General features: G+C 66.7%; 38 protein-coding genes and 1 pseudogene. 23 read left to right on the forward strand and 16 right to left on the reverse strand.

Annotated elements, in window-relative coordinates; translation table 11 throughout:
* The 15 genes from F3J15_RS26630 to F3J15_RS37875 form a co-directional block, all read left to right on the forward strand.
* Window positions 1-791: MotA/TolQ/ExbB proton channel family protein (locus F3J15_RS26630; RefSeq protein ID WP_166894975.1), on the forward strand; the 791-nt coding region annotated here is incomplete at its 5' end.
* Window positions 792-811: 20 nt separating this feature from the next.
* A complete protein-coding gene (locus F3J15_RS26635) occupies window positions 812-1,234 on the forward strand; it encodes a biopolymer transporter ExbD (RefSeq protein WP_011352158.1) in 423 nt (140 codons plus the stop codon).
* A 249-nt stretch (window positions 1,235-1,483) separates the two neighbouring features.
* Window positions 1,484-1,915, forward strand: coding sequence for a biopolymer transporter ExbD (locus F3J15_RS26640; RefSeq protein WP_069248029.1), 432 nt, complete (start codon window positions 1,484-1,486; stop codon window positions 1,913-1,915).
* A 40-nt stretch (window positions 1,916-1,955) separates the two neighbouring features.
* Window positions 1,956-3,122, forward strand: a complete 1,167-nt coding sequence (locus F3J15_RS26645) for a tetratricopeptide repeat protein (protein WP_240159393.1) — start codon at window positions 1,956-1,958, stop codon at window positions 3,120-3,122.
* 303 nt (window positions 3,123-3,425) lie between these two features.
* A complete protein-coding gene (locus F3J15_RS26650; RefSeq protein ID WP_027787334.1) occupies window positions 3,426-4,001 on the forward strand; it encodes a cupin domain-containing protein in 576 nt (191 codons plus the stop codon).
* 335 nt (window positions 4,002-4,336) lie between these two features.
* Window positions 4,337-7,138 carry a TonB-dependent receptor gene (locus F3J15_RS26655; protein ID WP_166894979.1) on the forward strand — a complete coding sequence of 934 codons (2,802 nt, stop codon included), beginning with the start codon at window positions 4,337-4,339 and terminating at the stop codon, window positions 7,136-7,138.
* Window positions 7,139-7,375: 237 nt separating this feature from the next.
* Window positions 7,376-9,298: an extracellular solute-binding protein gene (locus F3J15_RS26660; RefSeq protein WP_166894981.1), complete on the forward strand. Its 1,923-nt coding sequence runs from the start codon at window positions 7,376-7,378 to the stop codon at window positions 9,296-9,298.
* Window positions 9,299-9,311: 13 nt separating this feature from the next.
* On the forward strand, window positions 9,312-10,364 hold the full coding sequence (locus tag F3J15_RS26665) for an ABC transporter permease subunit (protein ID WP_089445696.1): 1,053 nt from the start codon (window positions 9,312-9,314) through the stop codon (window positions 10,362-10,364).
* Window positions 10,318-11,430: an ABC transporter permease gene (locus tag F3J15_RS26670; RefSeq protein ID WP_166894983.1), complete on the forward strand. Its 1,113-nt coding sequence runs from the start codon at window positions 10,318-10,320 to the stop codon at window positions 11,428-11,430. The genes F3J15_RS26665 and F3J15_RS26670 overlap by 47 nt, the downstream gene beginning before the upstream one ends.
* Window positions 11,430-13,055, forward strand: a complete 1,626-nt coding sequence (locus F3J15_RS26675) for a dipeptide ABC transporter ATP-binding protein (RefSeq protein ID WP_166894985.1) — start codon at window positions 11,430-11,432, stop codon at window positions 13,053-13,055. The genes F3J15_RS26670 and F3J15_RS26675 overlap by 1 nt, the downstream gene beginning before the upstream one ends.
* Before the next feature lie 10 nt (window positions 13,056-13,065).
* Window positions 13,066-14,517 carry a TldD/PmbA family protein gene (locus F3J15_RS26680; RefSeq protein ID WP_089445694.1) on the forward strand — a complete coding sequence of 484 codons (1,452 nt, stop codon included), beginning with the start codon at window positions 13,066-13,068 and terminating at the stop codon, window positions 14,515-14,517.
* Window positions 14,517-15,878 (forward strand): metallopeptidase TldD-related protein, encoded by a 1,362-nt coding sequence (locus tag F3J15_RS26685; protein WP_166894987.1) that lies wholly within the window; start codon window positions 14,517-14,519, stop codon window positions 15,876-15,878. The genes F3J15_RS26680 and F3J15_RS26685 overlap by 1 nt, the downstream gene beginning before the upstream one ends.
* A gap of 21 nt (window positions 15,879-15,899) precedes the next feature.
* A complete protein-coding gene (locus F3J15_RS26690) occupies window positions 15,900-19,061 on the forward strand; it encodes a multidrug efflux RND transporter permease subunit (RefSeq protein WP_166894989.1) in 3,162 nt (1,053 codons plus the stop codon).
* Between the two features lie 100 nt (window positions 19,062-19,161).
* Window positions 19,162-19,809: a glutathione S-transferase gene (locus tag F3J15_RS26695; protein WP_166894991.1), complete on the forward strand. Its 648-nt coding sequence runs from the start codon at window positions 19,162-19,164 to the stop codon at window positions 19,807-19,809.
* A 296-nt stretch (window positions 19,810-20,105) separates the two neighbouring features.
* Window positions 20,106-20,204, forward strand: coding sequence for a hypothetical protein (locus F3J15_RS37875; RefSeq protein WP_240159092.1), 99 nt, complete (start codon window positions 20,106-20,108; stop codon window positions 20,202-20,204).
* An 18-nt stretch (window positions 20,205-20,222) separates the two neighbouring features.
* Here F3J15_RS37875 and F3J15_RS26705 read toward each other — a convergent pair whose 3' ends face one another.
* The 10 genes from F3J15_RS26705 to F3J15_RS26750 form a co-directional block, all read right to left on the reverse strand.
* A complete protein-coding gene (locus tag F3J15_RS26705; protein WP_166894993.1) occupies window positions 20,223-21,554 on the reverse strand; it encodes an MFS transporter in 1,332 nt (443 codons plus the stop codon).
* Between the two features lie 4 nt (window positions 21,555-21,558).
* Window positions 21,559-22,455, reverse strand: a complete 897-nt coding sequence (locus F3J15_RS26710) for an amidohydrolase family protein (protein ID WP_166895023.1) — start codon at window positions 22,453-22,455, stop codon at window positions 21,559-21,561.
* A 231-nt stretch (window positions 22,456-22,686) separates the two neighbouring features.
* Window positions 22,687-23,367: a hypothetical protein gene (locus tag F3J15_RS26715; protein WP_166894995.1), complete on the reverse strand. Its 681-nt coding sequence runs from the start codon at window positions 23,365-23,367 to the stop codon at window positions 22,687-22,689.
* A gap of 185 nt (window positions 23,368-23,552) precedes the next feature.
* A complete protein-coding gene (locus tag F3J15_RS26720; RefSeq protein WP_166894997.1) occupies window positions 23,553-24,443 on the reverse strand; it encodes an alpha/beta hydrolase in 891 nt (296 codons plus the stop codon).
* Window positions 24,444-24,505: 62 nt separating this feature from the next.
* Window positions 24,506-25,396 (reverse strand): alpha/beta fold hydrolase, encoded by an 891-nt coding sequence (locus F3J15_RS26725; protein ID WP_166894999.1) that lies wholly within the window; start codon window positions 25,394-25,396, stop codon window positions 24,506-24,508.
* A gap of 32 nt (window positions 25,397-25,428) precedes the next feature.
* On the reverse strand, window positions 25,429-26,214 hold the full coding sequence (locus tag F3J15_RS26730; protein WP_166895001.1) for a substrate-binding domain-containing protein: 786 nt from the start codon (window positions 26,212-26,214) through the stop codon (window positions 25,429-25,431).
* Between the two features lie 79 nt (window positions 26,215-26,293).
* Window positions 26,294-27,130: an amidohydrolase family protein gene (locus F3J15_RS26735; protein WP_240159088.1), complete on the reverse strand. Its 837-nt coding sequence runs from the start codon at window positions 27,128-27,130 to the stop codon at window positions 26,294-26,296.
* Window positions 27,130-27,957 (reverse strand): SDR family NAD(P)-dependent oxidoreductase, encoded by an 828-nt coding sequence (locus F3J15_RS26740; RefSeq protein ID WP_166895003.1) that lies wholly within the window; start codon window positions 27,955-27,957, stop codon window positions 27,130-27,132. Before F3J15_RS26740 ends, F3J15_RS26735 begins: the two co-directional genes overlap by 1 nt.
* 13 nt (window positions 27,958-27,970) lie before the next feature.
* Window positions 27,971-28,531, reverse strand: coding sequence for a carboxymuconolactone decarboxylase family protein (locus tag F3J15_RS26745; protein WP_166895005.1), 561 nt, complete (start codon window positions 28,529-28,531; stop codon window positions 27,971-27,973).
* Window positions 28,532-28,554: 23 nt separating this feature from the next.
* Complete coding sequence (locus F3J15_RS26750) at window positions 28,555-29,880, reverse strand: cation:dicarboxylase symporter family transporter (RefSeq protein ID WP_166895007.1); 1,326 nt, start codon at window positions 29,878-29,880, stop codon at window positions 28,555-28,557.
* 254 nt (window positions 29,881-30,134) lie between these two features.
* Between F3J15_RS26750 and F3J15_RS26755 the strand changes: the two genes are divergently transcribed.
* Together F3J15_RS26755 and F3J15_RS26760 are read left to right on the forward strand one after the other, a co-directional pair.
* Entirely contained in the window at window positions 30,135-31,079 is a 945-nt protein-coding gene (locus tag F3J15_RS26755; protein ID WP_166895009.1) for a LysR family transcriptional regulator, read from the forward strand.
* A gap of 81 nt (window positions 31,080-31,160) precedes the next feature.
* A pseudogene (locus tag F3J15_RS26760) lies at window positions 31,161-31,331 on the forward strand (helix-turn-helix domain-containing protein); the annotation flags it as partial.
* 384 nt (window positions 31,332-31,715) lie between these two features.
* Here F3J15_RS26760 and F3J15_RS26765 read toward each other — a convergent pair.
* Complete coding sequence (locus F3J15_RS26765; RefSeq protein WP_166895011.1) at window positions 31,716-32,729, reverse strand: hypothetical protein; 1,014 nt, start codon at window positions 32,727-32,729, stop codon at window positions 31,716-31,718.
* A gap of 205 nt (window positions 32,730-32,934) precedes the next feature.
* On the opposite strand from F3J15_RS26765, the gene F3J15_RS26770 reads away from it, so the two are divergent.
* The 6 genes from F3J15_RS26770 to F3J15_RS26795 are packed head-to-tail and all read left to right on the forward strand — an operon-like array spanning window position 32,935 to window position 38,408.
* On the forward strand, window positions 32,935-34,074 hold the full coding sequence (locus F3J15_RS26770; protein ID WP_166895012.1) for an acyl-CoA dehydrogenase family protein: 1,140 nt from the start codon (window positions 32,935-32,937) through the stop codon (window positions 34,072-34,074).
* A gap of 49 nt (window positions 34,075-34,123) precedes the next feature.
* Complete coding sequence (locus F3J15_RS26775; RefSeq protein ID WP_069248017.1) at window positions 34,124-35,026, forward strand: CoA ester lyase; 903 nt, start codon at window positions 34,124-34,126, stop codon at window positions 35,024-35,026.
* An 8-nt stretch (window positions 35,027-35,034) separates the two neighbouring features.
* A complete protein-coding gene (locus F3J15_RS26780; RefSeq protein WP_166895014.1) occupies window positions 35,035-35,688 on the forward strand; it encodes a pyridoxal 5'-phosphate synthase in 654 nt (217 codons plus the stop codon).
* On the forward strand, window positions 35,679-36,932 hold the full coding sequence (gene metC / locus F3J15_RS26785) for a cystathionine beta-lyase (RefSeq protein WP_166895016.1): 1,254 nt from the start codon (window positions 35,679-35,681) through the stop codon (window positions 36,930-36,932). Before F3J15_RS26780 ends, metC begins: the two co-directional genes overlap by 10 nt.
* On the forward strand, window positions 36,926-37,570 hold the full coding sequence (locus tag F3J15_RS26790) for a glutathione S-transferase (RefSeq protein WP_089445687.1): 645 nt from the start codon (window positions 36,926-36,928) through the stop codon (window positions 37,568-37,570). The genes metC and F3J15_RS26790 overlap by 7 nt, the downstream gene beginning before the upstream one ends.
* Window positions 37,571-37,625: 55 nt before the next feature.
* Complete coding sequence (locus tag F3J15_RS26795) at window positions 37,626-38,408, forward strand: glutamine amidotransferase (RefSeq protein ID WP_166895019.1); 783 nt, start codon at window positions 37,626-37,628, stop codon at window positions 38,406-38,408.
* Here F3J15_RS26795 and F3J15_RS26800 read toward each other — a convergent pair.
* The 5 genes from F3J15_RS26800 to F3J15_RS26820 form a co-directional block, all read right to left on the reverse strand.
* Complete coding sequence (locus tag F3J15_RS26800) at window positions 38,331-39,065, reverse strand: autoinducer binding domain-containing protein (protein ID WP_083265881.1); 735 nt, start codon at window positions 39,063-39,065, stop codon at window positions 38,331-38,333. The two genes, F3J15_RS26795 and F3J15_RS26800, sit on opposite strands and share 78 nt — an antisense overlap.
* Window positions 39,066-39,151: 86 nt before the next feature.
* Window positions 39,152-39,583 carry a hypothetical protein gene (locus tag F3J15_RS26805; protein WP_240159087.1) on the reverse strand — a complete coding sequence of 144 codons (432 nt, stop codon included), beginning with the start codon at window positions 39,581-39,583 and terminating at the stop codon, window positions 39,152-39,154.
* A gap of 59 nt (window positions 39,584-39,642) precedes the next feature.
* Window positions 39,643-41,181, reverse strand: a complete 1,539-nt coding sequence (locus F3J15_RS26810) for a DHA2 family efflux MFS transporter permease subunit (protein WP_039364060.1) — start codon at window positions 41,179-41,181, stop codon at window positions 39,643-39,645.
* Entirely contained in the window at window positions 41,178-42,557 is a 1,380-nt protein-coding gene (locus F3J15_RS26815) for an HlyD family efflux transporter periplasmic adaptor subunit (RefSeq protein ID WP_240159085.1), read from the reverse strand. The genes F3J15_RS26810 and F3J15_RS26815 overlap by 4 nt, the downstream gene beginning before the upstream one ends.
* A 9-nt stretch (window positions 42,558-42,566) precedes the next feature.
* Window positions 42,567-43,185 (reverse strand): TolC family protein (locus tag F3J15_RS26820; protein ID WP_166895021.1); only part of this gene is annotated, 619 nt, incomplete at its 5' end.

Below are 43,185 nucleotides of genomic sequence, written 5' to 3' on the forward strand. Positions count from 1 at the left end.
CCGCGGCGCCGTCGGCCGCACCGGCCCCGGCGCCGGCCGCTGCCGAGCCGGCTCCGCCGCCCGCACCGGCCACGACGGAAGCCGTCGAAAATCCGTACGGGCTCGGTGCGCTATGGAAGAACGGCGACTTCGTCGCCCGTTTCGTGCTGATCCTGCTGGTGATCATGTCGATGGGCAGCTGGTACATCATGATCACGAAGTTCCTGGAGCAGTTGCGCGCCAATCGCCGCGCGAAGCTGGCGGATGCGCAGCTCTGGACCGCGCCGTCGCTGGCCGAGGGCGCCAAGCTGCTCGACGAGGCGTCGCCGTTCCGGTTCATCGCCGAAACGGCGATTGAGGCCGGCGAGCATCATGAAGACGCGCTGCTGGAAGCGGTGGACCGCAACACGTGGATCGACGTCTCGGTCGAGCGCTCGATCACGAACGTGTCGAACCGCATGCAGGACGGGCTCGCCTTCCTGGCCACGGTGGGCTCCACCGCGCCATTCGTCGGGCTGTTCGGCACGGTCTGGGGGATCTATCACGCGCTGACGGCCATCGGCATCGCCGGCCAGGCGTCGATCGACAAGGTCGCCGGCCCGGTGGGCGAGGCGCTCATCATGACCGCGATCGGCCTCGCCGTCGCGGTGCCGGCAGTGCTCGGCTACAACTTCCTGGTCCGGCGCAACAAGTCGGTGATGGAGCGGGTGCGCAACTTCGGCGCGCAACTGCACACGGTGCTGCTGGCCGGCAATCGGCGACCGGTACGCGCGTCGTCATCGTCGCCGGCCGCTGCGTCGCTCGCGAACTGATCGGCTGACGGAGACGCGCGATGGCCATGAACGTCGGGCAGGACGATAGCGACGAGGTGATCGCCAACATCAACACGACGCCGCTCGTCGACGTGATGCTGGTGTTGCTGATCATTTTCCTGATCACGATTCCGGTCGTGACGCACACGATCCAGCTTCAGTTGCCGAAGGAGACGGTGCAGCCGCTGCAGACGACGCCGAAGAGCATCGAGATCGCGGTGAACCGCGACGGCGATTTCTTCTGGGGCGAGCAGCTGGTGGATGCACAGACGCTGCTGGCGAAACTGAAGGGCGTGTCGCAGCAGCAGCCGCAGCCGAGCGTCCACGTGCGGGGCGATCAGAACACGCGCTACGAGTTCATCGGCCGGGTGGTCACGATGTGCGAGCGCGCGGGGATCGCGAAGCTGTCGTTCATTACGGAACCGCCGGCGCGCGGGGGATAGTCGCACGGCGGAATCGTGGTGGAGCAAGGGGCTGGCGACGAGCGTTGAAGCGCTGACGCCGGTCGACCGTGAGTGCTGACGCAGATCGACCGCGAAGCATGGGACCCACGTAAGCGCTGAAGCGCCAACGTGGATCGACCGCGAAGCATGGGGCCCGCGTAAGCGCTAAAGCGCTAACGCTGGATCGACCGCGAAGCATGGGATCCACGTAAGCGCTAAAGCGCCAACGTGGATCGACAGGAGTCGACGATGGGAATGAATGTGCCTTCGGGCGGGAGCAATGCCGAACCGGAAGTGATGGTCGATATCAACACCACGCCGCTGATCGACGTGATGCTGGTGTTGCTGATCATGCTGATCATCACGATCCCGATTCAGATGCATTCGGTGAAGATGGACCTGCCGGTGGGTAATCCGCCGCCGCCGGCCGCGCCGCCGGAAATCGTGCAGATCGACATCGATTTCGACGGCACGACGACATGGAATGGCGCACCGGTGCCGGACCGCGCGGCGCTCGAGTCGAAACTGACCCAGGTGGCGGCGGAACCCGTGCAAGCGGAGATCCATCTGCGCCCCAACAAGCTGGTGCCGTACAAGGACGTGGCCGCCGTGCTCGCCTCCGCGCAACGCGTGGGCGCGACCAAGATCGGCCTGATCGGTAACGAACAGTTCATGCAATGACGACACGGACGAGCCGATGAACCAGCGACGATGGAAGCGGATGATGGCGGTGACGGCGCTCGGCGCGGCGGGCCTGCTCGGCCGCCCGGCACTGCCGGCGGACGCGCTGCGGCCGGACGTGGCGAAACCGTTGGCGGCTGCACAGGAGCTGTACCGGGCGCACAAGTATCGCGACGCGCTGGGCAAGATCGCCCAGGCGGCCGCCGTGCCGAACCGGACGCCGTACGAAACCTATATGGTGGAAGAAATGCGCGGCGCGGCAGCGATGGCGGCCGGCGACTCGGGCACGGCCGCGCAGGCGTACGAGAGCGTGCTGAACTCGGGGCGGCTCTCGGGCGACAACGAGCAGCGGACCACGGCGGCGTTGGCCGGCATCTACTTCCAGCAGAAGAACTATCCGCTGGCGATCCGCGTCGCGCAGCGCTACCTGAAGGCGGGTGGCTCGGATCCGGAAATGCGCACGCTGCTCACGCAGTCTTACTACCTGTCGAACGATTGCGCACCGCTCGTGAGTCAGTTGAAAGCGAGCACCGACGCGCAGGCGAATGGCGGACACGCACCGGATGAAGGGCAGTTGCAGATGCTGGCGACCTGCGCGCAGAAAGTGAAGGACGGCAACGCATATCGCGGTGCGCTCGGGCTGCTGGTGGCCTACCACCCGAGCCCCGCGTACTGGGACGAAATGGTCACGGCCATTCGCGGCAACCCCGGGTACCTGCCGTCGCTCGACCTCGACATCTACCGGTTGCGCCGGGCAACGGGCTCGCTCTCGACCGCCAACGCGTACATGGAAATGACGCAGCTCGCGCTGGTGGCGGGGTCGCCCGCCGAGGGCAAGCAGGTGATCGATCAGGGGTTCGCATCCGGCGTACTCGGCAAGGACGCGCAGGCGGATCGCGAGAAGCGGCTGCAGACGCTCGCGGCGAAGCGCGCGCAATCGGGCGGAGACGCCACGACACCGGTAGCGCCGATCGACGCGGGCATGAACCTCGTCTTCGAGGGCCATGCGCAGCAGGGGCTGCCGATGATGGAGCAGGCGATCGCGAAGGGCGGTCTCGAGCATCCCGATGCGGCGCGGCTGCGGCTCGGCGAGGCGTATTACGTGGCCGGCCAGAAAGCGCGTGCGGTCCAGGTGCTGCGCACGGTCAAGGGCACCGACGGTTCCGGTGACCTCGCGCGGCTCTGGACGGTGGTGGCCTCCCGGTAACACAACGGAAGTTGCACGGCCGCGCGCAACGCGGGCCCGGTCGGCAAGCGGTGTGCCGCCGCGATCGCACCGATGCACGACGGGCAGGCCAGCCAAAGGAAAGGGGCAACCTTGTTAATTAGTAAACCGAATGAAATGGAAGGATGCAGTGCAACTGCACGACGCGAGTGCGCTGCCGCACCGCGCGTGGCATGCACGTCGCGACAGCGTGCAGCGGGGGATCGTGCCGGGCCGGTCGTGTCACGGCATCGGTCGAGGCTTGACGACATCAAACCGATTTCGACTGCGAGGGACCGTCTTTCCATGGTTTTGCCCCCTGATGAGTCGGTGCTCGTCGCCGTGTCGCTCGGCAACAAGATCCGGGCGCTGCGCCAGCGCCTGAAACTCACGCTCGACGAAACGTCGACGATCGCCGGCATTTCGAAGCCGTTCCTGTCGCAGGTCGAGCGCGGGCGGGCGACGCCGTCGATCACGTCGCTGGTGCGGATCGCGAAGGCGCTGGGCGTGACGATGCAGTACTTCATCGATACGCCGACGGAAGCACGCTCGGTATGTCGCGGCAACGCGCTGCAGTATTTCCAGTTCACGAACTCGGCCAGCCGGTTCGCCAGGCTGACGAACCTGGTGGACGGCCGCAAGCTCGACGCGATTCTCGTCCGGATGCCGGCGGGGCAGTTGTCGTCCGAGATGACGACGCATGCGGGCGAGGAGTTCGTCTACGTGTTGCGCGGGCAGGTGGCGCTGACGCTCGAGGATTGCACGTTCACGCTGAACGAGGGCGATACCGCGCATTACGAATCGACGATGCCGCATGCGTGGCGCAACACGGCCGACGAAGAGGCGGTGATCGTCTGGGTCGGCACGCCGAGGCTGTTCTAGCGAACGCGGCCGGCAGGAAGGAGAAGTACCCGATCGACGGCAGAGGGTGTGCAGTACGGCGCGCGCGCACGTTCGTGTCGTATAGAACCAACTGGACGTCGAATCGGGAAGAAGCAGGCAATGCGCTCAATGTAGGTGTTTAGCATGTCGAATCAAAATAGAAAAAGACGGTGACGCTGGATGGTGCGGTGACCCGAGGCCGATCCGTTCGAGTCGTGGCAGTCGAAAGCGTGGCAATCGCGGGTTCCGGTACACGGGCACCCAGGACGCGCAAGGAATTCACAAGGTTCCGGCGCACAGCAGGTGGGGTCTTACTACGAGCGAGAGGGAACAAGATGAAGCAGAGAGTGTTGGCGTTGGCCATCAAGAGGATAGTCTGGGCGGAACTCGCGTTGACGGCCGTACTGGCGCCGCCGGCGTTCGCCCAGAGCCAGCCGGTGCCGGGCGCCGTTGCGATCGCCGATGCGGTCGCGAACGGCGCGCCCGTGACGGTCGCGCAGGCGGGCGGCACGGCGGGGGCCGCCGCTACCACGGGCACTGAAGCGCCCGCGGCGCCCGATGCATCGGCCGGCGCGGCAGCCGACGCGACGCCGGCCGCACCCGCCGCGAACGGGCAGGGCAAGGTCGCGCAGATCAAGCGGTTCGAAGTGACGGGTTCGCTGATCCGGCAAGCCGACAAGACCGGCTTCCAGCAGGTGCAGACGATCACGCCGAAGGAAATCCAGGCCAGCGGCGCGGTGACCGTCGCCGACTTCCTGCGCGATGCGGCAGCCAACTCGGCGAACAGCTGGGGCGAAGGGCAATCGGGCAACTTCGCGGCCGGCGCGGCCGGCATTGCACTTCGCGGCCTCTCGGAGAAGTACACGCTCGTGTTGGTCGACGGCCAGCGCGTCGCGCCGTATGCATTCTTCTCGAACAGCGTCGATTCGTTCTTCGACCTCAACACGATCCCGCTCAACGACATCGAGCGGATCGAAATCGTGAAGACGGGCGCCGTGTCGCAGTACGGTTCGGACGCGATCGGCGGTGTCGTCAACATCATCACGAAACACAATTTCCGCGGCCTGCAGCTCGACGGCAGCCTCGGCAGCGCGATCAACGCCGGCAACGGCGACGGCACGATGAAATTCGGCGTGCTCGGCGGCTTCGGAGACCTGAACGCCGACCGCTTCAACGTGACGGCCGCGCTCAGCTACTACAAGTCGAACGGCTTCACGCTGGCCGACCGTGATTCCACGCGCAGCCAGGACTTCACGGGCAAGCCGGGCGGCTTCTCGCTGCTCGCGCCGTCGTACTGGAACATGCCCGACGGCAGTGCGCAGGCGCTGACCGGCGGTTGCCCGTTCGGCGGCTCGGTTCATCCGGCCGCGCCGAATTCGCTGTCGGCCGGGTTGCCGGGCACCATCTGCGGGTACAACACGGCGGAAAGCACGTCGATCCTGCCGATGACCGAGCGCCTGAACGCGAAGCTCCATGGTGACTTCAAGATCGACGACAAGACGACCGCGTTCGCGGATTTCCTCGAGAGCTACAACACGACCACGACCAACGACGGCCTGTGGAACAACGTGATCGGCAACTCGCAGAACCCGGCGCTCGTCTGGAATCCGCAGACGCAGCTGCTGTCGCCGTTCAACTACACGGTACCGGTCAGCAACCCGTACAACACGACGGGCGCGGCCACGCCGCTCACCTATGCGTTTCCGAACACGGTCGCGCAAAAGACCTGGGCCAACTACTGGCGGGCGGCCGCCGGCATCAAGGGGTCATTTACGCTGCCGTACGGCGACTGGGACTGGGCGACGTCGGTCAGCCATTCGCAGAGCACGGTGTCGAACGTGTTCACGAACCAGCTGAACGTGAATGCGCTGAACAACATCTACCAGAACGGCACGCTGAATTTCGCGAACCCGGCCGCGACGCCGAACGCGTTCAACGGTCTCTATCAGGAAGCGAACAACCTCGGCATCTCGAAGCTCGACACGATCGATGCGACGCTGTCGACGCCGAACCTGTTCCATCTGCCGGCCGGCGACGTCGGCATCGGCTTCGGCGCGCAGTTCACGCACCAGAGCGAAACGCTGACGCCGGGTTCCGAGTACCTGAGCGGGGCCGTCATCACGCCGGACCTCGAGACGGTGGATGGCCAGCGCAACGTCGCGGCCATCTATTACCAGATCAACATACCGATCATCGAGAACCTGACGTTCAGCCAGGCAGGCCGCTACGATCACTACACCGACGTGGGCGGCGCTTTCTCGCCGCGCTTCGCGTTGCGCTACCAGCCGATCAAGGAGCTCACGCTGTATACGTCGTACAACCGCGGCTTCCGCGCGCCGACCTTCGTCGAGGACAGCAAGTCGCAGACGCTCGGCATCCAGGTCGACCCGGCCACCGGCCAGAACTATACGTCGATCACCGTTGGCAACCCGAACCTCGCGCCGGAACGCACGCGCAACCTCAATATCGGCTTCCAGGTCTCGCCGAGCCGTTACACCGACCTCGGCTTCGACTGGTACAAGATCCGCATCGACAACGTGATCGGCCAGGGCAAGCCATCGCAGGTCGTGACCGACCCGACGACCGGCCAGCTGCTGTACAAGGTGATTCCGTACCAGAACCTCGGCTACCTCGACACGAACGGCTTCGAAGGCACGTTCCGCCAGGGCCTGCCGCTGAAGGGCTGGGGCACGATTACGCTGTCGGGCGACTGGGCTTACGTCAACAGCTACAAGATCGGCTTCCCGGGCGCCGCGCCGGTCAACGGCGCGGGCAACAACTTCACGATCACGCAGCCGTTCGGCGGCAGCTTCCCGCGCTGGCGCGGCAACACGACGCTGGACTGGAACTACCGGAAGTTCGATGCGGCGCTGACGTGGCAGTTCACGGGCCCGTACGCGCAGAACCTGATGCCCGAGCCGAACAAGGTCGGTTCGTACAGCCAGTTCAACCTGATGGTGACGTACACGGGCTTCAAGAACTGGACGATCTACGGTGGCATCGACAACCTCTTCAACCGCACGCCGCCGTTCGACCCGATCTTCGCGAACGGCACGCTGAGCCAGAGCGGGTACGACACGTCGGTGTACTCGTACATCGGCCGGTTCGCGCAGGTCGGCGCGACGTACAAGTTCTGATGGCGCTCGCGATGCACTGACAGGTTTGGGACAGGCCGCTCCACGTCCACTACCCCCTTTTCGGGGCGGCCTTTTTTCGCCTGGCGCCACGACGGCCCGCAACCGGGACGCGCGGCGGTGCAGTTCTCCGATCGTGACCAGCACGAACCATCCGCGGGGCGCGGCCGTATGCGGCGTCCGGCACGGGCATCGATTGCGTGCAGGCTTCACACCCGCGCGTTTCCGGACAGACTGACCATGAGACTGTTGAATGGGCGACGGGCACGCGTGCCGCGCCACTCGCACCTGACGCGCACGCACGGGCGGATGCGCACCGCCACGCGCGCCGCGCTGCTCGCGTGCGCCGTGTGGATCGTGTCGGGCGGCGTCATGCCGCAGGCCGCGCTCGCGGTGCCGGCGATCTCGCAATACGACCATCCGAAGTATCCGCCGGGCTTCACGCATTTCGATTACGCGAATGCGGATGCGCCGGACAGCGGCACGCTCCAGTTCGAAAACTACGACGAAGCGCAGAGCTACGATTCGTTGAACCCGTTCCTCGTGCGCGGCGCGCCTGCACCGGACATCAAGAACCTGATGTTCGACACGCTGATGCAGCGCAGCTGGGACGAGCTCGCATCCGAATACGCGCTGATCGCCGACGACGTCGACATCGCGCCCGACCGGCTGTCGGCGACGTTTCGCATCAACCCGGCCGCACGCTTCTCGAACGGTGACCCGATCACCGCGGCCGACGTCAAATATTCTTTCGACACGCTGACGAGCCCGCAGGCGTCGCCGCTGTACAACGCGCAGTTCGCGATCATCAAGCGTGCGGTGGTGGTCGACGGCCACACGGTGCGCTTCGAGTTCAAGCACGCGGAGCGCGACGCCGCGCTGATCGCGGGCGACCTGCCGGTGTTCTCGCCGAAATGGGGGCAGCACGCGGACGGCACGCGACCGCCGTTCGACCAGATCGCGAACGTGCCGCCGATCGCGAGCGGCCCGTACCTGATCGACCAGCGCAAGAACGACAAGCAGATCAGCTACGTGCGCGACCCGCACTACTGGGCAGCGAACCTGCCGTCGCGACGCGGCATGTTCCGCTTCGCGCACGTGTCGTTCAAGCTGTACCTGGACCAGTACACGGCGCTCGAAGCGTTCAAGGCCGGCGACATCGACGCGCGCATGGAATACAGCGCGACGCAGTGGGCGCGCAAGTACGTCGGCAAGAATTTTCGCAACGGCATGCTGAAGCGCGGCGAGTTTCCCGACGGTCCCGCGCAGATGCAGGGCTTCCTGATGAACATGCGCAAGCCGATGTTCCAGGACGTGCGAGTGCGGCATGCGCTCGCGCTGGCGTTCGATTTCGACTGGATGAGCCGGATGATGTTCTACGGGCAGTATCGCCGCACCAACAGCTTCTGGGAGGCGAGCCCGTTCGCGGCATCCGGCATGCCGAGCGCGAAGGAGCTCGCGCTGCTCGAACCGTTCCGTTCGATGCTGCCGCCCGAGGTGTTCGGCCCGATGGTCCGGCAGCCGTCGACGCTGCCGCCGAACTCGCTGCGCGCGAACCTGAAGCAAGCGCGCGACCTGCTCGCGCAGGCCGGCTGGCATTACCGCGACGGCGCGCTGCGCGACGCGAACGGCACGCCGATGACGATCGAGATCATCGACGACCAGCCCGGCATGGACCGCCTGATCCTGCCGTACACGCAGGCACTCGCGATGCTTGGCATTCAAGCCTACCTGCACGAGATCGACAGCGCGGTCTACCTGAAGCGCCTCGACAATTTCGAGTACGACATGACGACGTACATCTACCTGCCCGTGACGATTCCGGGCGCCGAGCTGACGCGCCGCTTCGGCAGTGCGGCCGCGTCGCAGCCGGGCTCCGAGAACTATCCGGGTGTGAAGTCGAAGGCGGTCGATGCGCTGATCCGCGCGGCGCTCGCGGCCGATACGCTCGACGATCTCGAGACGGCCACGCACGCGCTCGACCGCGTGCTGATCAACCTGTATGCGCTGATCCCGCAGTACTACCTGCCGAATGCGCGGATCGCGTACAAGGCGACGCTCGGCCACCCGGCGATCGTGCCGGACTCCTATCAATACGAGGACTGGATCATCGACTACTGGTACGTGAAGCAACCGGCGGCGAAACCCGCGCCGGCCGCCTGACGGAGGAACGACGATGCTGGCATACATACTCAGGCGATTGCTGCTGATGATCCCGACGCTGATCGGGGTGGTGACGATCACGTTCGCGGTCACGCAGTTCGTGCCGGGCGGCCCGGTCGAACAGGTGCTCGCGCAGTTGCGCCACGGCAGCGCGCGCGGCGGGGAGGCGGGCGGCGGAGGCGGCGGCTACCACGGCAGCCAGGGCGTCGACCCGCAGCAGATCGAGCAGATCCGCAAGCAGTTCGGCTTCGACAGGCCGCCGCTCGAACGCTACGTGCTGATGCTGAAAAGCTATGCGACGTTCGACCTCGGCCAGTCCTATTTCGCGCACCGCAGCGTGTGGGCGGTGATCCGCTCGAAGCTGCCGGTGTCGATCACGCTCGGGATGTGGACGGTGATCCTCACGTACCTGGTGTCGGTGCCGCTCGGCATCGCGAAGGCGGTGCGCAACGGGTCGCGGTTCGACACCGTGACGAGCGTGCTGGTGCTGGCCGGCTACGCGGTGCCGGGCTTCGTGCTCGGCGTGCTGCTGCTGATGCTGTTCGGCGGCGGCACGTTCTGGCAGGTGTTCCCGATGCGCGGACTCACGTCCGACAACTTCGACGACCTGACGCTGATCGGCAAGGCGCTTGACTATCTGTGGCACATCGTGATGCCGGTGACGGCGTCGGTCGTCGGCAACTTCGCGATCGTCACGATCCTGACGAAGAACACGTTCCTCGAGGAAATCGGCCGGCAGTACGTGCTGACCGCGCGCGCGAAGGGGGCGCCAGAGCGCGACGTGCTCTGGAAGCACGTGCTGCGCAATGCGGCGATCCCGTTGCTCACGGGGCTGCCGGCCGCGTTCGTCGGCGCCTTCCTGAACGGCAACCTGCTGATCGAGACGCTGTTCTCGCTCGACGGCATGGGGCAACTGTCGTACGACTCGGTGATCCGCCGCGACTATCCGGTCGTGCTCGGCTCGCTGTTCCTGTTCACGCTGATCGGCCTGCTGACCAAACTCATCGCGGATATCTGCTATGTCCTCGTCGACCCCCGTATCCAGTTCAACCGCCTGGACCACTGACCAGGCCTGCGCCGCGTGCGCGGCCTCGCCGTCGCCGTGGCGGCGCACGTGGCTGCGCTTTCGCGCGCAGCCGCTCGGTTACTGGAGCCTCGTGATCTTCGCGGCGCTATTCGCGCTCAGCCTGGGTGCGGACCTGCTGTCGAACGACCGGCCGCTGATCGTGCGCTACGACGGGCACTATTACTTCCCGATCGTGAAGGACTATCCGGAGACGGCGTTCGGCGGCGACTTTCCCGCGATGACGAACTATCTCGATCCGTATATCCGCACGAAGCTCGAGTCGCACGGCAACTTCGCGATCTATCCGCCGAACCGCTATCGCTACGACACGATCGACTATTTCGCGTCGCGGCCGTATCCGGCGCCGCCGTCGTCGAGCAACTGGCTCGGCACCGACCAGTTCGGGCGCGACGTGCTCGCGCGGCTGCTGTACGGGTTCCGGCTGTCGGTGCTGATGGCGTTCGCGCTGACCGTATCGGGCGTGCTGGTCGGCGTGCTGACGGGCGCGCTGCAAGGCTTCTACGGCGGCCGCACGGACCTGGTCGGACAGCGCCTGATCGAGATCTGGAGCGCGCTGCCTGACCTGTACCTGCTGATCATCTTCGCGTCGATCTTCACGCCGTCGCTGTGGCTGCTGTTCATCCTGCTGTCGATGTTCGGCTGGCTCGTGCTGTCCGACTACGTCCGCGCCGAATTCCTGCGCAATCGCGCGCTCGACTACGTGAAGGCCGCACGCACGATGGGGCTGACGAACGCGCAGATCATGTGGCGCCACGTGCTGCCGAACAGCCTCACGCCGGTGATCACGTTCCTGCCGTTCCGGATGAGCGCGGCGATCCTGTCGCTGACGAGCCTCGATTTCCTCGGCCTCGGCGTGCCGCCGCCGACGCCGAGCCTCGGCGAGCTGCTGCAGGAAGGCAAGAACAACCTGGATGCGTGGTGGATCTCGATCGCGGCGTTCGCGGCGCTGGTGGTGACGCTGCTGCTGCTCACCTTCATGGGCGATGCGCTGCGCAACGCGCTTGACACGCGCACGCGTGGTTCGGCATTCGGCGGAGGGCGGTGATGACGAGACCGTTGCTGCAGATCGCGGGTTTTTCCGCGCATTTCGGCGCGAACGCGGCCGTACAGGATCTGAACCTGTCGATCGGCCGCGGCGAGCGCGTGGCACTCGTCGGCGAATCGGGGTCGGGCAAGAGCGTGACCGCACTGTCGATCCTGCGGCTCGCGCAGCAGGCGACGCTGTCGGGGCGGATGCTGTTCGACGGCCACGATCTGCTCGCGAAGACCGAGCAGCAGATGCGCGGGATTCGCGGCGCCGACATCGCGATGGTGTTCCAGGAGCCGATGACGGCGCTCAATCCGCTGTATACGATCGGCAAGCAGATCGCCGAGAGCCTGCGGCTGCACGAGGGGCTGCGCCCGGGCGACGCGCGTGAGCGCGGGATCGCGCTGCTGCGGCGCACCGGGATTCCTGAGCCGGAGCGGCGCATCGACAGCTTTCCGCACCAGCTGTCGGGCGGGCAGCGGCAACGCGCGATGATCGCGATGGCGCTGGCGTGCCGGCCGCGCCTGCTGCTCGCGGACGAGCCGACCACCGCGCTCGACGTGACGGTGCGCCAGCAGATCGTCGACCTGCTGATCGAGCTGCAGGAGCAGGAGGCCGCCGCGCGCGGGATGGCCGTGCTGCTGATCACGCACGACCTGAACCTCGTGCGGCGCTTCGCGCAGCGCGTGGCCGTGATGGAGAAGGGCGTGCTGGTGGAGACCAACACGACGGCCGACCTGTTCGCGGCGCCGCAGCATCCGTATACGCGCCGGCTGCTCGACAGTGCGCCGCAACGGGCGGTCGAGCCGGTTGCCGCCGGCGCGCAGACGATCCTCGACGTGCAGCATCTCGCCGTCGACTACCGCATCGCGGCGAAGGGCTGGCGCTCGGTACTCGGCAAGACGACGTTCCGCGCCGTGCACGACGTGCAGCTGAGCCTGAAGCGCGGCGAAACGCTCGGGATCGTCGGCGAGTCGGGTTCGGGGAAATCGACGCTGGCGTCGGCCGTGCTCGGCCTGCAGCGGCCGGCGTCGGGCGGGATCGAGATCGACGGGATGCCGCTGACGTCGCTGCGCACGACGCAGGGCCGGCGCACGCTGTACGGGCGGATGCAGGTGGTGTTCCAGGATCCGTTCGGCTCGCTGTCGCCGCGCATGACGGTCGAGCAGATCGTCGGCGAGGGGCTGGGCGTGCACCGGCCGCAGGTGGCCGGCGACGCGCGGCGGGCGCGGATCGCCGCGCTGCTGCAGGAGGTGGGCCTGCCGCCCGAGGCGATGCTGCGCTATCCGCACGAGTTTTCCGGCGGGCAGCGACAGCGGATCGCGATCGCGCGGGCGCTGGCGGTGGAGCCGGAACTGCTGGTGCTCGACGAGCCGACGAGCGCGCTCGACGTGTCGATCCAGAAGCAGGTGCTGAATCTGCTGACGAATCTCCAAAAGAAGTACAAACTCAGCTACCTGTTCATCACGCACGATCTGGCGGTGATGCGCGCGATGGCCCACCGGGTCATCGTGATGAAGGCGGGGCGCGTGGTCGAGGCGGGCGAGACGCTCGACGTGCTGCACGCGCCATCCCATCCGTATACGCGGGCGCTGCTCGCGTCGTCCATGCTGGCGCCTGAGCGCGGCCCGCAGGAGAGGTAAGAGAGAACCGATGATTGACGAGAACCGGGCGCCGGGCGCCCGAGCCGTGCAGGCAGCACAGGCGTTGCGCAGCGACGCCGATTTCTGGTCGCTGCGCATCGTCGACGAGACGATCGACGAACATGCGGTGCGCAACGACGTCGCGCAGCCGTTTTCGCGCACGCGCGAGCGCGGCGCGATGCTGACGGCGTGGGCCGGCACCGGCGCGGGCTATGCGGCGACGCCCGACCTGTCCCCGGCCGGGCTGCAGGCGGCGCTCGACATCGCGACCGCGCGGGCCCGTGCCAGCGCGCCGTGGGCGCTGGTCGATCATCGCCAGGCCGCGCGCCCGCAGGCGAGCGGCACCTATGCGTCGCCCGATGTCGATGCGGCGCTGCCATCGCGCGCGGAATGGATCGAGCGTCTCGCGCACGAATGCGCGGCGGCGAACCTCGGCGCGCGCATCGTCGAGCGTTCGGCGAGCGTCATGATCGTGCACACCGAGCAAAGTTACGTGACGAGCGACGGCGTGCGGATCGACCAGCGCTTCCGCTTCCTGATGCCCGAGCTGCAAGCCGTCGCCCATGGCGACGGCGACACGCAGACGCGCTCGCTCGGTCAATCGGGCACGCTGGCGCAGGGCGGCATCGACGTGCTGGCACGCTACGGCTTCGACGGCGCCGGCGCGCGCGTCGCCGACGAGGCGCTGCAGTTGCTCGCCGCGCCGAACTGCCCGACCGGCCGGCGCGACCTGCTGCTGATGCCGGACCAGATGATGCTGCAGATCCACGAGTCGATCGGCCATCCGCTCGAACTCGACCGGATTCTCGGCGACGAGCGCAACTTCGCCGGTTCGAGCTTCGTCAGGCCGGAGATGGTCGGCCACTATCAATATGGCTCGCCGCTGCTGAACGTCACGTTCGATCCGGAGCCGACGGCCGAAGCCGCGTCCTACGCATTCGACGACGACGGCACGCCGGCGCGCAAGCAGTACCTGATTCGCAATGGCGTGCTCGAACGGCTGCTCGGCGGGGCGTTGTCGCAGCAGCGCGCGGGCCTGCCGGGCGTGGCCAACTCGCGCGCGTCGAGCTGGAATCGCGCGCCGATCGACCGGATGGCGAACCTGAACGTCGAACCCGGCGACCAGTCGCTCGATGCGCTGATCGCGGGCACCGAGCACGGGATCCTGATGCGCACCAACACGTCCTGGTCGATCGACGACCACCGCAACAAATTCCAGTTCGGCTGCGAATTCGGGCAACTGATCGAGAACGGCCGGCTCACGCAGGTCGTCAAGCGCCCGAACTATCGCGGCATCTCCGCCCAGTTCTGGCGCAGCCTGCGCGCGGTCGGCGATGCGAGCACGTTCGGCATCTACGGCACGCCATACTGCGGGAAGGGCGAGCCTGCGCAGATCATCCGTGTCGGCCACGCCGCGCCGGCCTGCGTGTTCGCCGGCGTCGACGTCTTCGGAGGCGCATGATGACGGGATTCGATCCGATGCCACGCCGCGCCGGAATCGACTGGCATGCGTATTTCGCCCGGCTCGCCGACGACGCGCAACGGCTGACGACACCGGCCGAAACCGTGCTGCTCGGCTTCTCCGGCGAAACGTCCGACTTCATCCGTTTCAATGGCGGCAGGATTCGCCAGACCGGGCGCGTCACGCAAGGGCGGCTGTCCGTGCGGCTCATCGACGGGGCGCGGCAGGCGCACTCGGCGCTGACCGTCTGCGGCGATCCGGCGGCCGACCTGCGCGAACTGGTGGACGCGCTGGCCATGCTGCGCGACGGCCTGCGCGATGCGCAGGACGATCCGCACCTGCTGTTCGATACCTCGTCGTGGGTGCAGGAAACGCGCCGCACCGGGCGCCTGCCGGATGCCGACGGGCTCGCGCGAATCGTGGCCGAATGCGCGCGCGGGCTCGACTTCGTCGGCTTTTACGCGGGCGGCACGCTGGCGCGCGGCTTCGCGTCGTCGACCGGCAGCCGCGGCTGGTACGAGGTCGAGAATTTCAACTTCAGCTGGTCGCTGTACGACCCGAGCGGCCGCGCGATCAAGACCGTCTATGCGGGCGACGATTGGCGCGATGCGGCGTTCGCGGCCAAGGTCGACGCGGCCGCCGCGCGGCTGCCCGTGCTCGGCCGCACGCCGAAGGCGCTTGCGCCCGGGCGCTATCGCGCGTATTTCGCGCCGGACGCCATTCACGAGATGACGAGCCTGCTCGGCTGGAGCGGCTTTTCGGCGCGCGCGGTGGCGAGCGCCCGCAGCCCGCTGCATCGCCTGTATGCCGGCGAAGTCGCGCTCGATCCGCGCGTGTCGATCACCGAGGATTTCTCGCTGGGCATCGCGCCGGCGTTCAACGCGGACGGCTACCGGCGCGACAGCGTGCCGCTCGTCGTCGAAGGGCGGGGCGCCGGGCAGCTCGTCTGCGCACGCACCGCGCGCGAGCAAGGGGGCATGCCGAACGGCGCGGACAACGCCGAAGCGCCGCAGTCGCTGACGATCGCGGGCGGCACGCTCGCCGACGCCGACGTGCTGGCCGCGCTCGACACGGGGCTCTACGTCGGCAACCTCTGGTACCTGAACTTCTCGGACCCGATCGCGTGCCGAATGACGGGGATGACGCGGTTCGCGACGTTCTGGGTCGAAGGCGGGCGCATCGTCGCGCCGGTCGACGCGATGCGGTTCGACGACAGCTTCTACCGTCTGTTCGGGTCGGAGCTCGAGCAGCTCGGCGCGGTGCCGGCGCTGCTCGCGAACGACGACACGTACGGCGAGCGCGCCACCGGAGGCGCGCAGCTGCCGGGGCTGCTCGCGCGTTCGTTCGAGCTCACGCTGTAGCGCGTTCGACGACCCTCGCCGATGCCGTCATTCTTCATCGACCGTCCCGTCTTTGCGTGGATCGTCGCACTCGCGATCGTCGTCGCGGGCGTGCTGGCCATTCCTCAACTGCCGATCGCGCAGTATCCGCGCCTGGCGCCGCCGCGGGTTGTGATCACCGCGTCCTATCCGGGCGCGTCGACCGAGACGGTCGATGCCGATGTCGGCAGCATCATCGAGGAAAGCCTCGACGGCGCCGACGGGCTGCTGTACTACGAGACGAGCAGCGACGGCCACGGCAACCTCGAGATCGACGTGACGTTTTCGCCGAGCACCGATCCGGACATCGCGCTCGTCGACGTCAACAACCGGTTGAAGCAGGTCGAGCCGCGGCTGCCGCAGCAGGTCGTCCAGCAGGGGATCGGCGTGTTCAAGGCGGCGAACACGTTCCTGATGCTCGTCACGCTGACGTCGACCGACGGCACGCGCGATTCCGCGCAGCTCGGCGATTACCTGAACCGCTACGTGCTGCGCGAGCTGAAGCGTGCGCCGGGGGTGGGCGCGGCCGAGCTGTGGGATGCCGACGAGGCGCTGCGGGTCTGGCTCGATCCGGTCAAGTTGCGCGAATACGACCTCGGCGCCGACGACGTGATCACGGCGATCAGCGCGCAGAACGCGACGGTCACGGCCGGCGCGATCGGCGATGCGCCGTTCGTGCGCGGCCAGCAGCTCACCGCGACGGTCGTCGTCAAGGGCCAGCTCACGTCGCCCGAGGAGTTCGGCCGGATCGTGCTGAAGTCGAAACAGGACGGCTCGGTGGTGCGCGTGGGCGATGTCGCGCGCGTCGAGATCGGCCGCGACGACTATTCGTTCTATTCGCGGCTGAACGGCCGGCCGGCCGCGACGGTCGGCATCCAGCTCGGCCCGCGCGGCAACGCGCTCGAAACGTCGAATGCGATCCGCGCACGGCTCGCCGAGCTGTCGCGGACGCTGCCGCCGGGCGTGGCGGTCGAGATTCCGTTCGACGGCGCGCACTTCGTCAAGATCGCGATCCACGAAGTCGTGCTGACGCTCGTCGAGGCTGTCGTGCTGGTGTTCTGCGTGATGTGGCTGTTCCTGCGCGACCTGCGCTACACGCTGGTGCCGACCGTCGTGATTCCGGTCACGTTGATGGGCGCGTTCGTCGCGATGTGGGCGTTCGGGCTGTCGATCAACGTGTTCACGATGTTCGGCCTCGTGCTGGCGATCGGCATCCTGGTCGACGATGCGATCGTCGTCGTCGAGAGCGTGCATCGCGTGATGGAGGAGGGCGTGTCGCCGCGCGACGCCACGCGCCGGGCCATGAAGCGGATCGGCGGGGCGATCGTCGGCGTGACGGCGGTGCTGACCGCCGTGTTCGTGCCGATGGCGTTTTTCCCGGGCAGCGTCGGCGGCATCTACCGGCAGTTCGCGGTCGCGATGATCGCGTCGATGCTGGTGTCGTCGTTCATGGCGCTGTCGCTCACGCCCGCGCTGTGCGCGAACCTGTTGAAGCCGGTCGCGCGACACGATGGCGGCGCCGGCCGTGCGCGCCGACGCGGCATCGGCGCGCGCCTGGCCGACCGCTTCGGTGCGGCTTTCGCGCGCGCCGAAACCGGTTATCGCCGCGTCGCCGTGTTTGCCGTGCGCCGCACCGGCATGGTCGTGGCCGTCTATGCGGTGCTCGTGATCGGATGCGGGCTGCTGTACTGGATGATGCCGGGCGGCTTCCTGCCGACCGAGGACCAGGGCCAACTGCAGGTGATGATCCAGTTGCCGGCCGGCGCCACGCAGGCGCGCACGCTCGCGGTCGTCGAGCGGGTGGAGGCCATCCTGCACGGGGAGCCGGCGATTGCGAACGTGACGAGCGTGATCGGCTGGAGTTTCGTCGGCAGCGGGCAGAACGTCGGGATGGCGTTCGTGGAACTGAAGGACTGGGCGAAGCGCGACGTCGATGCAATGGCGTTGCGCGACCGGCTCAACGGGCGGTTCAGTGCGATCCTCGACGGCGACGTCGAGGCGGCGCTGCCGCCTTCGGTGCGCGGCATCGGGCATTCCGACGGTTTCACGTTCCGGCTCGAGGATCGCGGCGGGGTCGGGCTCGACGCGTTGAAAGCGGCCCGCGAGCAGCTTGCCGAGCGCGCGAAAGCGAGTCCGTTGCTCTCGGCCGTGCATTTCGAAGACCTGCCGGACGCGCCGCGTATCGAGCTCGATGTCGATCGCGCGAAGGCGTATGCGCTCGGCGTGCCGTTCGAGCGGATCGCGGGCCTGCTGGGCGGCACGTTCGGCTCGAACTACATCAACGACTTTCCGGCGTCGGGCCGGATGCGGCGGGTGATCATCGAGGCCGATCCGGTCGCACGCGCGACCGATACGCAGCTGATGGCGCTGACCGTGCCGAACCGCACCGGCGACATGGTGCCGCTGTCGGCCATTGCCGCGCCGCACTGGACGATCGGGCCGGTGATGCTGAACCGGTACAACGGCTATCCGTCGCTCGACATCAGTGGCCGGGCGGCGACCGGCACGAGTTCGGGCGCGGCGATGGCCGAGATGGAGCGGCTTGCCGCTGCGCTGCCGGCCGGGATCGGCTTCGACTGGGTCGATGCGGCGCGCGAGGAGCAGGTCGCCGCGCGGCAGACGCCGCTGCTCGTCGGGTTGTCGGTGCTCGCGGTTTTCATGGCGCTGGCCGCGCTGTACGAAAGCTGGTCGATTCCGCTGTCCGTGCTGACGATCGTGCCGCTCGGCATGATGGGGGCGATCGCGGCGGCGCTTGCGCGCGGGATGCCGAACGACGTGTATTTCAAGGTCGGGATGATCACAGTGGTCGGGCTGGCCGCGAAGAACGCGATCCTGATCGTGCAGTACGCGCGCGATCTCGCCGGGCACGGCGTGCCGTTGCGGCAGGCGGTGGTCGATGCGGCCGCCGCGCGATTCCGGCCGATCGTGATGACGTCGATGGCGTTCTTGCTGGGCGTCGTGCCGCTGGTGCTGGCGACGGGCGCGGGGGCGGAAAGCCGAAGGTCGATCGGCACGGGCGCGTTCGGCGGTGTGCTGGCGGCGACGGTGTTCGGGCTCGTGTTCGCGCCGGTGGCGTTTCGGGTCGTGGCGTCGGTCGGGCGACGCGGCAGGCGGGTGGCGGTGGCGAAGCGGGATGATCGGCAGGCGGAGGTGGTGGGGGAATGAGGTCGCTTCGACAGGTGATTGTCGAGCGTTGTGTTGATTAAATGCGATTGCCGTGCAGACGGTTTACACACATTTCAATTCAAGGAGACGAATTCAGACCATGTCCTACGTTCTGTATTACTCGCCCGGCGCGGCAAGCATGGCCGTGCACTGGATGTTGATCGAACTCGGCGTGCCGTTCGAAACGCGCCTCGTCGATATCGACACGGGGGCGCAGCATACGCCCGAGTACCTGCGGTTGAATCCCGCGGGCCGAGTGCCGACGCTGGTCGTCGACGGCGTACCGCGGACCGAATCTGCCGCGTTGCTGATGCTGCTCGCCGAACGTCATCCGGAGCCGCGCCTGGCTCCGAATCCGGGCTCGCCTGAACGTGCCGAGTGGTTCGAGATGATGATCTATCTCGCCAATTCCGTCTTGCCGGCAATGCGAAACTGGTTTTATGCGGAGACGGATGGCGATCCGCAATGCGCTGAAATGGTGAAGGCGTTTTCGCAGGGGCAAGTCGAGGCGTCGATGGCGCGTCTCGACGATCTGCTGTCCGATGGCCGTTCGTATTTGATCAACGATCGGTTGAGCACGGTCGACTTCCTGGCGCTGATGCTCATGCGCTGGACGCGCAACATGCCGCGCCCGGCAACGACCTGGGTGAATCTGGGGCGCTATATCCACGCGCTTCGCGCGTTGCCGACGTTCATCGAGTTGAACGCGCGTGAAGGGCTGACCGAGTGGTTGAATCCGGTCGCCTGAGCGTTTCGAAGTCGCTCAAAAGTGCGGCAGCGGTCGGTTGGAGGCTGCTTGCCGCGAGGTTTGGGGCTCAAATATCGTATTTGACATAATCAACATTATCAGCGGAAAAATCGCGAGCTAAGTAGAAGTGTCGCATCTGGGCAAAGTTGAAATGTCGTAGCTCGAGGGTTTCGGCGCATGCTGGCGGCGGTTCGAACTGCCGGAGCGCATCGTGGGCCAACCTGGACTGATCACCATGAGCAATGCAGGAGCTGGATCGTCTGAAGGTCGTGGAAGCCGTGATCGAGCAGCGTCTGATGCCTTGGCGAGCCGCGGAGCGGCTCGGGATCAGTCGACGGCAGCTTGAACGGCTGGCTGCCCGGTTCCAGTCGGATGGAAAAAATTGCACGAAGTAACGCTCATCCGGACACCCATCAGTTGCCATTCGCCTCGCCGGGCAATTCATGTCGCGTATAGACGGCAAGACCCCATGTCAAAAGCGCGGCGAGCGCGAGCGACACCGACATCGCCAGCATTCCTGGTGCATACGAATGCGTCGTGTCCTTGAGCACGCCGACCATCCACGGGCCGACGTACCCGCCGAGGCTGCCCATCGAGTTGATGAACGCCATCCCACCCGCCGCCGCGATCCCGGTCAGATACCGCGACGGCAGGCTGTAGAACGCCGGCCGCGCTGCGCTCAACCCGATCACCGCGAACACCATGCCGACGAGCGCCGGTAGCAGCGACGAAAAAACGACGGCGAATATCAGCCCTGCCGCGGAGACGACGCACGCCAGCGCGAGATGCAGCAGGTGCCTGCCGTGACGCTCCATCAACCTAGCCCACACAATCATGACGACCGCCGCGACGAGATACGGCACACCTGACAGCAGCCCCACCGAGAACGTCGATAGTCCGTGTCCCTTGAGCATCAGCGGTAGCCAGATTGCAATGCCGTTGATGCCGATCCAGTAGCAGAAGAGAATGCCGACCATGATCCAGACCCTCGTGTCGCGGAGCACCGCGCCGAAATTCCTTTTCGGCAGTTCGGCCGATTCCCGGGCAAGGACCCCGGAGAGCGCCGCGGATTCCTCCCGCGTCAGCCAGTCGGCCTGCTCGGGACGGTCGCGCAGGAACCACAGGGTCAGCAGGCCGAGCAGACAGGCAGGTAGCCCTTCGACGACGAACAGCCATTGCCAGCCCTTGAGCCCTGCTGCGCCGTCCAATTGCATGATGAATGCCGCCAGCACACCGCCCACGACCGACGACAATGGAATCGCGACGAGAAACCACGCGAGCACGCGCACGCGCCACGCTTTCGGAAACCAGCAAGACAGGTAAAACAGCACGCCCGGAAAGAAACCCGCTTCGGCCGCGCCGGTCAGCACGCGAAGGACGTAGAAGCTGGTCGGCCCCTGGGTGAACGCACAGGCGGCAGACAGCAACCCCCAGCTGATCATGATGCGGGCCAGCCAGCGCCGCGCCCCGAACCGATAGAGCGCGAGATTGCTCGGCACCTCGAGCACGCAGTAGCCGACAAAAAACAGCCCCGCCGCCATACCGAACTGGCTACCGGTCAGGCCGAGATCGCGGTTCATCGTCAGCGCCGCGAAGCCGATGTTGGTGCGATCGATGTAATTGAAGAAGTAGCCGATCGCCAGCAGCGGGACGAGACGAACCAGGTTCTTGCGCAGCGCGCGCTGAAGCGCGGCGTCCTGCGTTGCATCCGGCTGGTCGCGCGAAACGGAGAGCGTCGATGCCATGGGTTCACCTGAATCCGAAGAAGTGAGCGGGATTGTCGACGAGCATCTGGATGCGACGCGTCTCGTCCGGCACGATCCGTGCGATCAGATCGACCAGATCGCCGTCGTTCGGCATCGGATGGCTCAGGTTGACATGCGGCCAGTCGCTGCCCCACAGAACGCGCTCGGGCGCATGTTCGGCAAAACGGCGTGCGACAGGCAGCGCGTCCTCGAACGGCGCCCCGGCTTTCGACATGCGGTCCGCGCCCGACAACTTGACCCACACCTTTCCGGTATCGAGCAACGCACACAGCGCACGCACCGACGGGCTGTCCGCCCCCTCGTCGATATCGAGCCGCGCCATGTGATCGATGACCACCGACATGTCGAGCGAACGGATGAACGGGGAATATTCGATGATGTCCTGCCCGGACACGTGAATCGCCAGATGCCAGCCGAGCGGCCGGATACGTGCGGCGACCGTCCTGACCGCATTGAGATCCGGACGGCCGCCGAGATGCGCAAGGAAGTTGAACCGTGCGCCGCACACCCCATTCGCGTCGTACCGCGCGAGGAGCGCATCGGAGTCGCTCGGCCTGACGAGCGCGACACCCTTGTAACGCCCTGCTCCGTCGCGTAATGCATCGATCATCGGCCGATGATCGAACCCGTGGCCCTGGCTCTGCACGATCACGGCGCGCGAGAAGCCTAGGCGCTCATGCAGTCGTCGCAACGTCGTTTCGGGTGCCGCGGACGGATCGAAACTGCGATCGTCGGGCAGTGGATAGCGGTCGAACGGCCCGAACACATGGCAATGCGCGTCGCAGCTGTTTGCCGGCAGGCGCACGACCGGGCGACGCGGTTCCGCCAGCGGCGGTGGAGAAAATCTGAGTGAATGCCCCGAGGCGTTCGGAGAAATCATGGTCATGTCGACAGATTCCTTGAGGGTAGGCGAAAGGTACGGGTATCGAACCGGAGAACGCATCGTCCGGCGCGCGCGTGTGGCGAACCCAGCATGTGTACGTACGTAGTCGAGCGCGAGATTGCGCGTGTCCAGTCGAGGCGATCGAGACGAACGATCTAGCCTTGATTTTCAGTTCGGAGTCCGATTTTTGGTGTCGAACTGACGCAGATCGACAAGCCCCATCTGCATTTACGGGTCGGCTGACAGGCCGGAATCACGCAGGTATGGCATGTAGACGTTGAATACCATCAAAGAGTGGCCGGCTGTGCTCTCGCGCGTCGCGTCGAGGAGAGCGTGCTCCACGGGCGCAGCGAGCGCCGAAATGAACCATGCGATACCTTCCGGAACTGCGCTTCGATACGGGCCGTCATGCGTCGGCTGAACGCGTGATTCGAAAAATCCGCGAAGCTGAAGCACCTCGTTCGACGAGGCCAGTTGGCGTTGCAGACCATCGGCAAGATTCAGCGCGTCGCTGTGCGTTTCGACCGGAATGCCCATCACGACGAGCCGCGACGTTTCCCATCCGGCATGCTGGATCGCCGTGGATTCGGCAAGCGTCGTGGCCACGACGCGGCGCCGGCCCACCGTGCGCGACAGGATTCGGCGTGTCCAGGGCGTCGATTGCCTGCCCGACATCGAACGATACGCGTCGCTTCGCAGCACGTCGACGCTCACCAGATCGTAAAGCGCCATCCAGCGTGGCCACCCGTGCACACAGACCCATCGCGAAGCCGCGATGCATCCGGGTAGCGATCGGCGCTGGGGGAAATGCTCCGTGTCGTACCAGTCGTTGAACTCGTCCTCGAGATCGGACGGCGGTTCCATCATGACCATCAACATGGCGCGCGGCTGCGTCGGGGCATCGTGCAAGCTCGTCTCCTGTTTGTGCCAGTCACTGTGAACACTTTTCCCGGGATTGACCAAAACCTTTTATCGATAGAAACCTATAACCGGAATGAATAGGTCCACACGTCCGGTGGAAGGCTTGCGGGGGAGCACTGTGCACTCCCCGCGATCCTGCACCGCGGCTCCATCAAGCCGCCCTCCCCGGATCCTCATTGCGCGGTCGTGATCTTCCGCGCAAACGCTGCGATGGCGTCGGCCATTGCGGCCGGCTGCTCGGGTGCCAGCGCGTGACCAGCATCCGGAATCCTCACGATCGTCACGCGATCGCCGAGCATCGACTTCAGCACGTTCGAGAACCGGCGCGGTGCGACGGCATCGTGTTCGGCCTGCAGGTCGAGGATCGGCACGGTGCCGGCCGCGAAGTACGCATCCACCGGCGTCGTCTCGCGCGCATGCGATTCGGCGTCGTGCGTGGCGGCATGCCAGCCGTCGAGCCAGACCCGCGGATCGTTGCCCGGTGCGAAGAATGCCTTCTTCAGGTATTCGATCCGCGTGGCTTCCGGCAGCGACAGATCCCCGGCGCCGTCGATCGCTTGCCTGATTTCAGCACTGATCGGCTTTTCCGTCGAACCGGGCGGCACCTTGCCCGCGGACGCCGCCGCGAGCACGACACCGCGAACGAGATCGGGCCGATCGACGGCCAGCATGCGCGCGGGGAAATTCCCCCATGCATGGCCAACGACGATGGCCGGACCGCGATGCTCGTTCTCGATCACCGTCGCGACGTCCGCCGCGAAATCATGGACCGACAGGTTTTCCATCGGCCCCTTGCTTTGCCCGATGCCGCGCGGCTCCGGGCGCAGCACGCGAAAGCCGTCGGCCACGAGCCGCGCGGCGACGGCGTCGTAGTCCCTGCCCGACCGTCCCAGCGACGGCAGGATCACGATCAGCGGGCCTTGACCCTGGCGCATCACGTCGATCTGCACATCGCCATGCCGGACGATTTCTCGATCGACCGCTGCCGCGCCGGACGATGCAAAGGCGGACGCCGCCCACCACAATACGCATGCGGCGACAATGCCGCGCTTCGATACCTTCATGCTTCGAATCTCCTGATTGATTGACGAATCCACTCGCTTCTCCCGGCGCGTATCGCTGCCGATCAGATCGCGCCGTAGACCTTGCGCGCGAAGGCTGCGATCGCATCGCTCATCGCACGCGGCTGCTCGGGCGCCATCGCGTGACCGGCGTTCGCGACAACCTGCACGCTCACACGATCGCCCAGCCACGGCTTGAACACGTTCGGCACGACGACAGCGTCGTACTGCGCCTGCAGATCGAGCATCGGCACCGTGCCACCGCCGAAATACGCATCGATCGGCGTCACGTTGCGCGCATGTGCCTGTGCCGTGTGTACCGCCGGATACCAGCCGGTCAGCCATGCGCTCGGATCGTGTCCCGGTGCGAAGAACGCCTGCCGGAGGTAAGTCAGCCGCTGTGCCTCCGGCACCCGTGGATCGCCCGCGCCGTCGATCGCCTCGCGCAGGCGGCCATACGGCTTTTCGGACGAGCCAGGCGGCAACTTACCCGCCGACGCAGCGGCCATCACGAGGCCGCGCACGAGATCGGGGCGGTCGACCGCAAGCATGCGCGCGGGCTGACTGCCCCACGCATGTCCGACGATCACGGCGGGCCCCGTGTGCTCATGATCGAGCACGAGTGCGACATCGGATGCGAACGCATGCAAGTCGAGGTCGCGCATCGGCCCCGTGCTGCGGCCGATACCTCTCGGCTGCGGCCGCAATACACGGAATCCGTCGTGCGCGAGCATGCGCGCGACCTCGTCGTAATCCTCCGCGCCGCGTGCGAGTGACGGCAGGATCACGATCACCGGGCCGCGACCCTGTGCGAGCAATTCGACCTGGACGTCGCCCTTCGAGACGAGCGTGCGTTGAACCTCGTTCGCGTCGACAGCGGGCGTGGAGCAAGCGGCAACCGAGGTTGCCAGTGCGGCGGCAAGCGCGAACCGCGTCAGAATCTGGTTTGCTTTCATTGTCTCCTCATGGGTCGATTTGCACCGTCGCCTCAAAGCGAATCGAGGCCGGTTTTCTGCAGAACGGCCACGGCGGGCGCCGTCTTCAGGAAAGCCGTGAACGCACGCGACGCGTCGACGGCTTTCGCATTCATGGCGATCGCCGACGAAATCACGCTGGTCTTCTGTACGTCGGCAGGCAGCGGCCCCGCGAAGGCGATGCCCGGCGTCACCTTCAGTTCGCTGATCTGCTGCAGCCCGAGTTCGGCGTCGCCGCGCGCGAGTGCGGTACCGACCAGTTCCTTGCCGCGAATGAGCACGCTTTTCGATTTCATCTGTTCGGCGATGCCGAGCCGCTCGAACAGCGTGCCGACAATGTAGGTGCCGCTCGCCCCTTCCGAGAAGGCTACCGATTTGGCGGAGAGCAACGCGCGACGAAGCGCGTCGTCCGTACTGACGTCGGGCACGGCGATACCCTTGCGTACCGCGACGCCGATTCCGCTGGCGGCAATGTCCGACAGTGTGGCCCGGTCGAATCGGCCGGCGTCGACTTCCTGCTGAAGCGCCGGTTTGATCATGAAGCAGATGTCGACCTTCTCGCCGTTGCGCAGTCGCATCGGCAACGCCTCGGCCGATGTGCCGTACGACGGCCCCCAGGCAATCTCGAGACGATGTCCCGACGATTTTTCGAACATCGGCACCAGTTGCGCGAACGCGCCATGCAACGCACCGGTCGCCAGTACGTGAATGTCGTCGGCATGCACGCCCGACGACGCCGCGCACAGCGCTACCCATGCCGCGGCGGTCACGCAAGGCCGCCAGTTCGATTTTTTCTTCATGTCTCCTCCTTGAGGTTCACTGCAAGTCGAATGTGTTTTCTGTTTTTCCGCCTGACGGCGATTCGCCGACAGCTTCGGCTTAGCCGTAGAGCCGCAGCGGGTTGCCGGTCAGCACTGACTCTGCAAGCGCGTCGTCGTCGCACAGGTCGCGAACGAACCTCAACAGTGCGAAGTCGTCCGGGGCCGCACCTTCGATGTTCGGATGCGGCCAGTCCGATCCCCAGATCGACCGGTCGGGCGCGGCATCGAGCAGCCGGCGAGCAAGCGGTCGCGCATCCGGCCACGCGCGCGCGTCGCCGCCCGCGAACCGATCCACGCCGGACAGCTTGATCCAGCGGTAAGGGTTGCCGAGGTGCGCGATCAACGCGTCGCGTTCATCGTCGGCCCAGGGCGCTTGCAACGACGGGCGCGCCATATGGTCGATCACCATCGGAATGTCGACCCCGGACCATGTGTCGAGCACCCGCAGCAATTCGGCGAGCCGGCCGTGCAACAGCACGTGCCAGCCGAGCGCCGCGACGCGCTCCGCGGTGCGCAGCAGCTTGTCCGTATCGCGCTCGCCGGGAAGATGCCCCATGAAGTTGAACCGGATGCCACGTACGCCGCCTTCGTGAAGCGCGCGCAGCGCCCCGTCATCCATCGTGTCGTCGACAAGCGCGACACCGCGATAGGCACCGCCGGTCGCAGCGATCGCGGCAAGCAATGCGGCGTGATCGTGCCGATAACATGCGGCCTGGACGATCACGCCGTGCGTGACGCCGAGCCGTTCGTGCAGCGCGAGCAAGCGCGACATCGGTGCCGCCTCTGGCAGGTAGGCGGCGTCGGCCGGCACCGGAAACTGGTCCCACGGCCCGTAGACGTGCGTGTGGCAATCCCATACGCGGCCTTCCGGGCGGACCTGCTGAACGTGCATCATCAGTCGCACCGTGCCGTCATGCCGCCATCGACGACGATTTCCGTACCCGTGATGAAGCGAGCTTCGTCGGAGGCCAGGAACAGCGCAGCGTTCGCCGTGTCGCGACCGTCGCCCATGAAGCCGAGCGGAATGCGCGCGAGCCGGCTTTCGAGCAGCTTGTCGACATCGCCGCCGGAGCGTTGCCCGGCCAGGCGCACCTCGACCATCGGCGTATGCAGCTGTCCCGGCACGACCGTATTGACGCGAATGCCCTTCTTCGCGTACTCGACGGCCACCACCTTCGACAGCTGGATCACGCCGGCCTTGCACGCGGCGTAGGCAACCTGTGCAGAGCCGGTCCAGCGGATACCGGATGTCGACGCGGTGTTGACGATCGCGCCGGCGCCCTGCTGCTCCATGACCGGCAGCACGTGCTTGCAGGTCAGGTAGACGCTCTTCAGGTTGAATGCGACCTGCTTGTCCCACGCTTCCTCGGACAGCGAGACCGGACCGCCCGCGGACGAACCGCCGACGTTGTTGACGAGGATATCCACTCGCCCGTAGGTTTCGCGGCATGCCTTGACCATGGCCGCGACGGCGGTACTGTTCGTGACATCGCACGTATGCGCGGTGATGTCTCCGCCAATCTCGGTGACGCGACGGACCGTTTCGGCCATCGCGTCCATGTTGATGTCAACGGCGAAGATCTTCGCGCCTGCGGCGGCGAACAGCGCGGCCACCGCACGACCGTTACCCCAGCCAGGTCCGACGCAGCCCGCGCCGGTGACGATCGCTACCTTGCCTTGCAGGCGGCCTGCGCCCGCTTCATTGGTGGATGTGTCGTTCATGATGTGTGTGTATTCAACCGTGTGTTGCGGGAAGTTCGGGTGCCACGCCCGCCGGCGGCGGCACATTGAAGACCTTGATCGTCATCGAGATCAGCGTGTAGTAGCCGGCGATGCCGACGAGATCGACGACCGCGCCTTCGCCGAGCATGTCGACGAGCGCCGCGTACAACGCGTCGTCGATCTCGTGCCGTTCATGCAGCTGCGTGACGAACGCGTGGACGAGTTTCTCGTCGTGCCGGGCGAACGGCGGCTCTACGCCGTCGCGAATCGCATCGATCACGTCGATCGAGAGCCCTGCTTCCAGTGCGAACGGCTTGTGCGCGGCCCATTCGTACTCGGCGAGCCAATGGCGCCCCATCGACAGGATGACCAGCTCGGAAAGCCGGGGCGGCACGCTGCTGTCATAGCGGCAGTACTGGCCGAGCGCCTGCGCGCACCCGGCGAGCTTCGGGCGATGCAGCCAGACGGCCAGCGGGCCTCGTACGCCTTTGCGGGGGCCGCTGGCGATTGCGTCGTACACCCGGTGCTGCTCGTCGGACATGTGCTCGGGGACGAGCGTGGAGATACGTTCCATGAATGAAGTCACCTCAACAGAATTCAGTTGGCTTCCGCGGGCGTGCCGGACTGTTCGGTCCGTGCCTCTGCAGGCGCGGTGCGCGAGCGCAGCATCGAACGTCGCGCCGTGCGGCCGGTTTCGCGGTTGAACGCCGCCGCATCGAACAGGCCTTCCCAGCGGGCGATCGCGAATACCGCCATCGTGTTGCCGACCACGTTCACGAGTGCGGTCGCGGTTGCCATGATCCGGTCGATGCCGAACAGCAGGCCGAGCCCGGCGAGCGGCAGCGAGCGCACCGACTGCAGCGTGGCCGCGAGCTTGACGAACGCACCGCCGGCGACGGTCGTGCCGCCCTTGGACGTCAGGCTCAGAATCGCGAGCAGGCCGAGCTGCTGCCAGAGCGAGAACGGCGTATCGGTCGCCTGGGCGATGAAGCCGATCGCGATCGCCATGTAGATGGCGGTACCGTCGAGATTGAAGCTATAGCCGGCCGGCAGCACGAACCCGACCACGACTTCGTCGCAGCCGGCGCGCTTCATCTTCTCGACGAGGCGCGGAAACACGACCTCGCTCGAAGCGGTACCGAGCGTCAGCAAAAGCTCGTCGCGAATCAGGCGCATGATCCCGGTGAACGGCAAGCCGATCGACCAACTGATCGCGCTGAGCACGCCGAACACGAAGATCGCGGACGTCGCGTAGTAGAGGACGATGACCTTGAACAGATACAGCAGCGTAACGCCGCCGTAGCTTCCGACCGCGGCCGCCATCGCGCCGAACGCGCCGAGCGGCGCGAGACGCATGATGAACGCGAGCATCCTGAACAGCACCTTCTGCGCCTCGTCGATACCGCGCAGCACAACCGAATCGGCGCCGACCGATACGTTCAACGCGAGCCCGGCCAGGATCGAAATGATCAGGACCTGCACGATGTCGCCTTTCGCGAACGCATCGACCAGCGTATGCGGAATGAGGCTGAGCAAATAGGAGACTGCGGAAATCTCGCCGGCGTTCGACGTCGTCTTCAGCGCTTCGGCGCTCTCGGCAATATTGGCGGCATGGAGGCCAGCGCCCGGCGGAAACACGTTGACCATCACGAAGCCGAGCACCATCGCGATCGTGCTGACCACTTCGAAATAGACGAGCGATTTCACGCCCATTCGGCCCAGCATCCTGAGATCCTTGACATGTGCCATGCCCTGGACCAGCGTGCAGAAGATGATCGGAGCAAGCATCATCTTCAACAGCGCGATGAACCCCTGCCCGAACGGCTTCATCGCGATCGCGGTCTTTGGCGCCAGCAAGCCCAGCACGATCGCGCACGCGAGCCCGATCAACACCTGGACGTGCAGTTTCTTCAAGCTTTTCATCAGCATTCCTTCCTATGTCGTTTTCGATGATTCTTCGGCGGATCGAGGAATCCGCTCAGCGACGGCTCGGCGAAGCGATGCGGCGCAGCCGCGAACGAGGAATGGAATGGGCGTGAGGATGACGATGCATGGTGTCTCCGGAATCGTTATGGGTCGATTTGCTATCTGTTCGCAGCATAGAATCGGCCGACTTCTTTGACAAAGACCTTATGAACATGTATTTCTATGCCACGAAGGCATAGCTCAAAACCGACATGGATATTCGAGAACTGCGCAGCTTCATCCACGTCGCCCGCGCCGGCAGTTTCAGCCGCGCGGCCGCGGAGCTGTATATCGCGCAACCGGCGCTGAGCCGGCAGATCGCCAAGCTCGAGGAAGAAATCGGCGTGACGCTGTTCACCCGCTACGGACGCGGCGTTCGCTTGACGGCCGCGGGTTCTCGGCTCCTCGAGCATGCCGAGATGATTACGCGGTTGGTCAGCGAAACGGCAGACCAGGTACGCGCCAGCGTCGATGCCGAGCGTGGCTATCTTGCCGTCGGGCTGCCGCCGACGATCGGCCGGCTGATCGGCACCGACCTCGTTCGCGACTTTCACGCGCACTGGCCCGGCGTATCGCTCCATGTTCGCGAGGGGCTCAGCAACTCGCTGCAGGAATGGGTGCTCGACCGTCGCGTCGATCTTGCGGTGGTCTACAACCAGCCGCCGCTCGATGCGTTCGACATCGTCCCGCTCTTCAGCGAGCCGCTGATCGTCGTCGCACCGCCCGATGCGGCGCCCGCGCGAAAGGCATTGCAGATCCGCGACCTCGCGAACATGCCGTTGATCCTGCCCGGCCTGCCGCACAGCAATCGGCGGCTGATCGATCAGGCCGCCGTCCAGCACGGCGTCCGGTTGCGCGTCGAATTCGAGATCGACAGTGTCGCGCTGACCAAGCAGCTCGTTCGTGCAGGCGTCGGCTATTCGCTGCTCACCTACGTCGCGATCCAGGAGGAACTGGCGCGGGGCGAGCTGAAGGCGATCGCGATTGAACGGCCGGCCATCCGCTCGACCGTATCGATCAGCACGTTGCGCGAAAATCGTCCGTCTCGTCTAGTCGATGCGTGGATCCGCCTGCTCAAGGACAAACTGTTCCGCTTTACACGCGACCAGACCTGGAGCGATCAGGTCGTGTGGCTCGCGACAGACTCCGACGAATAGCCGGCCGAATACGATGGCGCGGCCGTCCAGGCAAAGCACTCGACACCCTCCCATTTCCCATCATCCCGAGCGACTGCAACCATGCGTGAACCCCGCCCCTCGCGTTCGTCCGACGCAACCGAACGCGGCTCGACTTCGACCGTGTCGAACCGCTCCCTGGAACGCGGCCTGGAACTGCTGCGCGCATTCGGATCCGGCGCGACCCTGCTCGGCAACGGCGATCTGGTCGAATTGACCGGTCTGCCCAAGGCCTTTCCCCACCAATCGATCAGTTCGGTGCAGGACGATTCATATCGCTCGCGAGATCTGGGCAGAGCGAACTCGTGCTGTACTGGGTGGCCGCCAGATCAAAGACGAAATGGCAGTGCGAGCGTTAGTTCCCGTCGCAGAAACTTCCAGAATTTAGTACCCAAATCGGGAGGTAAATTCTGGAAGTTTTTGCGCGACAATCCGGCGCTTATTCGCGAAAGCCACGTCCTGCGTCGCTTTTCGCAATGTGGAATTAACTGAGTTTAGTTCGTCACTCTCTCTGCTGGTGTGCTGGACGGCTGGTTGAGCAAACGCGGAGCCGACCATGCAGCCAGCCGGATTGGTGACACTGACGATGCGCGAGCCGAACCGATTCAAGGTCATTCACTAGAAATTGTGCGCCACGCCGACCATGAACATGTCCTGGTCCTTGTCGTTGCGGGTTGCGACACGATTGAAGCGCAAGCTCGCCTCCCAATCGTTCGTGATCTGATAGGCCACTTGCGCGCTGAGCAACGCATTGAGTCGCGTCCTGCCCGAGACCTCGTTCCGATCCCGTGAGAGATACGGACCGACGCCTGCCGAAAGCGTCCATTTGCTCTTGATCGGCGCGACGTACCAGAATTGCGCGGCCACGCCTCGTCGGCCGGCAACGCCATTGTTGCCTTCATAGACGAAGCTCGCCGAATAGGCCCACGCATTGCCGAGCGGCCGCTTGACTTCGACCATGTATCCCTTTTCGATCGGCACTTGAGGACGGTTCGTCTGCGATGTTCCGGCCCAAACGCCGACCTGCGTCTTGCCGTCCGAAAACGCCGGGCCAGGATTGCCGCCGAAATCCGAGCCGATACCGAAGAGCACCGCGTCGGAATTGAATCCGCCGATCATCTGAACGTGGTTGTACTGCAGCTTGAGGAAGAAGCGATTGGGAACGACGTAATACCGCACCGCTGCCGACGCGCGCACGCCCCAGCGCTTGTCATTGCGTGGCTGGTCGTCGACATGTGTCGTGTCCATGCTGAAATACGGGCCCGCCGAAAATTCGAGCGCCAGACGACTGCCGACCGGCCAACGAAACGAACCCAGGGCGGCAAAGCCGTCACGGTGGTGATCCAGTGGATGCCCCTCGTTCATGTACGCGAGGTAGACCGACAGGTAATCGTTCAAGACGTCACCGAAGCCGACTTCGTACGCACGCCAATGCATGTCGCCACCCTCGGTCGCGCGTCCGTCGCCATACACCGCATACACGTTGAGCGTTCTCCCCGATGGTTTGAGTCCGCTCGGCGAACTCGAAGGATCCTCCTCGGCGCGCGCGTGTCCCGGGCACGCCAGTATTGTCAGACCAGCGATCGAGCTTGCGAGGACGAAGCGCGAACAGATGCGACGGCACTGTCCCATTTGGACACCCCCCACCTTGGTAACCGCGATTTCTTGGAGAAGCTGATAGCGATTATAGGCGGCGTCCGGTCAGGCGGCTGACGTCACTCATTCACCCTGCAACTACCACTATTGCCAGTACCTGCACTGTCCCTGCCCCCTTAACCTTGTCGGCATCGCTGGCGCGCCGTCCAAGGCCGCGCCGCTTCGACCGGAGACACGACAGATGCCCTTTGACTGGACGCAGGAACAGCATGCGACGCTCGCGCGCTTTCGCGACATCGGCACGGAGATCGCCGCCGCGGAGCGCGACGCTCGCACGCCGGCGGGATTTGACCAGGCCGGCTGGACCCGGCTTGGCCAGGAAGGACTGTGGGACATGATCGTGCCGGAAACGTACGGCGGCGACGGTCACGGCTGGTGGCACTTTTCCGCGGCGCTCGAGGGGCTCGCATCGTCGATTCGCCGCCCGGCGCTGCTGCTGTCGGTGATCGCGCAGGCCGGCATGGTGCGCGCACTCGAGCGATACGGCACGGCGACCCAGCAGGACCGCTATTTCGGCGCGATCCTGCGTGGCGAACTGAGCGCGACGGCGATCGCCGAACCGGGTACCGGCACCGACGTGCGCAGCATCGCGACGAAGCTGGTCGAGCACGGCGACGGCTACCGGCTGACCGGCAGCAAATTCAACATCGCGCACGCGCCGCTCGCGCGCTTCATCCTCGTCGTCACGCGCATCGAGACGCTCGGCCGACGCAACACCGCGCTCGTGATCGTCGATCGCGACCAGCCGGGCATGACGGTCGCCGAACCCGACCGCAAGCTCGGCCTCGACGACCTGCCCACCGGTGCACTGCACTTCGACGACTGTCCGATTACGCGCGGCCAGCTGCTGGGCGAACCGGGCGCGGGGCTCGGCAACCTGATCGACATCATCTCGCTCGGCCGCCTCTACTACGGGCTCGTCGCCGCGCAGGTGACGGCACCGTATCTGCGCGACGCGATCCACTATTGCCGCGACCGGCGCAGCTTCGACAGCACGATCGACGCACACCAGTACGTGCAGCGCCGTCTGGTCGACCTGCAGATCGGCATCGAGCGCGGCACGTGGCTCGCGCGCGGCGCGCTCGCGCAGTTGCTGACGGATCACCCGCAGGCGCTGATGACCTGCTCGATCGCGAAGCTGGTCGGCGCGCAGGACCTCGTCGACGGCGCGCTCGGCCTCGTGCGGCTGTACGGCAGCCTCGGCTACCAGGCCGGGCCGGTGGCCGCATTCGCGTCGGACGCGCTGGGTTTCATGAGCGTCGGCGGCACCGAGGAAATGCATCGCAAGAACATCTTCAACCAGATGATGCGTGCCGGCTGAACGCCCGCGCCGTCGATACGCGTACCACACGCCCTACAGGAATCCACGCATGACAACGACCCACCGACGCCCTTCCCGCCTGCGCCGCTCCTGGCTGTTCCTCGCCGGCGCCGATCACGATGCGCTCGTCGACGGCGCCGCGAGCGGCGCTGACGTATTGATCCAGGAACTCGAAACCTTTACGCCGCCGGACCGTCGTCCGGCCGCGCGCGAACTCAGCGAACGCGTGCTCGCGGGCTGGCGCGAGGCCGGCATCCTTGCGTCCGTGCGCGTGAACCCGCTCGATGCGGGCGGTATCGACGACCTGCGCGCCGCGATGCGCGGTCGGCCGGACATCGTGATGATGTCGTACGTCGCCACGCCCGAGCAGGTCGTCGCGCTCGACGAAGCGGTCACGCGGTTCGAGCGCGAATACGATATCGCGCCCGGCTCGACCGAACTGGTGCCGAACATCGAGACGACGCTGGGCCTCGTGAACACGATGGCGATCGCGCGTTCGAGCCCGCGCGTGTCGGCCGTGCTGGTCGCGACCGAGGACATGGTGGCCGACATGGCGGCCGAGCGCACCCGCGCGGGCCGCGAGCTCGACTACGTGCGCTCGCGCTTTCGGGTGGAGTGCGCGGCGGTCGGCGTCACCGCGATCGACTGTCCGTACAGCTATGCCGACAACGAAGGCGCGGAACTCGACATGCGCGTGTCGCGCGGCCTGGGATACCAGGCCAAGGCGATCGTCAACGGGCAGTTCGTGCCGGTCGTGAATCGCGTGCTGACGCCGACGGCCGATGAAGTCGCCCTCGCCCGCCGCGTGATCGACGCGTTCGACACCGCACGACGCGAATCCGGCGGCCGCCGCGTGGCCGCGGCCGTCGTTGACGGTTTCCTCGCGGAAGTCCCCGACTATCTCGCCGCGCATCGGCTGATTGCCCGCGCGACGCAATTCGGCATCGCCTGAGGCTCGCCATGGATACGATCGCCACGCGCCTGAAGGCGCTGAAAACCCTCGCACATGCGGCGCCGCACGTTCCGGCCGAGGACTGGCCCGACACGCCGCAAGCGCAATTCGAACGCTGGCTCGACGAAGCCGTTGCCGCAGGCGCCGTCGAACCGCAGGTGATGACGCTGTCGACGGTTCGCCCGGACGGGCGGCCCGACGCGCGCTCCGTCGTACTGCTGAACGTCGACGCGCGCGGTTGGCATTTCGCGGCGAGCACGCGCAGCCCCAAGGGGCGCCAGATCGAAAACCGGCCGTTCGCCGCGCTGACGTTCTATTGGCCGGCGATCGCGAGCCAGGTCCGCCTGAGCGGCCCGGTCGAGCGCCTGCCGGCCGCCGAAGGCCACGCGGATTTCGCGGGCCGCCCCGAGCGCTCACGCGCGAGCATCCTGGCAGGCCGGCAAAGCGAGCGGCTCGACGATCCCGCAGACCTGACGCGCGCGATCGACGCGCAGCTCGCGCGGCTGGCCGCCGACCCTGCCCTCGTGTCGGACGACTGGCACCTGTACACGCTCGCGCCGGACGAAGCCGAATTCTGGCGTGCCGACAGCGCGCGTCGCTTCGCGCGGCAGGCGTATCGTCGCGCCGGTCAGCGCTGGGAACGGTGCGCGCTATGGCCTTGAAGTCCGCCGCACATCCGTCGCAATCGGGCGGCACCCTGCATGATCGATTGAACGACGGATTGCACGAAGACACGCGGCTCATGCACGCGGGCCGCGACAGCGCGGCCTGGCACGGCTTCGTCAATCCGCCCGTCTATCACGCGTCGACCGTGCTCAGCCCGACGGTGTCCGATCTGCTGAACCGCACGCAGCCGTATATCTACGGCCGCCGCGGCACGCCGACGACCGACGCGCTCGAGCGCGCGGTGACGCGCCTCGAAGGCGGCGCCGGCGCGGTGCTGTGCCCGTCGGGTTTGTCCGCGTGCACGCTCGCGCTGCTGTCCTGCCTGAAGCCCGGCGATCACCTGCTGATGACCGCATCGGTTTACGGCCCGGTGCGCCATGCATGCGAAAGCGTGCTCGCGCGCCTCGGCGTCGAGACGACCTGGTACGACGGCAGTACGCCCGTCGCGGCCGCATTCCGTGCGAACACGCGTGCGTTGTACATCGAAGTGCCGGGCTCCTACACGTTCGACATGCACGATATCCCGGCACTCGTCCGCCTCGCGCAGGCGCACGGCGCGCTGGTCATCGCGGACAACAGCTGGGCCACGCCGCTCTTCTTCCAGCCGCATGCTTTCGGCATCGACCTGTCGATCCAGGCCGGCACCAAGTATCTGGTCGGGCATTCCGACGCGATGCTCGGCACCGTGTCGGCCAGCGAGCGCGCCTGGCCCGCGTTGAAGCAACTGCATGGCGATCTCGGGCTGTGCGCCGGCCCCGACGACGTCTATCTCGCGCTGCGCGGGTTGCGCACGCTCGGCGTGCGGTTGCGGCAGCACCAGCGCAATGCGCTCGCGGTCGCGACCTGGCTCGCAGCGCGCCCCGAAGTGCAGCGTGTGCTGTATCCGGCCCTGCCCGGCGACGACGGACATGCGCTGTGGCGCCGCGATTTTCGTGGCGCGTCGGGGCTGTTCTCGATCGTGCTGCAGCCGGCGCCGCCGCGCGCGGTCGAAGCGTTTCTCGACCACCTCGCGCTGTTCGGGCTCGGCTATTCGTGGGGCGGCTACGAGAGCCTCGCGTTGCCGTTCGAGCTGGACGCGCACGGCCTCGCGGCACGCTGGCCGGCCGACAGCCGCGGCGTGCGCCTGCATATCGGCCTCGAGGACCCGGACGACCTGATCGCCGATCTCGCGGCCGGTCTCGATCGCTACGCGGCGTGCGCGCAGCAGGCCACCGCTTGCGAGGATCCCGCGCGATGCTGACCGTCTGGGGCCGCCGCACGTCGTTCAACGTGCAGAAGGTGTTGTGGCTGATCGGCGAGCTGGGCGTGCCGTACCGGCACATCGCGGCCGGTGGCGAACACGGTTCGCTGCAGACGCCCGCGTTCGCTGCGCTGAACCCGACCTGCCGGATTCCGGTGATCGACTGGGACGGCGACGTCGTGTGGGAGTCGCACACGATCCTGCGCTATCTCGCCGCGCGCGTGCCGAACAATCCGTTCTGGTGCCGCGACGCGTTCGCCCGTTCGCGCGCGGAGCGCTGGATGGACTGGTCGCAGACCGCGCTCGAACCCGACGTGATGACCGGGCTGTTCTGGGCGCTCGTGCGAACGCCGCCGGAGCGGCGCGACGACGCGCTCGTGCGCGACAAGGCCGCGCGCAGCGCGACGCATTTCCAGCTGCTCGACCGGTTGTTGTCGACCCAGCCCTTCCTGGGCGGGGCGACGCCGGGCCTGGCCGACATTCCGGCCGGCGCGACGCTGTTCCGTTATTTCGCGCTCGACGTCGAGCGGCCGCCATTGCCGCACGTCGAGGCCTGGTATGCCCGGCTGTGCCGACGGCCCGCCTATCGCGAACAGGTGATGGTGTCGTTCGACGCGCTGCGCGGCCAGCCGGGCTGACGTCCTGCATGACGACCGTCACGACCTCCCGAACTCACGACCCTCCCGACACGACATGACGCACTCCGCCCTTCGTCCGATCCTGATCGTCCTGCATCGCGAACAGTCGAGCCCTGGCCGGATCGGCCGGCTGCTGGCCGCGCGCGGCCATCCGCTCGACATTCGCCGCCCGCCGCTCGGCGATCCGCTGCCGGCAACGTTGACCGACCACGCGGGGGCCGTGGTGTTCGGCGGCCCGATGAGCGCCAACGACGGCGATCGCTGGATTCAGGACGAAATCGACTGGATCGGCGTGCCGCTGCGCGAGTCTGCGCCCTTCCTCGGTGTCTGCCTCGGTGCGCAGATGATGATCCGTCATCTGGGCGGCCGCGTCACCGCGCATCGCGACGGGCGCGCGGAAATCGGCTATTGGCCGATCGCCGCGACGCCCGCCGGCCGGCGGCTCGGGTCGTGGCCGTCGCACGTCTACCAGTGGCATCGCGAGGGCTTCGAGCGCGTTGCCGGGCTCGAGATCCTCGCGACCGGCGAGCACTTCGAGAACCAGGCCGTGCGCTACGGGCCGCGCGCGTATGGCGTCCAATTCCATCCGGAAGTGAGCTATCCGATGATGCGGCGCTGGAGCACGGCCGCCGCGCACAAGCTGTCGGCGCCCGGTGCGCAGGATCTCGCGACGCAGGCACGGGAAGGCCGGCGGCACGACCGCGCGACGGCCGCATGGCTCAGCGCGTTTCTGGACCGCTGGCTCGGCGACGCACCGGCATCAGGTCGGCACCGTCACGTCGGAAATGCTGATCAAGCCCCACTCGACCGCACGCAGCACGGCTTCATGCCGACGTGACACGTTGAACTTGCGGCGGATGTTCATGAAGTGGAAATTGATGCACGACTCGGTCACGTTCAGGATGTGGCCGATTTCCCATGACGTCTTGCCGGCCGCGTGCCAGCGCAGGCATTCGACTTCCCGACGGCTGAGCCGCGGCACGCTGTCCGGCGGCGCATGGCAGCGCGTGCCGGCGATCGCTTCGCACGCGACGTCGCGCAGCAGCGTCAGCACCGCGAGATGGCGGTCGCAGTGCTCGCGCGTGGCAGCGAGCTCGTCCGTGCTCGCGCACAACAGCATGCCGACCTCCCCCTTCGCGCCGCGCACCGGCAGCACGACGCCGCTGCGCATGCCGTACGCGGCGGCCGCTTCGTAACACGGACGCTGCTCCGGCAGCGCGAACAGTGCGTCGTCCCAGACGAGCGGCAGTGCCGAACGGAAGCAGTGCCGCAGCATCGGGTCGACGCGGTCGAACTGGCGCTGCCGGTACAGCGCCGTCCAGCCGGGCACGCCGCTGCTCCATTTGCGCGCGAGATCGAACGACGCGCCGGCAAACGGCAACACGATCAGCACGACCTTGTCGAACCCCATTCCGGCGGCTGCGTCGGTCATTCTCTGCCATGACGCGTCCGTGTCGCCGGGTACCAACCATTTCAGACAATCCAGTCCATACATACAAGCCACCCCGTTCGTTTAGTTGGAATCTGCATTCAGGCGGACTTGCGCAAACGGTTCGAGACGTTGCGCGCGAACGGGCCGCGCTAGACCGCCTCAGCCAGACGTTGCCGGCCTGCCTGCTTCGCATCGTCGAGCGAAGCCACCACGTCGAACGGCATGCCGAACGCCTTTTCGATACCGGACGCGTTCGCGCGGGCCGCTTCACGTTCGGCCGGGTCCGGTTCGATCGTGATGAGCGCACGGCAGACCGCGGCGAGCGCGGCGCGGTTCTGCTTGAGCCACATGCCGCGTTCCTTGCGGTCGTCGTGCGCTTCGTCCGGGCGGGCCGGCGGAAAGATCATGACAAACGGCTCGCCGTGCCGCATCAGCACGTGCATGTCGTCGAGCCAGCGCTGCGCGTAGCCGGTGGATGCGATCGCATCGTTGCGCACGACGACGAACGGAAATTCCGTCACGTCGAATACGGCGAGCGTCGCCAGGTCGGGCGGCATGGCGCCGGCGTGGTGGGTAGGCATCGGGACAACCTCCATCGAATTGAACAGCATGGGTCGGAACGGGCCGCGCAGCGCCCGCTTCATCGTTTCGCGGCCGCGCCAGGGCCGAACGGCGGACGGGCGAGCCAGACCACCGCGATCACGGCGAGATACACGCAGCCGAGCGCGAACGAAACGTCGTTGAAAGAGATCTGGTACGCCTGCGCATCGACCAGGTTGCTCAGCAGCGTGGCCGCGCGTTGCGGATCGCCACCGCCGAGCCGGGCGACTTCGGCACGCACGGCCGGATCGAACGCGCTCACGTGCTCGCTGAGCTGTGCGTGGTGCAGAATGGCGCGCCGGTCCCACAGGAACGACGTGATCGACACTGCGAAACTCGCGCCGAGCGTGCGCAGGAACGTCGACAGGCCGGAGCCCGCGGCGATTTCGTCCGGCTTCAGGTCGGACAGCAGGATGCTGTTGATCGGCATGATGAACAGCGCGAGGCCGAGGCCCTGCAGCAGCTGGATCAGCGCGATGTGCGTGAAGTCGATGTCGGGCACGAAACCCGCACGCAGGAACGACGACGTGCCGAGGATCGCGAATGCGCAGCACACGAGCACGCGCATGTTGAAGCGCGGCGCGTACTTGCCCATGAACGGCGTCATCAGCACCGGGATCACGCCCATCGGCGCGACGGCGAGCCCGGCCCAGAACGCCGTGTAGCCGAGCGTGCGCTGCAGCCACTGCGGCACGATCACGTTGACCGCGAAGAACGCCGAATAGGCGAGCACGAGCGTCAGCGTGCCGGCCGCGAAGTTGCGATGCGCGAAGAGCCGCAGGTTCACGATCGGATTCGGCTCGTTGAGCTCCCAGATCACGAACAGTGCGATGCCGAATGCCGCGACCACCGACATCACGACGATGAACGTCGAGTTGAACCAGTCGGCTTCGTTGCCCTTGTCGAGCACGATCTGCAGCGCGCCGACGCCGACGATCAGCGCGGCGAGGCCGACATAGTCGACACGCGCGGCGACCGTCGTCTCGACGCGCGCACGCATCTGCGCGAACACGCACATCGCGGCGAACACGCCGATCGGCAGGTTGATCAGGAACGCCCAGCGCCACGAGTAATGCTCGGTGACCCAGCCGCCGAACACGGGCCCCGCGATCGGCGCGACGACGGTGACCATCGCGATCATCGACAACGCGAAGCCGCGCCGCTGCGGCGGGTAGATCGACAGCATCAGCGCCTGCGTGGTCGGGATCATCGGCCCGGCCACCAGGCCCTGCAGCGCGCGGAACGCGATGAGCTGCGGCAGGTTCTGCGCGAAGCCGCACAGGAGCGACGCGAACGTGAACGCGAGCGTCGCCCACACGAACAGCCGCACCTGCCCGACGCGCTTGACGAGAAACCCGGTCAGCGGCAGCGCGATCGCGTTGCTGACCGAGAACGTCGTGACGACCCACGCGCTTTGCGTCGTGCTCACGCCGAAGTTGCCGGCGATCGTCGGCAGCGACACGTTCGCGACGGTGCCGTCGAGCACCTGCATGAAGACCGCGAGCGCGAGGCCGAAGGTCGTCAGACCGACGCTCGACGGACGAAAGCCGCTGTCGGCGGCCGCCATCGGGCCGCTCATCGCACGGCCTCCGCGCGCACCGCCGCCGGCTGGTTCGCATGGATGACGTCGGCGATCAGGCTGTCGGCACGCGCGAGCTCGTCGCGGTACACGTCGGTCCGGAATACCGGCGCGCGCTGCTCGCGATGCGACAGCATCGCCCCGCTGCGGTCGTGCTGGTCGACGCGTGCGTGCATCGACAGGCCGATGCGCAGCGGATGCGCGTCGAGCTGCGCCGGGTCGGTCAGTTCGATGCGGACCGGCAGCCGCTGCACGATCTTGATCCAGTTGCCGGTCGCGTTCTGCGCGGGCAGCAGCGAGAACGCGCTGCCGGTGCCGACGCCGAGGCTCTGCACGCGGCCGGTATAGCGCACCGCGTCGCCGTACAGGTCGGCGGTCAGTTCGACCGGCTGCCCGATGCGCATGTGCTCGAGCTGCTTCTCGGTGAAGTTCGCGTCGACCCACAGCTCGCGCAGCGGCACGACCGCGAGCAGCGGCACGCCGGGCGACACGCGCTGCCCGACCTGCACCGTCCGCTTCGCGACATAGCCGGTGACGGGCGTGACGATGTCGGTGCGGGCATGCGCGAGGTAGGCGGCTCGCAGCCGTTCGGCCGCGGCCTGCACGTCCGGGTGCGACGCGACCGCGGTGTCGTCGATCAGCGCCTTGCTCGTCTGGTGCTGCTCGCTCAGCGTCGCGAGCGCGCTTTGCGCGGCCGCGTATGCGCTTTGCGCGGACGTCAGCGTGTCGCGTGCATGCGCGAGCTCCTCGCGTGAAATCGCGCCGGAGCGGCCGAGATCCTCGCGGCGGCTGTAGTCGGCTTTCGCCTTGTCGAGCGCGGTGCGTCGCGTATCGAGTTCGGCGCGTGCGCCATCGATGCTGTTCGCGAGCCCGCGCTCGTTGCTGTACAGGCCGCGCACCTTGCGCACCGTTGCCGCGAGATCGGCCTGCGCGGTCGCGAGTGCGATCTGCGCGTCGCTCGGGTCGAGGCGGACGAGCGGCGTGCCGGCGTGCACGAAGTTGCCGTCGTCCGCGTCGATCGATACGACGGTGCCCGTCACCTGCGGCGTCAGCTCGACGACGTTGCCTTGCGCGTACGCGTTGTCGGTGGATTCGTACCAGCGTCCGACGATCACGTACCAGATGCCCCAGCCGATGATGCCGAGTACGAACACGGCGACGAGCGCGCGCACCAGACGCTTGCGCCGTGCAGGTGGTGCCGGCGGCGTTGCGGGTGCACCACCGCCCGGTGCCGGTTGCGTGCGGGCATCAGGACCACCTGGGCCGCCCGGTGCGCGCGGCGCGGCGGTGTGGTCGGCCGCCGGCTGCTGGCGGGCGCTGGCGGGATCGACGGTGGCCGGTCGCGCGGGAGTCTGCAAGGAGTTGTCGCTGCTCATGGTTCGATGTCAAGGACGTTGGGAAGGAGTGGCGGCAAGCGCGGCGTCGTCCGGCTCGGCGCGGAAGCCGCCGCCGAGCGCGGCGACGAGTTGCAGCGACTGGTCCGCGCGCTGCGCGCGCAGCGCGGCGACCTCGCGGCTCGCGACCAGCAGTTGCTGGCGCACGACGAGCGCGTCGAGGTAGCTGCCGACACCGGCCCGGTAACGCGCGTCGGCGAGCCGCCACGCATCGGTGGCGGAGTCGAACGCACGCTGCTGCGCGTCGGTCTGCACGCCGAGCGAATGCAGCCGGTGCAGGTCGTCGGCCACCTCGCCGATCGCACTGATCAGCGTCTTGTTGTAGCCGGCGACCGCGAGGTCGTATTGCGCGTCGCGCCTGCGCAGCACACCGCGCCGTTCGCCGCCGTCGAAGATCGGCAGGCTCACGGCCGGGCTGGCGTTGTAGGTGCGCGACGCGGCCTGGAACAGCGAGGCGCCGCCACGCGTCGCGAGCCCGATCAGCGCGGTGAGGCTGACGTTGGGCAGGAAATCCGCACGGGCGGCCGCGACGTTGCGGCTGGCGGCCTCGACCCGCCAGCGTGCGGCGACGAGGTCGGCGCGCCGGCCGAGCAGCGCGGCCGGCAGGTCG

The sequence above is a fragment of the Burkholderia sp. Ap-955 genome (assembly GCF_011753045.1).
In the GTDB taxonomy this organism is placed as follows: Bacteria; Pseudomonadota; Gammaproteobacteria; order Burkholderiales; family Burkholderiaceae; genus Burkholderia; species Burkholderia lata_D.

Excerpts from the sequence above, each read along its gene's own strand:
- F3J15_RS26795 (WP_166895019.1), top strand. The coding sequence starts at position 37,626 with ATGACGCACTCCGCCCTTCGTCCGATCCTGATCGTCCTGCATCGCGAA.
- F3J15_RS26745 (WP_166895005.1), bottom strand. The coding sequence starts at position 28,531 with ATGGAACGTATCTCCACGCTCGTCCCCGAGCACATGTCCGACGAGCAG.
- F3J15_RS26685 (WP_166894987.1), top strand. The coding sequence starts at position 14,517 with ATGACGGGATTCGATCCGATGCCACGCCGCGCCGGAATCGACTGGCAT.
- F3J15_RS26790 (WP_089445687.1), top strand. The coding sequence starts at position 36,926 with ATGCTGACCGTCTGGGGCCGCCGCACGTCGTTCAACGTGCAGAAGGTG.
- F3J15_RS26675 (WP_166894985.1), top strand. The coding sequence starts at position 11,430 with ATGACGAGACCGTTGCTGCAGATCGCGGGTTTTTCCGCGCATTTCGGC.
- F3J15_RS26780 (WP_166895014.1), top strand. The coding sequence starts at position 35,035 with ATGGATACGATCGCCACGCGCCTGAAGGCGCTGAAAACCCTCGCACAT.
- F3J15_RS26805 (WP_240159087.1), bottom strand. The coding sequence starts at position 39,583 with ATGCCTACCCACCACGCCGGCGCCATGCCGCCCGACCTGGCGACGCTC.
- F3J15_RS26665 (WP_089445696.1), top strand. The coding sequence starts at position 9,312 with ATGCTGGCATACATACTCAGGCGATTGCTGCTGATGATCCCGACGCTG.
- F3J15_RS26775 (WP_069248017.1), top strand. The coding sequence starts at position 34,124 with ATGACAACGACCCACCGACGCCCTTCCCGCCTGCGCCGCTCCTGGCTG.
- F3J15_RS26660 (WP_166894981.1), top strand. The coding sequence starts at position 7,376 with ATGAGACTGTTGAATGGGCGACGGGCACGCGTGCCGCGCCACTCGCAC.
- F3J15_RS26730 (WP_166895001.1), bottom strand. The coding sequence starts at position 26,214 with ATGAAGAAAAAATCGAACTGGCGGCCTTGCGTGACCGCCGCGGCATGG.
- F3J15_RS26770 (WP_166895012.1), top strand. The coding sequence starts at position 32,935 with ATGCCCTTTGACTGGACGCAGGAACAGCATGCGACGCTCGCGCGCTTT.
- F3J15_RS37875 (WP_240159092.1), top strand. The coding sequence starts at position 20,106 with ATGCCTTGGCGAGCCGCGGAGCGGCTCGGGATCAGTCGACGGCAGCTT.
- F3J15_RS26735 (WP_240159088.1), bottom strand. The coding sequence starts at position 27,130 with ATGATGCACGTTCAGCAGGTCCGCCCGGAAGGCCGCGTATGGGATTGC.
- F3J15_RS26670 (WP_166894983.1), top strand. The coding sequence starts at position 10,318 with ATGTCCTCGTCGACCCCCGTATCCAGTTCAACCGCCTGGACCACTGAC.
- F3J15_RS26640 (WP_069248029.1), top strand. The coding sequence starts at position 1,484 with ATGGGAATGAATGTGCCTTCGGGCGGGAGCAATGCCGAACCGGAAGTG.
- F3J15_RS26695 (WP_166894991.1), top strand. The coding sequence starts at position 19,162 with ATGTCCTACGTTCTGTATTACTCGCCCGGCGCGGCAAGCATGGCCGTG.
- F3J15_RS26655 (WP_166894979.1), top strand. The coding sequence starts at position 4,337 with ATGAAGCAGAGAGTGTTGGCGTTGGCCATCAAGAGGATAGTCTGGGCG.
- F3J15_RS26650 (WP_027787334.1), top strand. The coding sequence starts at position 3,426 with ATGGTTTTGCCCCCTGATGAGTCGGTGCTCGTCGCCGTGTCGCTCGGC.
- F3J15_RS26750 (WP_166895007.1), bottom strand. The coding sequence starts at position 29,880 with ATGAAAAGCTTGAAGAAACTGCACGTCCAGGTGTTGATCGGGCTCGCG.
- F3J15_RS26800 (WP_083265881.1), bottom strand. The coding sequence starts at position 39,065 with ATGTATGGACTGGATTGTCTGAAATGGTTGGTACCCGGCGACACGGAC.
- F3J15_RS26720 (WP_166894997.1), bottom strand. The coding sequence starts at position 24,443 with ATGAAGGTATCGAAGCGCGGCATTGTCGCCGCATGCGTATTGTGGTGG.
- F3J15_RS26815 (WP_240159085.1), bottom strand. The coding sequence starts at position 42,557 with ATGAGCAGCGACAACTCCTTGCAGACTCCCGCGCGACCGGCCACCGTC.
- F3J15_RS26635 (WP_011352158.1), top strand. The coding sequence starts at position 812 with ATGGCCATGAACGTCGGGCAGGACGATAGCGACGAGGTGATCGCCAAC.
- metC (WP_166895016.1), top strand. The coding sequence starts at position 35,679 with ATGGCCTTGAAGTCCGCCGCACATCCGTCGCAATCGGGCGGCACCCTG.
- F3J15_RS26690 (WP_166894989.1), top strand. The coding sequence starts at position 15,900 with ATGCCGTCATTCTTCATCGACCGTCCCGTCTTTGCGTGGATCGTCGCA.
- F3J15_RS26680 (WP_089445694.1), top strand. The coding sequence starts at position 13,066 with ATGATTGACGAGAACCGGGCGCCGGGCGCCCGAGCCGTGCAGGCAGCA.
- F3J15_RS26705 (WP_166894993.1), bottom strand. The coding sequence starts at position 21,554 with ATGGCATCGACGCTCTCCGTTTCGCGCGACCAGCCGGATGCAACGCAG.
- F3J15_RS26710 (WP_166895023.1), bottom strand. The coding sequence starts at position 22,455 with ATGATTTCTCCGAACGCCTCGGGGCATTCACTCAGATTTTCTCCACCG.
- F3J15_RS26765 (WP_166895011.1), bottom strand. The coding sequence starts at position 32,729 with ATGGGACAGTGCCGTCGCATCTGTTCGCGCTTCGTCCTCGCAAGCTCG.
- F3J15_RS26740 (WP_166895003.1), bottom strand. The coding sequence starts at position 27,957 with ATGAACGACACATCCACCAATGAAGCGGGCGCAGGCCGCCTGCAAGGC.
- F3J15_RS26725 (WP_166894999.1), bottom strand. The coding sequence starts at position 25,396 with ATGAAAGCAAACCAGATTCTGACGCGGTTCGCGCTTGCCGCCGCACTG.
- F3J15_RS26755 (WP_166895009.1), top strand. The coding sequence starts at position 30,135 with ATGGATATTCGAGAACTGCGCAGCTTCATCCACGTCGCCCGCGCCGGC.
- F3J15_RS26645 (WP_240159393.1), top strand. The coding sequence starts at position 1,956 with ATGATGGCGGTGACGGCGCTCGGCGCGGCGGGCCTGCTCGGCCGCCCG.
- F3J15_RS26810 (WP_039364060.1), bottom strand. The coding sequence starts at position 41,181 with ATGAGCGGCCCGATGGCGGCCGCCGACAGCGGCTTTCGTCCGTCGAGC.